This window comes from Methylobacterium variabile, from assembly GCF_001043975.1.
GTDB lineage: Bacteria > Pseudomonadota > Alphaproteobacteria > Rhizobiales > Beijerinckiaceae > Methylobacterium > Methylobacterium variabile.
The window spans coordinates 1-46,505 of record NZ_LABY01000097.1; the positions used below are offsets into that span (position 1 = coordinate 1).

Genomic DNA, 46,505 nt, shown 5'->3' on the forward strand with positions numbered 1-46,505 from the left:
GTCGAAGGCCTTCGACGGCGGCACCAGCCCGAGCGCCACCGCGGCGACGAGCGAGAGCAGCGCCACGAGGTCGTAGGGCAGCCGGCCCCAGATGAAGAGCAGGACGGTGACCCCGATGAGGCCGAAGGCGAGGGCCTGGTCGAAGGTCATGCGCTGGCCCTCCGGGCGAGGGGGCAGGGGCGTGTCATGCCGGGAGGGTGATCCTGATGCGGGGTGCCGGGCCTCCCTAGATTGGGTGGCGGGCGGCCCTGCCCAGGGCATCGTCAGGAAGAGTTTGCGCGGCCGACGCCTTCCCGCCCTCTGCCGTGCCGGTTAGGCTCGGGAGCTGCCCGGAAGCGCCCCCACAGGAGAGCGCGTCATGACGGGTCCCGCCCACGGGCCCGGCCGGCTCACGGTCGCCGAGTTCGACCGCTTCGTCGACGCCCAGCGCGACGAGCGCGACTGGGAACTCGTCGACGGCGACATCGTCATGATGACGAACCCGACCGAGAACCACGAGCAGATCGCCGGCAATATCGGTGCGCCGCTGAAGCTCGCGATGGATGAGGCCGGCTGCCGCAGCTATCAGGGCGGCATGCGGGTGCAGCGGGACGACAATGGGCGCGGTCGCGACAAGCCCAAGCCCGACATCGTCGTGCGCTGCGGGCCGCGGCAGAACAGGACCTTCGTCACCGATCCCCTCGTGATCGTCGAGGTAGGGCCGGGTCTGCGACGTGCTCACGGCTCCGGACCACGTTCTGCGGCTCGAGGCCGTGGATTTCGCGATCGACCTCGACCGGGTTTACTTCGACGTGCCAGTCCTGCGCCCGATCGCCGGCGGCTGATCCGACGGAGCCTGCCGGCCCATCGCACGTTGGTGCGGGACCGTCTGCCCCGAGACGCCAGAACGAGCACCGCCGCGTGAGCTTCGCCTTTCTCACCCGCGCCTTCGGGCGCGTCGACCCGGCCGAGGAGGCCGAGGACGCGGTCGCCCCGGCCCGGACCTCGCGGCGCGACCGGCGGGCCGGGCGCGCCGACGCGGTGGTGACCGAGTGCTTAAGCCAGAAGGTGCTGCACGCCTTCCTGCAGAACCGCCACCAGACCCTGGTGCCGCTCACCCTGAACCTGCGCGTGCTGGAGCCGGCGCAGCGCGACCTCGTCATCCAGGCGATGGCGGCGGCCTTCCTGGCGCAGGGGCGCCGGCAGGACCCGGCCCCGGTCCGGGACGCGCTGACCCGGATCAGCGCCGCGGAGGCCGAGCGCCAGCGCCTCGACAAGGCGCTCGCCGCGCCGCTGGCGCTGGGCGACCTCCTCGACGCGATCCAGGACGCCGATCTCGGCGCCTACGCCTACGTCGCCTCGCTGCTCGCCGTCGACCAGCGCCGCCGGGTCAACCAGCTCTACCTCGCTTACCTCGCCGAGCGCCTCGGCCTGGCCGACGACGTGGTGTCCAGCCTGCACCGACGCTACAGAGTCTAGCTCCCGCGGCTCCGCGGCATCCGCGCGGGGCTTCTCCCACCGGCGGCCCGCCGCTACCCTCGCGAGACCGCCGCGCTCCGATCCGTTCTCGAGTTCCATGCCCCGCAGCCGCCCCGGCGCCCAGTCCCGCGACGAGCCGTCCCCGGTGGAGGGGCCGCTGCCGGCCGGGCCGGGGACGCGCGCCCGGCCGGTGCCGCCCTCGGCGGATGCCCGCCTGCTCGCGATCGCGGCCGATCACCTGCGCCGGCTCGGCCACCGGCAGGTCACCGTGGTCGGGGTCGCGGCCGAGGCGGGCATGACCCATGCCAACGTCTACCGCTACTTCCCGTCGAAGACGGCGCTGGTCGACGCCGTCGCCGGGCGCTGGCTGCGGGAGGTCGAGGCCGAGCTCGGCGCCATCGCTGACGCGCCGGACCCCGCCGACGACAAGCTCGAGCGCCTGCTCCTGGCGCTCGCCTCGATGCAGCGCGAGGTTCTGGCGCGCGATCCCCACCTGTTCGCGGTCCACCGCGACGCCACCGTCGAGTCCCGGCCGATCGCCCGGCGCCACCGCGGCCGCCTGCGCCAGCTGGTCGAGCGGGTGATCGAGGAGGGGACGAACGCCGGCACCTTCTCCCTGCGCGACCGCGAGCGCGGCCTCGCCTTCATCTTCGACACCAGCCACCGCTTCCTGCACCCGGTCTCGATCCAGCTCGATGCCGAGGTGCCCCGCGACCTGATCGAGGCCCGCCTCGGCGCGATCATCCGGGCGATGCTGCGGATCCTGCGCATCGGCACCCTGTAGCGCTACTGACAAACTGTCGGAATTGTAACGCTCGGCGCGGTAACTCTGTAAAATGCTGTAAATCAACGGGAAAAACGATCGGCTGACGCGCCGTGAGCGCGGCCGTGACGGCCCCCGCGCGTCCCGCGCCGGGCCCTCGGGTTGTCGGCACGGGCTTTTTTCGCCAAAGAGGCACCCGCCGGCGCGGGCTCCTCGCGAGCGGACCCCGGCCCCCGACGGTTCCACCACACCGCGAAGGATCGGTTCTCACATGGCACGCAAGAAGATCGCGCTCATCGGCGCTGGACAGATCGGCGGCACGCTCGCGCACCTCGCCGGCCTCAAGGAGCTGGGCGACGTCGTGCTGTTCGACATCGCCGACGGCGTGCCGCAGGGCAAGGGCCTCGACATCGCCGAATCCGCTCCGGTCGACGGCTTCGACGCCAAGTACAGCGGCGCCAGCGACTACAGCGCGATCGCAGGGGCCGACGTGGTGATCGTCACCGCCGGCGTGCCGCGCAAGCCCGGCATGAGCCGCGACGACCTGATCGGCATCAACCTGAAGGTGATGGAGGCGGTCGGCAACGGCATCAAGACCCATGCCCCGAACGCCTTCGTGATCTGCATCACCAACCCGCTCGACGCGATGGTGTGGGCGCTGCAGAAGTTCTCGGGCCTCGACCCGAAGAAGATCGTCGGCATGGCCGGCGTGCTCGACTCGGCCCGCTTCCGCCACTTCCTGGCCGAGGAGTTCCAGGTCTCGGTCGAGGACGTCACCGCCTTCGTGCTCGGCGGCCACGGCGACGACATGGTGCCGCTGGTGCGCTACTCGACGGTGGCCGGCGTGCCGCTGCCCGACCTCGTCAAGATGGGCTGGACCACCCAGGAGAAGCTCGACGCGATGGTCGAGCGGACCCGTAAAGGCGGCGGCGAGATCGTCAACCTGCTCAAGACCGGCTCGGCCTTCTACGCGCCGGCGGCCTCGGCCATCGCGATGGCGGAGAGCTACCTCAAGGACAAGAAGCGGGTCCTGCCCTGCGCGGCCCACCTCACCGGCCAGTACGGCGTCGACGGCCTGTTCATCGGCGTGCCGATCGTGATCGGCGAGAACGGCGTCGAGCGCATCGTCGAGGTCGAGTTCTCGGCCGACGAGAAGGCGATGTTCGAGAAGTCGGTCAATTCCGTGAAGGGCCTGGTCGAGGCCTGCAAGGGCATCAACGGCGCGCTGGCGTAGGGCCTGACCGGCGGCGCGGGGCTCTCCCCGCGCCGCCTTCGCACGCTCGCCCGGCCCGATAGAAGAAAGCTTTTCGCCCCATGAACATCCACGAGTATCAAGCCAAGGCCGTCCTCAAGGAGTTCGGCCTGCCGGTCTCGAACGGCCGCGCCATCTTCAAGGCCTCCGAGGCCGAGGCGGCCGCCAACGAGCTCGGCGGTCCGCTCTGGGTCGTGAAGTCCCAGATCCACGCCGGCGGGCGCGGCAAGGGCAAGTTCAAGGAGGCCGAGGCCGGCGAGAAGGGCGGCGTGCGCCTCGCCAATTCGGTCGAGGAGGTCAAGACCTTCTCCGAGCAGATGCTCGGCCGCACCCTCGTGACGGTGCAGACCGGCGAGGCCGGCAAGCAGGTCAACCGCCTCTACATCGAGGACGGCTCGGACATCGAGACCGAGTTCTACCTGTCGATGCTCGTCGACCGCGAGACCGGCAAGGTCGCCTTCGTGGTCTCGACCGAGGGCGGCATGGACATCGAGCAGGTCGCCCACGACACCCCTGAGAAGATCATCACCTTCTCGGTCGACCCGGCCACCGGCGTGATGCCGCACCACGGCCGCGCGGTCGCCAAGGCGCTCGGCCTCACCGGCCCGCTCGCCAAGGAGGCGGAGGACCTCACCACCAAGCTCTACCGGGCGTTCACCGCCAAGGACATGAGCATGCTGGAGATCAACCCGCTCATCGTCACCGAGGACGGGCACCTGAAGTGCCTGGACGCCAAGATCTCGTTCGACTCGAACAGCCTCTACCGCCACCCGGAGATCGTGCAGCTGCGCGACATCACCGAGGAGGACGAGAAGGAGATCGAGGCCTCGAAATACGACCTGGCCTACATCGCGCTCGACGGCACCATCGGCTGCATGGTGAACGGCGCCGGCCTCGCCATGGCGACGCTCGACATCATCAAGCTCTACGGCGAGGAGCCGGCGAACTTCCTCGACGTCGGCGGCGGCGCCTCGGAGGAGAAGGTCACCGCGGCCTTCAAGATCATCACCGCCGACCCGAACGTGAAGGGCATCCTCGTCAACATCTTCGGCGGCATCATGAAGTGCGACGTGATCGCCAACGGGGTGATCGCGGCCGTCAAGGCGGTGGGCCTGCAGGTCCCGCTGGTGGTGCGCCTCGAGGGCACCAACGTCGAGAAGGGCAAGGAGATCATCCGCTCGTCGGGCCTCAACGTGATCCCGGCCGACGACCTCGACGACGCCGCCCAGAAGATCGTCGCGGCGGTGCGCAAGGGCTGAGGAGGGCAGGGCGCCTCTCGAGGGTGCCCTTCTCGCGAGCGGAGCCCGGCCTGGCCGGGCTCTCCCTCGGCGCAGGTTTCTCAGGTGCGGTGCATCCCCAGAGGCTCGGTCCGCCTGAGCCGCACCGCCCATTCCCGAATGCAGATCTCCGGAGATCGCACGTGTCCATCCTCATCGACAAGAACACCAAGGTCATCTGCCAGGGCTTCACCGGCAAGAACGGGACCTTCCACTCCGAGCAGGCCATCGCCTACGGCACCAAGATGGTCGGCGGCACCTCGCCGGGGAAGGGCGGCGCGACCCATCTCGGCCTGCCGGTGTTCGACACCGTGAAGGAGGCGCGGGCCGCCACTGGCGCCGACGCCTCGGTGGTCTACGTGCCGCCGCCGGGCGCCGCCGACGCGATCTGCGAGGCGATCGACGCCGAGATCCCGCTGATCGTCTGCATCACGGAAGGGATTCCCGTCCTCGACATGGTGCGGGTGAAGCGCTCCCTCGAGGGCTCGAAGTCGCGCCTCATCGGCCCGAACTGCCCCGGCATCGTCACCGCCGGCGAGTCGAAGATCGGCATCATGCCGGCCAACATCTTCCGCCCGGGCTCGGTCGGCATCGTGTCGCGCTCCGGCACCCTGACCTACGAGGCGGTGTTCCAGACCACGAACGAGGGCCTGGGCCAGACCACCGCGGTCGGCATCGGCGGCGACCCGGTCAAGGGCACCGAGTTCATCGCCATGCTCGAGATGTTCTTAGGTGACGACAAGACCGAGTCGATCGTGATGATCGGCGAGATCGGCGGCTCGGCCGAGGAAGAGGCGGCGCAGTTCATCAAGGACGAGGCCAAGCGCGGCCGCAAGAAGCCGATGGTCGGGTTCATCGCCGGCCGCACGGCGCCCCCCGGCCGCCGCATGGGCCACGCCGGCGCGATCATCTCGGGCGGCAAGGGCGGTGCTGAGGACAAGATCGCCGCGATGGAGGAGGCGGGCATCCGCGTCTCGCCGTCGCCGGCCCGCCTCGGCAAGACCCTGGTCGAGGTCCTGAAGGGCTGAGCGGCCCCACTGGCCCGATGCCCTTCGCCTCGCGCATGGCAGGCGTGGCGTGCGGGACGCGAGTCCCGCACCCACATCGCAAGCCTTCGTCAATTCTCTTGAGTTCGTAACACATCCTCGCGCCCGGACGGGCGCCCCCACCGTCGAGCGACCGCCATCCTCCCGCCCCAACCCGGGCCGAGAAGCCGGCGCACCGATCGACCAGCGCGGATAGACAGATCGCCATGGCACGCCAGGACGCGAACGACGCCCTCCTCGGAACCTCGTTCCTCTACGGAGGCAACGCCGACTACATCGAGGAGCTCTACGCGACCTACACCCGGGACCCCAACGCGGTGGACCCCGAGTGGCGCAGCTTCTTCTCCAGCCTGAAGGAGGAGAGCGCGATCGTGGTCAAGAACGCGGAGGGCGCGTCCTGGGCCAAGCCCAACTGGCCGATCGCCGCCAACGGCGAGATCGTCTCGGCGCTCGACGGCAACTGGGCGACCCTCGAGAAGGCGGTCGGCGAGAAGATCAAGGCCAAGCAGGAGGCCAAGGGCCAGCCCGTCGCCCAGGCCGACGTGCAGCAGGCCACCAAGGACTCGGTCCGCGCGATCATGCTGATCCGCGCCTACCGCATGCGCGGCCACCTGCACGCCAAGCTCGATCCCCTCGGCCTGCAGCCCCGCAGCGACCACGAGGAGCTGCACCCGCAGCATTACGGCTTCGCCGAGTCCGACTGGGACCGCCCGATCTTCCTCGACAACGTGCTCGGCCTCGAGTTCGGCACCATCCGGGAGATCGTCGCGATCCTGGAGCGGACCTACTGCCAGACCCTCGGCGTGGAGTTCATGCACATCTCCGATCCTGAGGAGAAGGCCTGGATCCAGGAGCGCATCGAGGGCAAGGACAAGGAGATCTCGTTCACCGAGCAGGGCCGGCGGGCGATCCTCAACAAGCTAATCGAGGCCGAGGGCTTCGAGAAGTTCCTCGACCTCAAGTACACCGGCACCAAGCGCTTCGGCCTCGACGGCTCGGAGGCGATGGTCCCGGCGCTCGAGCAGATCATCAAGCGCGGCGGCGCGCTCGGCGTCACCGACATCGTGCTGGGCATGGCCCATCGCGGCCGCCTCAACGTGCTCGCCAACGTGATGTCGAAGCCGTTCCGGGCGATCTTCCACGAGTTCAAGGGCGGCTCGGCCTCGCCGGCGGAGGTCGAGGGCTCGGGCGACGTGAAGTACCACCTCGGCGCCTCGAGCGACCGGGTCTTCGACGGCAACACCGTCCACCTGTCGCTCACCGCCAACCCGTCGCACCTCGAGATCGTCGATCCGGTGGTGCTCGGCAAGGTGCGGGCGAAGCAGGACCAGACCGCCGACGAGCAGCGCACCAACGTGCTGCCGCTCCTGATCCACGGCGACGCCGCCTTCGCTGGCCAGGGCGTGGTGGCGGAGTGCCTCGGCCTGTCGGGCCTGAAGGGCCACCGCACCGGCGGCTCGATCCACTTCATCATCAACAACCAGATCGGCTTCACCACCGACCCGCGCTTCTCGCGCTCCTCGCCCTACCCGTCCGACGTGGCGAAGATGGTCGAGGCGCCGATCTTCCACTGCAACGGCGACGACCCCGAGGCCGTCACCTTCGCGGCCAAGATCGCCACGGAGTACCGGCAGAAGTTCCACAAGCCGGTGGTGATCGACATGCTCTGCTACCGCCGCTTCGGCCACAACGAGGGCGACGAGCCCGCGTTCACGCAGCCGAAGATGTACCAGATCATCCGCAAGCACCCCTCGACCCTCGAGACCTACGGCCAGAAGCTGATCGAGGGCGGCGTGGTGAGCCAGAAGGAGCTCGAGGACCGCAAGGCCGAGTTCCGGGCGACCCTCGACAGCGAGTTCGACATCGCCACGTCCTACAAGGCCAACAAGGCCGACTGGCTCGACGGCCGCTGGTCGGGCCTGAAGGCGGTGCGCGAGGACGAGGACGACCCGCGCCGCGGCCGCACCGGCGTCGCCGCCGACATCCTGCGGGAGATCGGGAAAGCCATCACCACGGTGCCGCAGGACTTCCACCTGCACCGCACCATCCGGCGCTTCCTCGACAACCGCGCCAAGGCGATCGAGACCGGCGAGGGCCTGGACTGGGCCACCGCCGAGGCGCTCGCCTTCGGCTCGCTCCTCACCGAAGGGCACCGGGTCCGCCTGTCGGGCCAGGACGTCGAGCGCGGCACCTTCTCGCAGCGCCACTCGGTGGTGATCGATCAGGAGAACGAGGAGCGCTACACGCCCCTCAACCACATCAAGGACGGCCAGAGCCGCTACGAGGTCATCAACTCGATGCTCTCGGAGGAGGCGGTGCTCGGCTTCGAGTACGGCTACTCGCTCGCCGAGCCGAACGCCCTTGTGCTGTGGGAGGCGCAGTTCGGCGACTTCGCCAACGGCGCGCAGGTGGTCGTCGACCAGTTCATCTCGTCCGGCGAGCGCAAGTGGCTGCGCATGTCCGGCCTGGTGATGCTGCTGCCGCACGGCTACGAGGGCCAGGGTCCCGAGCACTCCTCGGCCCGCCTCGAGCGCTACCTGCAGATGTGCGCCGAGGACAACATGCAGGTCGCCAACTGCACGACGCCCTCGAACTACTTCCACATCCTGCGCCGCCAGCTGAAGCGGGACTTCCGCAAGCCGCTGGTGCTGATGACCCCGAAGTCGCTGCTGCGCCACAAGCGGGCGGTCTCGTCGCTCGCCGACATCGCCGAGGGCTCGACCTTCCACCGCGTGCTGTGGGACGACGCCGAGAAGACCCAGGACGGCATCAAGCTCGCCAAGGACGACAAGGTCCGGCGTGTCGTGCTCTGCTCGGGCAAGGTCTACTACGACCTCTACGAGGAGCGCGAGAAGCGCGGCATCTCGGACGTGTACCTGCTGCGCGTCGAGCAGCTCTACCCGTTCCCGCTGAAGTCGCTCGCCGCCGAGATCTCGCGCTTCCGCAACGCCGAGGTGGTGTGGTGCCAGGAGGAGCCCAAGAACATGGGCTCGTGGGCCTTCGTCGAGCCCTACCTGGAGTGGGTCCTCAACCAGGCCGGCTCCGTCTCCAAGCGCCCGCGCTACGTCGGCCGCCCGGCCTCGGCCTCGACCGCCGTCGGCCTAATGTCGAAGCACCTCGACCAGCTCCAGGCCTTCCTCAACGAGGCCCTGGCGGTCTGAACCCTCGTCACCGGCGCCCCATGAGGGGCGCCGCCTGATCCCTTTCCGGGCGACAGTCACCGCCCCAACCCCGACGGAAGACATGGCCACCGAAATCCGCGTCCCGACGCTCGGCGAGTCCGTGAGCGAGGCCACGATCGGCCGCTGGTTCAAGAAGCCCGGCGACACCGTGAAGGCCGACGAGCCCCTGGTCGAGCTCGAGACCGACAAGGTCACCCTCGAGGTCAACGCCCCGGCCTCGGGCCAGCTCGGCGACATCGTCGCCAAGGACGGCGAGACGGTGGAGCCCGGCGCGCTCCTCGGCTCGATCGTCGAGGGCGGCGCTGCCGCCGGCAACGGCGCGGCTCCTAAGGCGGAGGCCCCCAAGGCTGAGGCCCCGAAGGCCGCCGCCGAGGCGCCCGCGAAGTCCTCCTCCGCCTCCTACGGCAGCCACGGCGACGCCGCCCCGAAGGGCCATTCGGCCGGCGACAACGGCCCGGCCGTCGCGCGCCTCGCCCAGGAATCCGGCGTCGACCCGTCGTCCCTGAAGGGCAGCGGCAAGGACGGCCGCGTGACCAAGGGCGACATGCTCTCGGCGATCTCCGCCGGCTCGGCCGCGCCCGCCCCGGCTCCCGCGCCGCAGGTCGCCCGCGCCCCGTCGGCGCCGGACGATGCCTCCCGCGAGGAGCGGGTGCGCATGACCAAGCTGCGCCAGACCATCGCCCGGCGCCTGAAGGACGCGCAGAACACCGCCGCCATGCTGACGACGTTCAACGACGTCGACATGAGCGCGGTGATGAGCCTGCGCCAGCAGTACAAGGACGTGTTCGAGAAGAAGCACGGCGCCAAGCTCGGCTTCATGGGCTTCTTCACCAAGGCGGTGATCGGCGCCCTGAAGGACGTGCCGGCGGTCAACGCCGAGATCGACGGCCAGGACATCGTCTACAAGAACTACTACCACGTCGGCATCGCCGTCGGCACCGACAAGGGCCTGGTCGTGCCGGTGGTGCGCGACGCCGACCAGCTGTCGATCGCCGGGATCGAGAAGGCCATCACCGGCTTCGGCCGCAAGGCCCGCGACGGCAAGCTGTCGATCGAGGAGATGCAGGGCGGCACCTTCACGATCACCAACGGCGGCATCTACGGCTCGCTGATGTCGACCCCGATCCTCAACGCGCCGCAATCGGGCATCCTCGGGATGCACCGCATCGAGGAGCGCCCGGTCGTGCGCGGCGGCAAGATCGAGGCGCGGCCGATGATGTACCTGGCCCTGTCCTACGATCACCGGATCGTCGACGGGAAGGAGGCCGTGACCTTCCTGGTGCGGGTCAAGGAGGCCCTGGAGGACCCGGCGCGCCTCGTGCTCGACCTCTAAGGCCAACCAACCAGCCCCTCCCCCGCCCGGGGGAGGGGCCGCTCGCATCGGGGAGCACGACGATGATGGACAAGGTCCTGGTGGTCACCGGCGGCAGCCGCGGCATCGGTCGGGCCGTTTCCTTGCGGGCGGCGCGGGCCGGCTGGCGGATCTGCTTCTCCTACGTCGCGGCCAAGGACGCCGCCGACGCCCTGGTGCGGGAGATCGAGGGCTTCGGCGGCACGGCGCTCGCGGTGAAGAGCGACGTCGCGGTCGAGGCCGACATCCCGGCCCTGTTCCAGGCGGCCGACGGCCTCGGTCGGCTCGGCGGCCTTATCAACAATGCCGGCGTCGTCGATTACGCCGCGCGGGTCGACGAGATGACCTTCGCCCGGCTCAACCGGATGATGACCACCAACGTCATCGGCTCGTTCCTGTGCGCCGGCGAGGCGGTGCGGCGGATGTCGACCCGCCACGGCGGGCAGGGCGGCGTCATCGTCAACCTGTCGTCGGTCGCCGCGCGTCTCGGCGCGCCGAACCAGTACGTCGACTACGCGGCGTCTAAGGGCGCCATCGACACCTTCACCACCGGGCTGGCCGGCGAGGTCGCCGCCGAAGGGATCCGGGTCAACGGCGTCGCGCCCGGCCTGATCGAGACCGAGATCCACGCCAGCGGCGGCCAGCCGGACCGGCTGGAGCGGCTCGGCCCCCTGGTGCCGATGAAGCGCGCCGGCACCGCCGACGAGGTCGCGGCCGCGGTGGTCTGGCTCCTGTCGGACGAGGCCTCCTACGCCACCGGCGCGACCCTGACGATCTCGGGCGGCCGCTAGCCGCCCTCACCCCATCACCCAATCGCGGCGGCGGCGGCCTCGACGCCCGCCGCTCCCAACCTCGCGAGTCCTGAATGTCCTCCTACGATCTCGTCGTCATCGGCACCGGCCCCGGCGGTTACGTCTGCGCCCTGCGCGCCGCTCAGCTCGGCCTGAAGACCGCCGTGGTCGAGAAGCGCCCGACCCATGGCGGCACCTGCCTCAACGTTGGCTGCATCCCCTCGAAGGCCCTGCTGCACGCCTCGGAGGCGTTCGAGGAGGCGACGAAGCACTTGCCCGTCCTCGGCATCACCGTCGGCGAGCCGAAGCTCGACCTGGCGAAGATGATGTCGTTCAAGCAGGAGGGCGTCGACGGCAACACCAAGGGCGTCGCGTTCCTGCTCAAGAAGAACGGCGTCGAGACGTTCCAGGGCACCGGGCGGCTGGCCGGCGCCGGACGGGTCGAGGTGCTGTCGGAGGACGGCGGCAACCAGATCCTCGAGGCCAAGAACGTCGTGATCGCGACGGGCTCGGACGTCGCCAACCTGCCGGGCGTCACGATCGACGAGGAGGTGGTGGTCTCCTCCACGGGCGCCCTCGAGCTGCCGAAGGTCCCGGGCAAGCTCGTCGTCATCGGCGCCGGCGTGATCGGCCTCGAGCTCGGCTCGGTCTGGCGGCGGCTCGGCGCCGAGGTGACGGTGGTCGAGTACCTCGACCGCATCCTGCCGGGCATGGACGGCGAGGTCGGCAAGCAGTTCCAGCGCATCCTCTCGAAGCAAGGCATCCAGTTCCGCCTGTCGCAGAAGGTCACGGGTGTCGAGCGCACCGGTGACGGCGCCAAGGTCACGGTCGAGCCGGCCTCGGGCGGCGCGGCGGAGACCCTCGAGGCCGACGTGGTTCTCGTCGCGATCGGCCGCGTGCCCTACACCGCGGGCCTCGGCCTCGAGACGGTCGGCGTCCAGCTCGACAACAAGGGCCGGATCCAGACCGACGACCGCTACGCCACCAACGTCACAGGCATCTACGCCATCGGCGACGTGATCGCCGGCCCGATGCTCGCCCACAAGGCCGAGGACGAGGGCGTCGCCGTGGCGGAGATCCTGGCCGGCAAGGCCGGTCACGTGAACTACGGCGTGATCCCGAACGTAGTCTACACCACGCCGGAGGTCGCCTCGGTCGGCAAGTCCGAGGAGGAGCTGAAGAAGGACGGGATCGCCTACAACGTCGGCAAGTTCCCGTTCACCGCCAACGGCCGCGCCAAGGTCAACCACACCACCGACGGCTTCGTGAAGGTGCTGGCCGACGCCGCGACCGACCGGGTGCTCGGCGTCCACATCGTCGGGCCCGACGCCGGCAACCTCATCATGGAGGTCGCGGTGGCGATGGAGTTCGGCGCCTCCTCGGAGGACATCGCCCGCACCTGCCACGCCCACCCGACCCTGACCGAGGCGGTCAAGGAGGCGGCGCTGGCGGTCGAGAAGCGCGCGCTGCACATGTGACGGCGATCCCGGGCCCGGAGGCATTGCGGCGATGAAGATCCTCCTCACGCACACTCCCCGGGCCCGGGAGCAGTATTACGGCCCCGAGGCCCTGGCCGCCCTCGCGGCGGCCGCCGAGACCCGCCTGCACGAGGGCGAGGCGCCCCTCGGGCCCGATGCCCTGGTGGCGGCCGCCGCGGATGTCGACCTGATCGTCGCCGACCGGGCGACCGCCGTGCCGGCGGCCGTGTTCGGGCGCCTGCCGGCCCTGCGGGCGGTGCTCCGCGTCGCCGTCGACATCAGCACCATCGACGTCGCGGCGGCGAGCGCCGCCGGCGTGCTGGTGACCCGGGCCCGGCCCGGCTTCGTCGCCGCGGTGAGCGAGCTCGCCCTCGGGATGATGATCGACCTGTCCCGGGGCATCTCCCGCTCCGTCCTGGCCTACCGGGCCGGGGACGCGCCCGAGATCCGCATGGGGCGCCAGCTCGCCGGCAGCACCGCCGGGATCATCGGCTACGGCGTCATCGGCCGGCGCCTCGCCGCGATCCTCGCCGGGCTCGGCATGGAGGTGCTGGTGAGCGACCCCCACGCCGCCGTGACCGAGGCGGGCCTCGTCCAGGTCGGGCTGCCCGAGCTGCTCGCCCGGGCCGACTACGTGGTCTGCCTGGCGGTCGCCAGCCCCGAGACCCGCGACCTCATCGACGCCGCCGCCCTGGCACGGTGCAAGCCCGGCGCGTTCCTCCTCAACCTGTCCCGCGGCAGCCTCGTCGACGAGGACGCGGTGGCGGCGGCCCTGCGGGAGGGGCGCCTCGCCGGCGCCGCCCTCGATGTCGGCCGGGCGCCCGACGAGATGCCGAGCGCGAGCCTCGCCGCCCTGCCGCAGGTGGTGGCGACGCCGCATGTCGGCGGCCTCACCCCGCAGGCCATCGCCGCCCAGGCCCTCGAGACCGTCGCCCAGGTCCGGGCCATCCTCGCCGGCCGGGTGCCGGAGGGGGCGGTGAACGCGGAGAGCTGGACGCGGCGGCCGGGCTGACCGACAAGCTGGCGCACGGGCCGAAAGACGAGGCGGGAGGACTGGCGGCGATGAGTGGTGCGGCAACGGGCGAGGATGCGGTGTCCCCGGCGGTCGTGGTGGTGATGGGCGTGTCGGGCTCCGGCAAGACCACGGTGGCGAGCCTGCTCGCCGGCCGGCTCGGCTGGGAGTTCGAGGACGGCGACGATTTCCACCCGCCCGCCAACGTCGAGAAGATGCAGGCCGGAACGCCGCTCTCCGACGAGGACCGCTGGCCCTGGCTCGCCGCCATCGCGGACTGGATCGACCGGGTCCGGGCGGAGGGCCGGCACGGGGTCGTGACCTGCTCCGCCCTCAAGCGGGCCTACCGCGACGTCCTGATCGGCGGCCGGCCGGACGTGCGCCTCGTCTACCTCAAGGGCGACCGCGAGCTGATCGGCCGGCGCATGGCCGCCCGCCACGGCCACTTCATGCCGACGAGCCTGCTCGACAGCCAGTTCCGCACCCTGCAGGAGCCGGAGCCCGACGAGAATCCCCTCGTCGTCTCCGTCGGCGGCACCCCGCAGGCGATCGTGGCCGAGATCAGCGAGATCCTGACCGGGCGAGCGGCGCACGGCGCCTGACGCCGCCTGCGCCTGGCTCGCGCCGGCGGCCGTTGCGTCACTCCGCCCTTCGCCTGGTTTTTGACAGTTCGCGGTCCCCGTGCCATCGCCAGGGCATGCTGGACGCCTTCCATGCCCGGTAAGCCGCTGCCCACGAAAGAGACCCTTTTTCCCGGCGGCGGCGAGATGGGCGCGCGCCTGCGCGCCCGCGACTGGGCGGCGACGTCCCTCGGGCCGGTCGCGGGCTGGCCGCAATCCCTCGCCACGGCGGTGCGGATCATGCTCGGCTCGCGCTTCGCCATGTGGATGGCGTGGGGGCCGGAGCTCACCTTCTTCTGCAACGACGCCTACCGGCCGACCCTGGGCGTGAAGGAGGCCTGGGCCCTCGGCTCGCGCTCGGACGTGGTCTGGGCCGAGATCTGGCCCGACATCGGCCCGCGCATCGCCCAGGTGCTGAGCACCGGCCATGCGACCTGGGACGAGGGGCTGCTGCTGTTCCTCGAGCGGCGCGGCTTCGCCGAGGAGACCTACCACACCTTCTCCTACAGCCCTCTCGCGGACGATGCGGGCACCGTCACCGGGATGCTCTGCGTGGTCTCGGAGGAGACCGAGCGGGTCATCGGCGAGCGGCGCCTGCGCTGCCTGCGCGACCTCGGCTCCGGGATGGCGGCGATCCGCACGGAGGCGGAGGTCGGCGACGTCGTGGCCGGCTGCCTCGGGGAGGGAACCCGGGACCTGCCGGTGGCGCTCGCCTACCTGGCCGGCGACGAGCCGGCGCTGCTCGCCCGGGCGGGGATCGGGCCGGAGCATCCGGCCGCCGCGCGGGCAGGGGAGGCCGCAGCCGCGGCGATGGACCTCCTCGACCGCGCCGGCCAAGAGCTGGTGCCGGTGGCCGCCCTCGGACCGCTCTTCTCCGACCTGCCGGCCGGCCCCTGGGACCGGCCCCCCACCCACGTCCTGGTGCTGCCGATCGCCCAGCAGGGCCAGAGCCGGCCCGCCGGGGTGTTCGTCGCCGGCCTCAACCCCTACCGGCCCCTCGACGAGGAGTACCGGGGCTTCGTCGAGCTGTTCGTCGGCCAGATCGCCACGGGCTTGGCCAACGCCAACGCCTACGAGGCCGAGCGGCGCCGGGCCGAGGCCTTCGCCGAGCTCGACCGGCAGAAGACCGTGTTCTTCTCCAACGTCAGCCACGAGTTCCGCACGCCGCTGACCCTGATGCTCGGCCCGATGACGGAGGTGCTGGAATCCTCGCCCGCCACGGTCGACCCCGACACCCGCCGCCTGGTGGAGCTCGCCCACCGCAACGGCCTGCGGCTGCTCAAGCTGGTCAACGCCCTCCTCGACTTCTCGCGCCTCGAGGCCGGCCGGGCCCAGGCCGCCTTCGAGCCCCTCGACCTCGCCCGGTTCACGGCGGAGCTGGCCTCGAGCTTCCGCTCGGCCACCGACAAGGCCGGCCTCACCCTCGACGTCGACTGCCCGCCCCTGCCGGGGCCGCCCGCGGCCGAGCCGGCCTTCGTCGACCCGGAGATGTGGGAGAAGATCGTCCTCAACCTCGTCTCCAACGCCTTCAAGTTCACGCTCCAGGGCGGGATCGCCGTGCGCCTGCGGGCGGAGGGAGGCCGCGCGGTGCTCACGGTCGCGGATACCGGCCTCGGCATCCCGGAGGCCGAGCTGCCGCGGCTGTTCGAGCGCTTCCACCGGGTCGAGGGCGCGCAGGGACGCAGCTTCGAGGGATCGGGCATCGGGCTTGCCCTGGTGCAGGAGCTGGCCCGGCTCCACGGTGGCGAGGTCGGGGTCGAGAGCCGCCTCGGCGAAGGCAGCCGCTTCACCGTGAGCCTGCCGCTGGGCAGCGCCCACCTGCCGCAGGACCGCATCCGCGCCGCCCGCACCGGGATCTCCACCGCCACCCGCTCCCACGTCTTCGTCGAGGAGGCGACGCGCTGGCTCGACGACGAGGCCTCGAGCCAGCCCGACTTCGCCGAGGCGCCGGGCCTCGGCACCCCGCCCGGCCTCACCGGCCGGGTGCTGCTGGTCGACGACAACACCGACATGCGCGCCTACGTGCGGCGCCTGCTCGGCGACAGCGGCCACGTCGTCGAGGCGGTGGGCGACGGCCACGCGGCGCTGGCGGCCGCCCGCCGTCACACCCCGGACCTCGTCCTCACCGACGTCATGATGCCGGGCCTCGACGGGTTCGGGCTGCTCGCCGCCCTGAGGGCCGATCCGTCCCTGCGCGGCATTCCGGTCATCCTGCTCTCGGCCCGGGCCGGCGAGGAGGCCCGCATCGAGGGCCTGGCCGCCGGGGCGGACGACTACCTGATCAAGCCGTTCTCGGCCCGCGAGCTCCTGGCCCGGGTCGAGACCAACCTGCGCCTCGCCCGGGTCCGGCGCGAAGCCGCCGACGCCCTGCGGCAGGTCAACGAGACCCTGGAGGTCCAGGTCGCCGCCCGCACCCGCGAGCGCGACCGGATGTGGCGCCTGTCGAAGGACGTGATGATCATCGCGCGCTTCGACGGCACCGTCACGGCCCTCAACCCGGCCTGGACCGCCGTGCTGGGCTGGAACACCGAGGACCTCGTCGGCCGCTCCTTCTTCGACCTCGTCCACCCGGACGACCGGGAGCGCACCGTCGCGGAGACGCGGCGGGTCGGGCAGGGCCAGGCCACCCTGCTGTTCGAGAACCGCTACCAGCACGCCGACGGCACCTACCGCGTCCTGTCCTGGACGGCGGTGCCGGGCGAGGAGCACCTGCACGCGGTCGGGCGCGACGTCACCGAGCAGCGCGAGCTGGAGGAGGCCTTCCGCCAATCGCAGAAGATGGAGGCGGTGGGCCAGCTCACCGGCGGCATCGCCCACGACTTCAACAACCTGCTCACCGGCATCGTCGGCTCCCTCGACCTCCTGTCGACCCGGCTGGCGCAGGGCCGGACCGACGTCGCCGAGCGCTACATCACCGCGGCCCTGACCTCGGCCCAGCGCGCGGCGGCGCTGACCCACCGGCTCCTCGCCTTCGCCCGGCGCCAGCCCCTCGACCCGCGCCCCGTGGACGCCAACGCGCTCGTGGCCTCGCTCGAGGATCTCGTCCGCCGCACGCTGGGCGAGACCATCACCCTGGAGACGCGCCTCACCGATGGCCTGTGGCCGACGCTCTGCGACGCCAACCAGCTCGAGAACGCGATCCTCAACCTCGCGATCAACGCCCGCGACGCGATGCCGGAAGGCGGGCGGCTCACCATCGAGACCCGCAACGTCGAGCTCGACGCGGTGTTCGCGGCGGCTCACGGCGACGTCGCGCCGGGCCCCTACATCCGGCTCGCCGTCACCGACACCGGCACCGGCATGCCCCCGGCGGTGATCGCCCGCGCCTTCGACCCGTTCTTCACGACGAAGCCCCTGGGCCAGGGCACGGGCCTCGGCCTGTCGATGATCTACGGCTTCGCCCGCCAGTCCGACGGCCATGCGGTCATCACCTCGGAGCCCGGCCGCGGCACCACCGTGTCGCTCTACCTGCCGCGCCACGCCGGCCCCCTCGCCGAGGAGGCCCCGGCGCCGGCCACGGACGCACCTCCCGCCGCCGGCAGCGGCGAGACCGTGCTGGTGGTGGAGGACGAGCCGGCGGTGCGCGGACTCATCGTCGACGTGCTGCGCGACCTCGGCTACCGGGCCCTCGAGGCCGCGGACGGCCCGGCCGGCCTCGCCGCGCTGCGCTCGGCCCGGCGCATCGACCTGCTCGTGACCGATGTCGGCCTGCCGGGCCTCAACGGCCGCCAGCTCGCCGACCAGGCCCGCTTGGTGCGACCCAACCTGAAGGTGCTGTTCATGACCGGCTACGCCGAGAACGCCGCCATGGCGGGCTTCCTCGCGCCTGGCATGCAGATGATCACCAAGCCCTTCCCCGTCGACCTGCTGGCGCGGCGCATCCGGGCGATGATCGAGGGGTGATCGCCGTCCCAACGGTTGACCGGCGGAACTCCCCTTTCCCGGACGACTGGAGCGTCAGCGGAAGGAGATCCGGGACCCAGCATGAAAAGTCGCGAAGCGCCTCTATGTCTGTAACGGTGCAGCAGGCAGAGCCGCTTCGCGGCACGCCTCCCCTGGATCCCGGATCTCCTTCACTTCGTTTTCAGTCGTCCGGGAAAGGGTGAGTGTCGCGAGCGAATTGTCGAGCCGCTCGGCACCAGCTTGGGACCACCGGCATGCGCCGGCCCGGCACGTTCCCACGCCCATGCACCGGACGCTCCCTCAGCCATGCGACCGCCCGCGAGGCCCGGCCCCGGGGTGGACCTCCGCCCCGAACCCCTGTAACAGCTCGCTCCTCCACGAAAAGACCGTAGGGATTCCCCGCGCGCCGCGAGCGCCCGCCGCCGATGCGGCCGGCCCTCTACCCGAGGCCATGCGCCTCCGGAGCCGATCCGATCCCCGCGCGTCGCCTGATACCCGGGATCGATCTCACGTGCCTTTTCCTGCCCTGCCCGCCCCCCTCGCCAAGGCCCTCGCCGACCGCGGCTACGAAGACCCGACGCCGGTCCAGGCCGCCGTCCTCGAGCCCGAGACCGAGGGGCGCGACCTCGTCGTCTCGGCCCAGACCGGCTCCGGCAAGACCGTCGCCTACGGCCTGGCGCTCGCCCGTACCCTGCTCGGTGATGCCGAGACCCTGGGCGCCCCGGGCGCGCCGCTCGCGCTCGTGATCGCGCCGACCCGCGAGCTGGCGCTCCAGGTCCACCGCGAATTGTCCTGGCTCTACGGCCCGGCCGGGGCCCGCGTCGTCTCCTGCGTCGGCGGCATGGACCCGCGGCGCGAGAGCCGCTGGCTCGCCGACGGTGCCCACATCGTGGTCGGCACCCCGGGCCGCCTGCGCGACCACCTCGAGCGGCGCAACCTCGACCCGACGGCGTTGCGCGCCGCGGTGCTCGACGAGGCCGACGAGATGCTCGACCTCGGCTTTCGCGAGGACCTCGAGTTCATCCTCGGCACCACCCCGGCCGAGCGGCGCACGCTGCTGTTCTCCGCCACCCTGCCGAAGGGCATCGTGGCGCTCGCCGAGGCCTACCAGCGCGACGCGATGCGCATCGCGGTCGCCGGCGAGACCAAGGGCCACGCCGACATCGAGTACCGCGCCTTCCGCATCCTGCCGCGGGAGACCGAGCTCGTGGTGGTCAACACCCTGCGCCAGGTCGAGGCGCGCACCGCCATCGTGTTCTGCAACACCCGCAACGCCGTGCGCCACCTCCAGGCGGTGCTGACGGAGCGCGGCTTCCAGGCGGTGGCGCTCTCGGGCGAGCTCGGCCAGGGCGAGCGCAACGCCGCCCTCCAGGCCCTGCGCGACGGCCGCGCCCGCGTCTGTGTCGCCACCGACGTCGCCGCCCGCGGCATCGACCTGCCGGGTCTGGGCCTCGTCATCCACGCCGAGCTGCCCCACGATTCGGAAGTGATGCAGCACCGCTCCGGCCGCACCGGCCGGGCCGGGCGCAAGGGCATCAGCGTGCTGCTGGTGCCGCCGTCGCGCCGCCGCCGGGCCGAGGAACTGATGGTGCGGGCCAACGTCGTGCCGGTCTGGTCCGGTCCGCCGCCAGCCGACGAGATCCGCGCCCTCGACCAGGAGCGCCTGCTGCAGGATCCCCTGGTCACCGACGAGGTGAGCGAGGAGGACCGGGCGATGGCCCAGTCGCTGCTCGCCCAGCGCTCGCCCGAGGACCTCGCCGCCGCCCTGGTGCGCGCCTACCGCGCCCGCCTGCCCTCGCCCGAGGAGGTCACCGATCCGGGCTTCGCCACCGGCCGCGGCGCCGCGCCCCGGCGCGAGACCCCGGCGCGGGACGGCCCGCGGGCGCCGTTCGGCCCGAGCGTGTGGTTCCGCCTCAATGTCGGCCGGCGCGACAACGCCGACCCGCGCCGGCTGCTGCCGATGCTGTGCCGCCGCGGCGACGTGACCCGCGAGGAGATCGGCGCGATCCGCATCTTCGACCGCGAGACGAAGTTCGAGGTCCGGGGCGGGGCCGCCGAGCGCTTCGCCCACAGCTTCCCCCGCACCGGCCCCGCCGACCTCCAGGTCGAGGCCCTGGCCGGCGAGGCCGACGTGCCCCGCCCGCGCCAGCCCCGGCGCAACGCCCGGCGGGGGTGACGGCCCATTCCCGGACCGGCCTCCAGCCGGTAACAGGGGCCTCGCACGAAGCGAGGCCCCGATGAGCGACACCGTCGAGATCCGTCACCGCGACACCACCGCCCGCATCGCGCTCGCCGGGGCTGAGCCGGTCTCCTGGCGGGTGGGCGGCACGGAGTACCTGTGGTCGGGCGACCCGGCGCACTGGAACCGGCACGCCCCCTGGCTCTTCCCGGTCGTCGGTGCCTCGGCGGGCGGCGCCGTCACCGTGGCGGGCCGCGCCTACCCCATGGCCCAGCACGGCTTCGCCCGGGACAGCCGCTTCACGGTCGTCGCCCAGGCCGAGGACGGCGTCACCTTGCGCCTCACCGACACGCCGGAGACCCGCCAGGCCTACCCGTTCGGGTTCCGGCTCGACATCGCCGCCACGGTGCGGGACGGGGCGCTGGCCTTCGCCTGCGAGGTCCACAATCCCGGCCCGGAGCCGCTGCCCTACGGGCTCGGCTTCCACCCGGCCTTCCCCTGGCCGTTCGCCGACGGCGTCCGGGCGGCCGGGGGCGGCTATGCGGTGCGCTTTGACGAGCCGGAGCGGCCGGCGGTTCCGGAGGTCGGGGCCGGCGGCCTCCTGGTGCGGACGGAGCGGCCGCTGCCGCTCGAGGGCGACACCCTGCCCCTCGACCCGGACCTGTTCACCGAGGCCCTGGTGTTCCTGAACGCGCGCAGCCGGACCATGCGCTTCACCGCGCCGTCGGGCGCCGCCATCGCCCTCGAGACGGAGGATTTTCCCCACCTCGCGGTCTGGACCCGGCCGACCGCGCCGTTCCTGTCGCTCGAGTGCTGGACCGGCCACGCCGACTGGGCGGGTTTCTCCGGCGAGCTGGCGGAGCGCGACTCGCAGCGCCTGCTGGCGCCGGGGGCGAGCGCCCGGCACGGCGTGACCCTGCGCTTCACGCCGGCCTGACGGCGGCGGGATTCCCGCGTCCGCTCCGGCATAAACCCGCCGTCAACCGGGCCCGGCCTCTACTCGCCGGCCGACCCCCGCCCGCGACCGGATCTCAGCGATGCCCGACGCCACCCCCGCCGACCTGCTGCCCGGCGCTCCCGACGTGCGGGCCGCTGCGGCCGCCTGGCTCGAGGGGCTCGCGGCCGAGCGGCGCCTGTCGCCCAACACCGTCGAGGCCTACCGGCGCGACCTGCGCCAGTTCCTCGCCCACTGTGCCCGGCACGGCGCGAATCCCGACATCCCGGCCCTGATCCGGCTCAAGCCCCGCGACCTGCGCGCCTTCATGGCGGCGCGGCGCCAGGAGGGCGTCGGCGGGCGCAGCCTGATGCGGGCCCTGGCCGGCCTGCGCTCCTTCGCCCGCCACCTCGACCGGGAGGGGCACGGCAGCGTCGCGGCCCTCTCGGCGGTGCGCTCGCCCAAGGTCGAGCGGCGCCTGCCGCGGCCCCTGCCCATCGCCGCGGCGGTCGCGATGGCGAGCCCCGACATCCGGGCCGGCGACGAGCGCCCGCCCTGGGTGCTGGCCCGGGACGCCGCGGTGCTGGCCCTGCTCTACGGCTCGGGCCTGCGCATCTCCGAAGCCCTCGGCCTGCGGCGGCGTGACGCGCCGGTCGACGGGACCGACACGGTGACGGTGGTCGGCAAGGGGCAGAAGACCCGCAGCGTGCCGGTGATCGCGCCGGTCCAGGCCGCGGTGGCGGAGTATCTCGGCCTCTGCCCCTACGCCCTGCCGCCGGAGGGACCGCTCTTCGTCGGCGCCAAGGGCGGTCCGCTCTCGCCGCGCATCGTGCAGCTCGCCGTCGCCTCGATGCGCGGGGCCCTGGGGCTGCCCGAGAGCGCGACGCCGCACGCCCTGCGCCACTCCTTCGCCACCCACCTGCTCGCCCGCCAGGGCGACCTGCGGGCGATCCAGGAACTCCTGGGTCACGCCTCCCTGGCGACCACGCAGGTCTACACCAAGGTCGATGCCGCGCGCCTGCTCGACGCGTTCGACGCCGCTCATCCGCGGGCGCGGGCTTCGTAAGCTGGTGCTAAGCTTTGCTCGTTAGGACTTTACCCCCAGGTAGCCCGTCCCTCAGCCGGGCTGTTCCTCAAGATGACCTGTCAGGCGGACGACGGACGATGCCGGTGAGCGACAGTGATGCCCGCCCGAGCGGACCGGACTCGGCCCTCGTCGCCGACCAGGATCCCGAGCTGCGCCGGCGCCTCGCGGCGCTGATCCGGACCCACGAGCCGTCCCTGCAGATCATCGAGGCGGCGACGAGCCGCGAGACCTGCGAGGCCTGCCTCGTCCACCGGCCGGTCCTGGCCTTCGTGGGCCTGCAGTTCGAGGATGCGAGCGGACCCGAGGCCGTCGCCCGGTTCAAGGCCCAGGGCTTCTCCGTGCCCTGCCTGATCCTGATCGCCGCGCAGATCTTCCCGCGCTGGACCGAGGTGTCGCAGCACCTCGACGCCCACGAGTTCCTGCGCCTGCCCCTCGACGAGGCCCACGTCGCCGGGCTCCTGCAGGCCCATGCCCGGCGCCGGCGGCAGACCCGCCTGCTCCTCGTCGACAGCGCCCCGCAGAGCCGGACCCTGGTGCGGCGCATCCTGGGCAGCTGCGGCTTCTCCCTCGCGGTCGAGGAGACGGAGAGCGGCCCCCACGCCCTGAAGCTGACCCGGCTCGCGGCCTACGACGTCGCCCTGATCGACCTCGGCTTGCGCGGCGGCGGGGGCGGGCTTGAGCTCGCCTGCCAGATCCGCGAGGCGGCGCCCGGGACGCCCCTCGTGCTGATGACCGGGGGCGACGCCGCTACCATGGCCCACGCGTCGCGCCATTTCGGCATCGACTACGTGCTGCGGAAACCCTTCTTCGCCCGCGACGTCGACCGCGTGCTCTACCACGTCCTCGGCCTGCGCCGGCCCTACCTGATCAACGCCACCACCGAGGCCCTGCCGGCCCAGGCCGCCTCGCGCTCGGCCTGACGGCGTCGGTCGATCCGGGGCGGATTTGACCCGCCCGCCGGCGGGCTACTCCGCCGGCACCTCCCGGGTGCGCCCGAGGGGCACGTGCGGCACCAGCAGGGCGGTGGCGAACGCCGCGGCGGAGATCAGCAGCACGGCCCAGAAGGTCTGGTGCAGGGCGTGCTGCAGCACCAGGCGCACGCTCTCCGCCTCCCCCGGCAGGCCACCGGCCGCCAGCGCCTGCTGCAGGCTGTCCGCGGTGACCGTGCTCCCCGACGCGGAGAGCCCGTGATTGAGCACCGCGCCGAACACCGTGGCGCCCAGCGTGCTGCCGAGGTTGCGCGAGAAGATGTTCGAGGCGGTGGCGCTGCCGCGCTGGGTCCAGGGCACGATCTCCTGGATCAGCATCAAGGCGGCGTTGCTCAGGAGCCCCATGCCGAAGCCCATGATGAGGGAGCCGGCCCCGGCCTGCGCCGGCGGGCTGCCGGGCTGCAGCGTCACGAAGGCCAGCGCCCCGAGCGGCAGGAGCAGGCCGCCGGTGACCAGGATGCGGCGCAGGCCGAAGCGGTGCAGGTTGCGCGCCGCCAGCGTCGCCCCGATCGGCCAGCCGAGCACCATGACGGTCAGCGCCATGCCGGCGACGATCGGCGTCTGCCCGAGCACGCCCTGCACGTACATCGGCAGGAAGGTGGTGAGCCCGATGAGCGCCATGCCGGCGAGCAGCGAGGTCGCGTTGGCGGCGGCGATCGGCCGGCGCCGCCAGAGCGAGACCGCGATGACCGGATCCGGCGCCCGGCGCTCCTGGAAGGCCAGCAGCACGGCCGCGACGAGGCCGAGCGAGGCCGCGACCGCGACGACGCGCCAGCGCCCCTCGCCGGCCTCGGTCAGCACCACCATCAGGCCGGCGACCGTGATCGTGAACAGGGCGGCGCCGACCGCGTCGACCGGCCGGCGCTCGCGCCGCTCGCCCTCGTGCAGGAAAGCCACGAACAGGCCGGTCGCCACGAGGCCGACCGGAAGGTTGATCCAGAAGATCCACGACCACGAGGCGTGCGCGATGATGAAGCCGCCGGCCACCGGTCCGACCACCGCCGAGACCGCCCAGACGCTGGCGAGGAAGCCCTGGATGCGGCCGCGCTCCTCGGCGCTGTAGAGGTCGCCCACGATGGTGAGCGACACGGGCTGGATGGCGCCTGCGCCGATGCCCTGGATCAGCCGGAAGGCGATCATCGCCGGCATCGACCAGGCGAAGCCGCAGAGCACCGAGGCCGCGAGGAACACCGCGATGCCGGTGAGCAGCACGGGCTTGCGCCCGTGGACGTCCGCGAGCTTGCCGAACACGATGGTGGCGGCGGTCTGGGTCAGGAGGAAGCCGGAGAAGACCCAGGCGTAGAGCGGCAGCCCGCCGAGCTCGCCGACGATGCCGGGCATCGCCGTCGAGATGATGGTCGCCTCGATGGCCACCATCGCCATCGCGGCCATCACGGCGGCGATCACGAAGGGACGGCGCGTCGTCCGGGAGGTCGGCATGTCTGGGCTTTTCGGGCAGGGGAGGGGCCGGTCGCCGCAGCTAAACCGATCGGGCCGGAAAGCAACAGGCGCCCGGCGCAGGCCAGACCCGCGCGGTCGCGGCGCGTCCCTCCCTCACTCGGCGTAAGTCACCGGCAGTGCGGTCGTGTACTTGATGCGCTCCATCGCGAAGGCCGAACTGACGTCGTAGAGGTCGACCGACTGGATCAGCCGCTTGTAGACCCGGTCGTAGGCCGCGATGTCGGGCACGACGATGCGCAGGAGGTAATCGGTCTCGCCGCTCATCCGATAGAACTCGACCACCTCGGGGATCGTCACCACGGCGGCGCAGAAGCGCTCGGCCCAGTCGGCGGTGTGCCGGTTGGTGCGCACCGAGACGAACACCGTGACGCCGACCCGCATCCGGTCCGGATCGAGGAGCGCGACCCGGCGCTGGATCACACCTTGCGCCTCGAGCTTCTGGATCCGGCGCCAGCACGGCGAGGCCGACAGGCCGACCCGCGCCGCGATCGCCTCGAGCGATTCGGCCGCGTTCTCCTGCAGGCACAACAGGATTTTCCGGTCAAACTCGTCCACGCGAAATTTTTCCTGCCTCTCGTGAGATCGCGCAATCGCCTTGCACGAACGTAGGCGGCAGAAGAAAATTTCGCAATCCGGCTTCGCGGCGGCCGTGCGATCCTCAGGGTGCCTTTCGAGCCCTCAAGGGCACAACCCGGAGGATACCGATGTCGAAGCTGTCCTTCTCCGAGCACCCCGCCTCCGTCGGCGAGACCTATTTCGAGCACATGGGCGTCGCGACGGGATTCGGCCTCCGCATGATCGCCGGCGGGCTCGCCTGCCTGGTCCACGGCCTCCTGCCCTTCGCCTTCACCAGCACCGGCTCGCGCACGATCGTGCGGCTGCACGAGCGCATGGTGGCCAACCGCGCCCGCGCCAGCCAGCACCGGGCCGACGCCCCCTCCGTTGTATCGGCTTGACGCCTCCGGGGCATTCCCGGACCCTGGCTCCCTCGAACGGCATCGGCGGGCCCTCGCGCGAGGGCCCGGCCAGGTGCCGACAGAATCCAGCCGGCAGGCCGGCAAACCAGGGAGCAGTCGCTCATGCCGTTTCTCAGGCGCGCCGTCGGCGCGCTGGCCGTCGCGCTCGGCCTCGCCTCGCCCGTCCTCGCACCCCCCGCCCGCGCCGAGACCAAGGAGGTCCGGTTCACCCGCCAGCCCGGCCTGATCTACATGCCGATGGTGCTGGCCGAGCAGCAGCGCCTGGTCGAGAAGCACGTCGCCGCCGCCGGCCTCGGCGACGTCAAGGTGAGCTGGGTCACGCTGACGAGCGGCGGCGCCTCGGTCGACGCGCTGATCTCCGGCAACGTCGACTTCGTCACCAGCGGCGCCACCAACCTGCTGCTCGCCTGGGACCGCACCCGGGGCGAGGTGAAGGGGCTGGCGGCCTCCGCCGGCGCGCCGATGCTGCTCGTCACCCGCAACCCGGCGGTGAAGTCGCTCGCCGACTTCTCGTCGAAGGACCGGATCGCGGTGCCGACCGTGAAGGTCTCGGCCCAGGCCGTGATGCTGCAGATCGCGGCGGAGCGCCAGCTCGGCGAGGCCGGCCGCAACAAGCTCGACCCGATCACGATCCAGCTCGGCCACCCGGACGCGGTCGGCGCGCTGCTCGGCGGCACCAGCGAGGTCAACAGCCACTTCTCCCTGCCGCCCTACCAGCAGATCGAGCTGAAGGACCCGAAGATCCACGTCGTGCTCAACTCCTACGACGTGGTCGGAGGCCCCTTGAGCAACGCCATCGTGTTCGGCCGCGGCAAGTTCATGGAGCAGAACCCGAAGACCACCGCCGCGGTGCTCGCTGCCATCGACGAGGCCAACGCGCTCATCCGCGACGACCCGAAGCGGGCCGCCGAGCTCTACCTCGCCGCCACCAAGGAGAAGTTCGAGCCCGACGAGCTCGTCGGCATGATGAAGCAGCCCGGCGTCGTCTTCTCGACCACGCCCTACGGCACCATGCTGCAGGCCGAGCACCTGGCGAAGGCCGGCGTGCTGAAGAACCGTCCGAAGGACTGGAAGGACTTCTTCTACAAGGCGGTGCACGACCAGCCGGGCACCTGACGAGGGCCGGGCTCAGCGCGGCGAGGCGTCCCGTCCCAGGATGTCCAGACCCTTGCGGCCGAGGGTGAGTTCGCCGAGGTCGCAGGGAGCCGCGCTGTCGGCCGGGAACGCGACGGCACCGGAGGCCGAGGCGCCGCCGGTGCCGTAGCCGTAGTTCGTGCGGCCGTAGCCGTTCGCGGCCCGCACCGCCCGGGCGCCCGGGCGCGGCCAGGGGCCGACGGCGTCGTGGTCGAACGGGGTCGGCATCCGGCAATCGTAGCCCGGCAGGCCGGGAACGACCGGGCCGACGGCAGGCAGCTCCCGGGCTCGCGGGGCGGAGAGAACCAGGGACGGCATCAGGGCCGCGGCGATGACGACGCTTCGGATCATGCCACTACCTCCGACCGCCGCGGCGGTCGGCGCCTGCTGCCCGAGATAGGCGGCGCGATGCGGCGCGCCAGCGCGGCAGGTCGCGTTTGCACGCCGGCGCGTCGTATGAGGGCGCGGGCGGGACGGAGCAGGTTCTCGTCCCGCTCCCTCACGCCACCCCGCCCCGATCAATCCCGGCAGGTGATCCGGATCGGGCGGTCGGAGGTCTTCACGGCCGGGGCCGCCTCGATCGCGCCGGTATACTCGTCCTGGGCGGCCATGCCGAAGGAGGCCGCCTTGGCGTAGCCCTGCGACTCGCACCAGGCATCCGCCACCACCTGGCCGCACTCGCCGCCGGTGGTCAGGCACTCGGCGACGCCGTAGCCGTCGCTCGACGGGATCAGGAAGGTCTTCTCCACGCCGGTCGCCTGCGCTGCGGCCAGTGCCGGGACGGCGGCATGGGCCAGGACACCGAGGGCGCTGAGGACGGCGAGGGTGCGACGCATGGGGCAAACCTTCTGAACGGAGCCGCCGGCATCCGGCTCCGGCCCGACACTGGGCGTGGGTGGTAAACAATCTCTGTACGCATCGTGCGGGCGCTCCGATTCCGCAGGGTTCGCCCGGGGCTTGGCCCGCGCGGCGCCTGCCGTCTCGAATTGCTCGCGGAATTGGGCTAACCCGGATCGGCCCTCCGGGGCGTCTCACCCGTGCAACAGGCGGCCCTCCGGTCGCCCGCGCCGGCGGCGCCCCGGGACCGCTCATGCCGGGCCCGAATCCCGACCCGGCAACGACTTAGAACCTCGGCCGGAGCGCCCAGCGGCGGCCCGGCCCGACCCCGTCCCGCAGGTGTTTCATGGCCTCGCTGTTGCGCCTCTACAACACGCTCTCCCGGGCCAAGGAGCCGCTCCGGCCGATCGATTCGGGCCGGGTGCGGATGTATGCCTGCGGCCCGACCGTCTACGACGCCGCCCATATCGGCAACGCCCGGCCGCTGATCGTCTTCGACCTGCTCTTCCGCCTGCTGCGCCACCTCTACGGCGAGGATGCGGTGACCTACGCCCGCAACGTCACGGACGTGGACGACAAGATCAACGCCCGGGCGGCCGAGCGCGGCATTACCATCCGGGCGCTCACCGACGAGACCCTGGGCCAGTTCCACGCCGACATCCGCCGCCTCGGCATCCTGATGCCGGACGACGTCAACCGGCCCGGCCGGCCGCCAGCGATGATCGAGCCGCGGGCGACCGACCACATCGTCGAGATGACGGCGCTCATCGACCGGCTGCTCGCCGCCGGCCACGCCTACGTGGCCGAGGAGCACGTGCTGTTCGACGTGCCCGCGATGCCCGATTACGGCGCACTCTCGCGTCGCCCCCTCGACGAGATGGAGGCCGGCGCCCGGGTCGACGTGGCGCCCTACAAGCGCTCGCCCCTCGACTTCGTGCTCTGGAAGCCCTCGAAGCCAGGCGAGCCGTCCTGGCCTTCGCCCGCCGGCATCGCGGCGCCGGGGCGGCCGGGCTGGCACATCGAGTGCTCGGCGATGGCCTGGAAGCACCTCGGCGAGACCTTCGACATCCATGCCGGCGGCATCGATCTCGTGTTTCCCCACCACGAGAACGAGCTGGCGCAGTCGCGCTGCTGCTTCGGCACGCCGGTGATGGCCAACATCTGGCTCCACAACGGCTTCCTGCAGGTCGAGGGGGAGAAGATGTCGAAGTCGCTCGGCAACTTCGTCACCCTGCGCGAGGTGCTCGCGGACTGGCCCGGCGAGGTCGTGCGCCTCGCCATGCTGCGCACCCACTACCGCCAGCCGATCGACTGGACCCTGCGCGGCCTGGAAGAAGCGAGCCGCACCCTCGACCGCTGGTACGAGGCGGCCGGCGACGCCGCCCCGGGACCCGCCCCGGAGACCGTCCTCGAGCCGCTGCTCGACGACCTCAACACCCCGGCGGCTCTGGGCGAGGTGCACCGCCTCGACGACCCGGCGGCCCTGAGGGCCGGCGCCGGCCTGCTCGGCCTGCTCAGGCAAACCAAGACCGAGCGCGACCGCGCCGCGGTGGCGGCCTCCGGCGTCGATGCGGCGGCGGTGGAGCAATTGATCGCCGAGCGCAAGGAGGCCCGGGCGCGCAAGGACTGGGCGGAATCCGACCGCCTCCGCGAGGCGCTGACGGCGCTCGGGGTGACGGTGAAGGACAACAAGGACGGGACGACGAGCTGGACGGTGGGCCCGTAGGCGGCGCTATCCTGGCAGGAGCGACCGATCAGGTGCGAGGGGCGTCCCATCTCTCGCACCGTTTTCGACGGCCGAGGGCCAGACCACCGCCTGCGCCACGATCACGTCCGTGCCGTTGAAGGTGCAGGACGGCGAGCCGTACAGCCTGTAGCCCAGCGCGAGCGCCTCGGAGATCCGCCGGCAGAACGCGGCATCGTCCTTTCCGGTGATCAGCCGGTAGGGCAGCCCGTCGTTCGGCGGCTTCGGGTCCGGGATCGTGCTCACGATGGGCTCCTCGCGAAGTTGCGGGTCGGCTCCCGCCCGCGACCTCGGGATGAGGTCATGGGCGGGAGAGGTCGTGAGACCTGCCGCCGCCAGCGGTCGCGGATCCCGGGTTCCGCCGCGCGGTTCCGGAACCGGGAGGGTGGCAGGTCCGTCGGGGGCCGTGGAGGCTCAGAACCGCTCCTCGATCAGCGCCTCGGCCTCCGGCCGCGGCTCCGCCTTGCGGATCGCCTCGCGCAGCATCGGCACCACCTGGTCCGGCTCCTCGGCCACGAGGTAGCTGAGGTCGAGCCCCTCGCGGATGAAGCCGGTGCGGCGCATGTGGTCGAGGAGGCCGAGGAACGGGGCCCAGAAATCCGCCACCGAGAGCAGCAGGATCGGCTTGGCGTGCTGACCGAGCTGCGACCAGGTCATCTGCTCGACCAGCTCCTCGAGGGTGCCGATGCCGCCAGGCATGGCCACGAAGGCGTCGGAGCGGTCGAACATCAGCTTCTTGCGGGTGTGCATGTCGTGCACCACGATCGTCTCCTGCACGTCGTCGAGCATGCGCTCGCGCGACTTCAGGAAGTCCGGGATGATGCCGGTGACATGTCCGCCGTGGTCGAGCACCGCCCGGGCCACCGTGCCCATCAGCCCGACATTGCCGCCGCCATAGACCAGGGCGATGCCGGCCTCCGCCAGGCTGCGTCCCAGCGACCGCGCCGCCGCCTCGAACACCGGATCGGTCCCGAACCCCGAGCCGCAATACACGCAAACCGTCCGCATCGAGTCTCCGCACCGTTCGCAGCCGAAACCGGCCTCGCCACGCAATTCTCCGGCCGAGGCGGCGCGGAACACGCCGCGTGGTCTCGCCTCGCCAGTCCTGTTAATATGAATGTGATGGCGCGGGCGTGTCGACCGGAGGCGAAAGGTCGCGCGGCCGCTGGAGCCATCGGCTCGGGGGACCCGTGACCGGGAGTGTTGCGCCATGACGACGGAGTTGCGACGCGGTCTCGTCCTCGCGGTCGTCGGTCTTGTGGCCGGGTTCGTGCTCATCGGCGTCGCGGCGAGCGGCACCCGCCTGTTCTCGCTCTTCCCGCAGGACCCGGTCGCGCCGCAGGACGCGAGCCTGAAGGACGCGATCCCGAAGGATACGGTCTCCTCGCGGGACCCGGCCGCGCCCGCCACGGTCGCGGCCCTGCCGGCCGCGCCGGTCCCCGAGGCACCCCGCGCGGCACCGGACGCACCGACCTTCGACGTCATCCGGGTCGAGCCCGACGGGGCGAGCGTCGTGGCCGGGCGCAGCCAGCCCGGCGCCGAGGTCGAGCTTCTGCGCGGCGGCTCGCCCTTCGCCCGCACCCGGGCCGACGCCGCCGGCAACTTCGCCCTGGTGCCGCCGCTCCTGCCCCCGGGCTCCAGCGAGATCACCCTGCGCAGCATCGCGCCGGACGGCGCCCGGGTCACGAGCCAGGAGAGCGCCGTGGTGGTGGTGGCGCCGGACGGCCGCGCCCGGCCCCTCGTCGCCGTCACCGCCCCCGGCAAGCCGACCGCGGTGCTCTCGCAGCCCGAGGTCGCCGCTGCGCCGTCGGCCGGCACCGCGCCGGTCAAGATCGTCAGCGTCGACGCGGAGGCGGGCGGGCGGCTCTACGTCACCGCCCGGGGCGCCCCCGAGGCGGCCCTGCGCCTCTACCTCAACGACACGCTGGTGGCGCCCGGCCGGGCGGGGCCGGACGGCCGCATCGCCTTCACGATCGGGCGCGGGGTCAATCCCGGAGACTACCGGGTGCGGATCGACCAGGTCGATCCCGCCTCCGGGACCGTCAGGACCCGCGCCGAGACCGCCTTCGCGGTGCCGCCGAACCTCGACCGATCGGCCCTCGCCGGCGCCACCGAGGCGCCCGGCCGGGCCGCCCGCCAGCCCCTGCTGCGCGGCGCCCCGGCCGGGGAGGCCGTCACCGCCGCGCCGGCGCCCTCGGCGACAGGGGCCGCCGCGGCCGCTTCCGCTGCCCTGTCCCCGGCGCCCGTCCGGGCACCGACCGCCGAGGCGGCGCTCGCGCCCGCCGCGCCCGGAACGGTGTTCGTGCCGGGCGTCAGCACCGCGAGGGTCATCCGGGGCGACAATCTCTGGAGCATCAGCCGCCGGGCCTACGGCAACGGCCTGCGCTACACCGTGATCTTCGACGCCAACCAGCGCCAGATCCGCGACCCGAACCGGATCTATCCCGGCCAGGTCTTCGTGCTGCCCGGCGAGGCGCCGGCAGTGCAGGGACAGACGCGGGAGAGCCGGGGCTGACCGCCGGCCCCCCGGTCGAGCTCGGAACGGGCAAGACCTCTTCAGGATAGGCAAGACCTCGATAGGCAAGACCTCGCGCGGGTGACGGGCGGGCATTGACCGGCCGGCAGAGGAGGCGGGCCCGCTCCGGCGCAGGGCCGTGCCGCGTCGGGCGCGCTGTCTTCGCGCCGCCCGCTGGCCTATATGCGGCACCGATCCCGTCCGGAACCGGTCTCTTGTCCACCACCCCGATCCATCCGGCCGAGCCCGAGCGGCCCGGCCTCGTCGCGACCTACCGCCGCCTCTGGCCCTACCTTTGGCCCCACGGCCGGCCCGACCTGCAGCGCCGCGTCTTCACTGCCTTCGGCCTCCTGCTCGTCGCCAAGGTGGTCACCCTGGCGATGCCGTTCACCTTCAAGTGGGCGACCGACGCCCTGGTGGCGGTGGTGGGGGGCAAGGAGGGCGCGGTGCCGACCGGGATCTGGGCCGCGCCGGCCCTGATGATCCTGCTCTACGGGGCCGCCCGGATCGCCATGGCGCTGCTGACGCAGGTGCGCGACGGCCTCTTCGCCAAGGTCGCGATGCACGCGGTGCGGCGCCTGGCGCTGCAGACCTTCACCCACATGCACCGCCTGTCCTTGCGCTTTCACCTCGAGCGCAAGACCGGCGGCCTGACCCGGGTGCTGGAGCGCGGCCGCAACGGCATCGAGGAACTGTCGCGCCTGATGGTGCTGACGCTCGTGCCGACCATCGTCGAGTTCCTCCTCGTCCTCGGCACGCTGGCCTACGAGTTCGACCTCACCTACTCGGTGGTGGTGCTCGTCATGGTGGCGGCCTACCTCGGCTACACCTACAAGGCCACGGAGTGGCGCATCGCCATCCGCAAGCGGATGAACGATTCCGACACCGAGGCCAACACCAAGGCGGTCGACTCCCTGCTCAACTACGAGACGGTCAAGTATTTCGGCGCGGAAGGCCGCGAGACCGCCCGCTACGACCAGTCGATGGCCCGCTACGAGAAGGCCTCGACCCAGACCTATGTCTCGCTCGCGGTGCTCAACGCCGGCCAGGCGGTGATCTTCACGATCGGCATGAGCGTGGTGATGTGGCTCGCCGCCCGCGACATCATGGCCGGGCGGGCGACGATCGGCGGCTTCGTGCTGGTCAACACGATGCTCGTGCAGCTCTCGATGCCGCTCAACTTCATGGGCATGATCTACCGTGAGATCAAGCAGGCCCTGATCGACATCGACGACATGTTCAAGATCCTGCACCGCAACCCGGAGATCGCCGACCGGCCGGGCGCCGCTCCCCTGGCGATCGGCGAGGCGGTGGTGCGGTTCGAGGACGTGCACTTCGCCTACGTGCCGGAGCGACCGATCCTGCGCGGCATCAGCTTCACGGTGCCGGCGGGACGCACCGTCGCGATCGTCGGGCCGTCGGGCGCCGGCAAGTCGACGCTGTCGCGCCTGCTGTTCCGGTTCTACGAGCCGCAAGGAGGCCGCATCACGATCGACGGCCAGGACATCGCGGGCGTGCAGCAGGATTCCCTGCGCGCCGCGATCGGCATGGTGCCGCAGGACACGGTGCTGTTCAACGACACGATCGGCTACAACATCCGCTACGGCCGCTGGGAGGCCTCCGAGGAGGAGGTGCGCGAGGCGGCGCGGCTTGCCCAGATCGACCGCTTCATCGCCGCCCTGCCGGAGGGCTACGACACGCCGGTGGGCGAGCGCGGCCTGAAGCTCTCGGGCGGCGAGAAGCAGCGCGTCGCCATCGCCCGCACCATCCTCAAGGGACCCCCGATCCTGGTCCTCGACGAGGCGACCTCGGCTCTCGACTCCTTCACCGAGCGCGAGATCCAGGACGCCCTCGACCGGGTGAGCCGCGGCCGCACGACGCTCGTCATCGCCCACCGGCTCTCGACGGTGGTCGGGGCCGACGAGATCATCGTCCTCGACCAGGGCCGCATCGCCGAGCGCGGCACCCATCTGGCGCTGCTGGCGCAGGGCGGCGTCTATGCGGCGATGTGGAACCGCCAGCGCGAGGCGGACGCCGCCCGCGAGGCGCTCAAGCGGGCCGAGGCGCAGGAAGGCGAGAGCCTGCGCCTGAACCTGGAGCCGGGCGAGATCCCCGGTCCCATCGCCAAGGCGCCCGAGCCGGCCTCGGTGTCGTGAGGCGCGTCCCGCGCCGTTCGGACGCGCCAGGCGCCGTCGCGCCCTTCGGACGATTGACGCGGGGCCACGCGCCTGCCATCCGCGGGCGCTGGACCGGCCGCGTTCGCGGCCGTCGCAGGCCCGAGGACCCATGACCGACCTGTTCGAGACGATCCGCCGCGTGCTGGTGCCGATCCACAAGGAGGGCTACCCCTTCATCGCGATCGGCATCGTGCTGACGGTGCTCGCCGGCACCTTCGTGCAGTTCCTCGGCTGGATCTTCCTCATCCTCACCCTCTGGGTCTGCTACTTCTTCCGCGACCCCGAGCGGATCGTGCCGGTCGGCGAGGGCCTGGTGATCTCGCCGGCGGACGGGCGGGTGAACCTGATCAGCACCGTGCTGCCCCCGGCCGAGCTCGACCTGCCGTCCGAGCCGATGCTGCGCATCTCGGTGTTCATGAACGTGTTCGACTGCCACGTGAACCGAGTGCCGGTGACCGGCCGCATCGACCAGGTCCACTACACCCCGGGCCTCTTCCTCAACGCCGAGCTCGACAAGGCGAGCGAGGACAACGAGCGCAACGGCCTCGTCATCGAGACCCGCCAGGGCGGCGAGACGGTGCGGATCGGCGTGGTGCAGATCGCGGGCCTCGTGGCGCGCCGCATCGTCGACTGGGTCAAGGCCGGCGACGACCTCACGGTCGGCGACCGGTTCGGCCTAATCCGCTTCGGCTCGCGGGTCGACGTCTACCTGCCGGCGGGCACCCGGGTCCTGGTCGGCCTCGGCCAGAAGGCGGTGGCCGGCGAGACCGTGCTGGCCGACCTGCGCGGGACCGGCCCGGTGCGGCAGTTCCGCCGCGTCTGACCGGAGCGCCCGCATGGACGACCTCTTCCCGCCCTTCGCCCCCGAGCCGAACGAGCCCAAGCCGCGCCGGTTCAAGCCGGTGCCGGTGCGGATGATCATCCCCAACATGATCACCCTGATGGCTGTCTGCCTCGGGCTCACCGCCGTGCGCCTCGCCTTCGAGGGCCGGTTCGAGCCGGCGGTGATCGCGATCATCGCCGCCGCGGTCCTCGACGGCGTCGACGGGCGGGTGGCGCGCCTGCTCAAGGGCACCTCGCGCTTCGGCGCCGAGCTCGACTCGCTCGCCGACTTCGTCAATTTCGGCTGCGCCCCGGCCCTGATCCTGTACAGCTTCGTGCTGCACAACCTGAAGTCGCTCGGCTGGATCGTCGCCCTGATCTTCGCCATCGCGATGGCCCTGCGGCTCGCCCGCTTCAACGTGATGCTGGACGATCCGGGCCGGCCGGAATGGAAGAAGGACTTCTTCGTCGGCATGCCGGCGCCGGCCGGCGCGCTCACGGTTCTGCTGCCGCTCTACCTGCACTTCCTCGGCTTCGAGCTCAGCCCGGGCCTCGCCCCCGTCGCCCTCGTCTACATGCTGGTGATCGCGCTGCTCGTGATCTCCACGGTGCCGACCTTCTCGGGCAAGACCGTGGGCAAGCGCGTGCCGCGGGAATACGTGCTGCCGATCTTCGTGGTGACCGTGGCGGGGTTCGGCCTGCTGATCAGCTTCCCGTTCGAGATCCTGGCGCTCCTGAGCCTCGGCTATCTCTGCGCGATCCCGATCGGCGCCAACCAGTACCGGCGCCGGGCCAAGGCCGAAGCGGCCTCCGCCCCGGTCCCGGGCGACGAGCCGCCGGCTCCCTGAGGCCCGGTCCCGACCCGCGCCAGGCCCAGGGCCTGGCGCGGCGCGGCGCGCCGGATCGAGGATCGTCCCCGAGCGGCCCGCGGGCTCACTCCATCATGCCCATCAGGTCGCCGATGCGCACGTCGCGGATCGCATCGAGGGACATGCCCCCGCCGGCCCCGCCCAGCCCGGCCATGCCGCCCATCATGCCGCTGAGGCCGCCGAGGCGGTTCATCCAGTACATCGCCTGCCGCATCTCCGAGGAGCGGCCGCCGAGGCCTCCGAGGCCGGCCATCCGGCCCGTCCCGGCCCTGTGCCGCACGGCGGCGTACCGGATGGCCCGCTGACGGGCCGCGATCCGGGGACGCTCGACGGCCGGCCGGGCCAGCGCGAGCCGACGCGGCGCCGCGCGCCGGGTGATGGCCGGTGCGTCCGCCTCGGCGACGGCGTGGGACCGCACCATCCTGCGCGGGATCGGCCGCGACTCGGCGGCCGGTGCCTCGGCGGCGCGCTGGGTCGGCGCTTCGGCGGCGTCCATCACGGTGCGGCAGGCCGTGCTGAGGCTCGCCCGCTCCCGGCGCAGGCAGGACGCGATCGCCCCGACATTCGGGATGTGGGACGAGCACAGGCGCATGGCATCCGAGGTGCAGGCAGCCCGCTGCGCCGCCGTGCCCTGCGCTACGGCAGGTGCCGCGGCCAGGATCAGCGAGGCCGCGGCGGCGAGGGAAAGCAACTTCATTGTCGGGATCTCCTCCATCGGGAGAGGGGGGCTGCTTCCGTCGGGAAGCCGCCCCCTCTGTGCACCTGCGGCCGACGGGCCGCGGTGTGGCGACGCACCTGGTACAGATATCGCGTCCGCTCTCATCTTGCGGAGATTTGGGCGGGATCCCGCCCAGACACGCAATACTGATCCGTCCTGGATATGATGTCGAGTCGCGGCGGGCCGCCGGTGTCGAACGACGCCGTTACGCCCTTGAAGGCGCCCGATCGCGCTGCGGGGCGAAAGAGAAAGAAAAGAATGACTGAAGGCGCGCGGTGAGTTTGCGATGAAAGAATTGTCTCGGATCTGTCCGGCGACAGTCTATTCGCCGGGACCCTAGCGCTCTCGCGGAGACGCTTCGGGGGAAATTGCCTCCAGTCCTGACAAGCTGCCCGGCGCGCGCGTGTCGCCCGGGAACGAGACCGATGGGATGCTGCGCCTGATCGATCCCGATCTCCCGGGGCTCGGCGATCCGGCGCCCGCCTTCGAGGACGTTCGCGCTGCCTTGCCGCTATCCGCGCCCACGCCGGATACGCCCGCCGTCCCGGCGAGCGGGCTCTCCTCAGCCGCCTGACGCGTGGCAGGAAGGCCGTGCCGCCCGTACCGCGCCCCGCCGGCACCGTCCCGGTAGGACCTCGGTGCGCGGGGCCTCGGTCATCGACCCGAACGGGCTCGGCCGGGCGCGCGGCGACGGCACTCGCTCGGAAGGAGGCCGTAGGCCGCTTTGAACCGGCGGCCGAAATGGGTCATGTCCGAGAACCCCCAGCCATAGGCGATCTCGCTCACCGACCGGTGCAGCTGAGCGGGATCCTCCAACGCTTGTCGGCAGCGCGCCAGGCGGCCGTCCTGAAGGAGGCGTCGGATCGAGGTATCGTCGTCGGCCAGGATGGCGTTGGCGTATTTCACGCTCACCCCGGCCGCGCTCGCGATCGCCTCGGCATCCGTCGACGGATCGGACAGCCGCGCCTGGATCTCGGCACGCACCTTCATGCGGATCATCGAACGGGTGCGGGAGGGGCGCGGCAGGGATCGGCCCGTCGCCTGCGTCAGGGAGAGGGCGATCAGATCCAGCAGATGGGCTTCGATCATGCCTTGCGCGGCCTGGCCGAGATTGCCGGCCTGAGATGAGATCATGGTCAGATATGCGGCCGCCACGCTGCCCTCCGCCGTGTCCGGCTTGATCGGCCGCGCGGTCAGAGGATGAATAGTCCCGAGCCGGTTCTCGAGTTTCTGCCGTTCTATGTGGACGGACAGGGCCTCGCAGCCTTCGGAGAAACGGCTCCTGTGCGGGAATCTCGGATCGATCAGCGCGAGCTGGCTTTCCGCTAGGATCGTGCAACGACCATCCTGTTCAATGAATTTCTGGCCCTTCAGGGGCATGAAAACAAAAACGTCGTCATTGTCCAGTCGCCGGGCGTGATCGCGCGTGTGCGTGACCGACAGGGTAGAGGTCTTGACGAGCGCTATGTTCGTCTCGCCGACGGTCATCGCTCCGAGTTCCGCGTCGAAATTCTCGCGGCAGGCCGGCAGGGCGTCGTTCGTAATGATGGTGCGTCTTACGAAATCCATCCAGAAATGGAACTTGTCCTGCTGCCGAATATGCTCGGTTGAAAAGATTGTGCGCATCCTGTCCTCTGACCGGACGGCCGACACTTCGAGGCATCCCGGCCGATCTCTCTGTAAGGCCTTATGCCATAACGACGGCCAGGCCTGCAGCACGTGCTTTCGGTCGGTCCAGCCTGTGAAGACGGAATGCCGAGGTTCTTTTTCGACATCTGCGACGGCGTCACGGTCCGGGACGATCAGGGACACGAGTTCGCCGACCTGAACGCGGTTCGCGGGCAGCTTCAGCGCCTGCTGGGCGACCTGATCGGTCACCGGCGGCCAGGCGCGAACGCGATCCAGCTCCGTATCGATGTCCGCGACGAGAGCGGAGCCAGGGTTGCCATGGTGACCCTTGCGGCCGTGATCGAGTGACGTAGCGGCGCTGGTCCATGCTTCAGAAACGAGGCCGGCATTCCCCTTCGGCGCTGCCTCGCGCTCGTCGACGCCGGCCATTGACAATCGAATTTCGTAGAACGGTGTCCTGAATGTCCCATGATGGTGCGGCTGAACTCGATCCGATCTCCCTGGCGGCGAGCATCGTGTCGGCCTACGTCTCCCACAACAACATCCCTCCCGGAGAGATGACCTCGCTGCTCCAGCGCGTCTACGACCAGCTCAGGACGCTCGAGCAGCCGGCCGCGTCCATTCCCGAGCCGCCCGCTCCGCCGGTGCCGATCAAGAAGACGGTGACGCCGGATTACATCATCTCGCTCGAGGATGGCCGGCCCTACAGGACGCTCAAGCGCCACCTCGCCGGCCGCGGCCTCACGCCGGAGGCGTACCGCAGCAAGTGGGGCCTGCCGTACGATTACCCGATGGTGGCGGCCAGTTACGCGGCCCAGCGCTCCGACCTCGCCAAGGCCGCCGGACTCGGGCGGAGCCGGCTGAAGCGTTGATCCCGCGCAGGCAGCAGCTCGGCATGTCGTTTGCCCCCACCACCTCGCTGCCGGTCGTGCTGGTCGTCGAGGACGACCCTCTGGTCCGGATGATGGCCCTCGACATGCTGGAGGAGGGCGGGTTCGCCGTGACCGAGGCCGACAGTGCCGACGCTGCCTGGACCGTCCTCGAAACCGACCCGACCATCAGCGCGGTGTTCACCGACATCGAGATGCCCGGCTCCATGAACGGACTCGAACTGGCCGGGCGGGTGGCCGCCCGCTGGCCTCACATCCGCCTGGTGCTCACGTCCGGACGCGCCGTGGTGCGCGTTCAGGACTGCCCGAGGAGCGGCCGGTTCGTGCCCAAGCCGTACAATTCCGGCCAGCTGCTCAGCGCCCTCACCGACCCTTGAGGCTCCTGCCGCCGGAACCCGGGGAGCCTGTCGACCCGTCCGCGCTCCGAGGAGCCTCCTAGCATGGCGCGTGTCCTGCCCCTGCGCATCTTGGCTCTCTGCGTCCTGATCCTCCTGTGCAGCAGCCGGTCCGCATCCGAGCTTCCAGGGAGCAGCGTCCGGGTCCGCGTGGCGAGCACGCACACGACGTTCAGCGTCTGCGTGTACTATATGATGAACCGCATGCACCGTGATCGGCTTCGCTTCACCGAGAACACCCGCGATCAGACGGTCAGGATCACGCTCGCAGGGGGCGCGAGGGAGCCTGCACGGGCCTTGCCCGGCGACGATGTCCTGATCGAGATCCGCAAGGCGGGAGCGGGCAGCGAGATCGAGCTCCACCGCAGCCCGGCGACGCAGGGCGACGACTTCGAGACGAGCGCCGCTGCGGCCGCGGCGGCCTGCTACCCGTCGGCGCGCAAGGACCGGGGTGCCGCCGACCTGCTCGACGCAACGCAGGGCTCGCTGATCTGATGCCCCGTCCGGCTGCCGGCGCGCGGCGGAGCGGTTCGGACGACGTCAGGCTGCTGGCGAAGGTCCGCGACGCTTCCGGCACCGTGGCGCTGGCCGTCAATTCTTCGGCGGCAGCTCGCGCAGGATGTCGGCGAGGGCGTCCTCCACGGCTTCCCGTCCGGTGTCGTGGGCCTTCAGCCGGCCTTCGAGGCGGCGCAGCTGCGGGGTGAATTCCGGCGGCAGGCCCGGATCGCCGAGGTAGTCGGGCTTCTCGGCCTGGACGTTGTAGACCGAGCGCAGCTGCTGCCCGAGGTGCTCGCGCACCGGCTCCGGCAGCGCGGCGTCGTGGTTCTCGTACGGGTCGGAGGGCATCGGAATCCGTGTCGCTGAGGTTCGGGAAGGGGGCGGATAGCTGACGATCCGCGTATTCGCCGAAGCAGAACGACGACCGGGCCCGTTTCGTTGCAGGTTTGCTGCAATGAGAGTCCGGAAATACAGGCTGCACAAGCAAGGAAGCCCCGGCGCGGGGCCGGGGCTTCCGATCGACGATCCGTGCCGCCCGTGGACGGCACGACAAGCAACAGGCTTACTCGATGACCTGAACGATGCGGCGGCTGCTCGGATCGACCAGCACGACGCGGTCGTTGACCACGGTGTAGCGACGGCCGCGGATGCCGTACTCGGACGGCACCTCGTAGTAGGTCACGCCCGAGTTGGGCAGCACGCCGCCGACGCGGACATCGCCGTCCCAATCGTAGGAGCGGTGCTGGCGCACGGCGTAGTTGCGGAAGCGGGGACGGTCGTCGACGCCGAGCAGGCCACCGACCGCGCCGGTCGCCGCGCCGACAGCGCCGCCGACGATCGCGCCGACCGGGCCGGCCGCGTCCGCACCGTCCTCGGCGCCGCGCTGGGCGCCACCGATCAGGCCCTGGGCGTGAGCGGCCATCGGCAGGGTGAGGGCGAGGGTCGCGGCGGCCAGGAGGGTCTTGGTCTTCATCAGATCGATCTCCGTTTCGTCCAATCCACCCCGGTCGAGCGGGGCGGCTCTCGGGGGTGGTAACGTCGCCCTGGGCGAAACGGTTCAATCGTCGCGGCCGAAATGTCGCGCAACCCTGCGGGAGTATTCCGCGAGGAGGCCGGTGCTGCGTCAGGCGTCCTTCGGCATCGCCGACTGGATCAGACGGTCGGTGCCGAGGTCTTCCTCGTCGTAGCCGAGAAGCTCCGCCAGCCGGCCGCGGGCGCGGCTGACGCGGCTCTTCACGGTGCCGACCTTGCAGCCCATGATCGCCGCCGCCTCCTCGTAGGAGACGCCCTCGGCGCCGACGAGCACCAGGGCCTCGCGCTGGTCCGGCGGCAGCTTGGCGAGCGCGCTCTGCAGGTCCTCGACGTCGAGCCGGTCGCCCTGGTGCGGCGCCGTGGCGAGGCGCGCCGCGTAGGAGCCGTCCTGGTCCTCGACCTCGCGCACGCGCTTGCGGTGGTCGGAGTAGAAGGCGTTGCGCAGGATGGTGAACAGCCATGCGTTCAGGTTGGTGCCGGGCTGGAAGCGGGCCCGGTGCTGCCAGCCCTTCAGCAGCGTGTCCTGCACCAGGTCGTCGGCCCGGGCCGGGTTGCTGGTCAGCGAGAGCGCGAAGGCGCGCAAGGACGGGACCGCCTGCAGGAGCCCGTCCCGGAATTCCGGCAGGACGACCTCGCCCTGCGCCTTGAGGGCGGCCTCCAGGCGCGCGATCAGGTCGGCGAACCGGTTGTCCGGATCGGCGCTGCCCAGGGCCTCGTAGGTGGCCCGGAGCTGGCTGCCGAGATGCGTCCGGATGTTGGCCGAGAGGCCGGGCCTGGGCTCGGCCGACGGATTCGGGGCGGTGTCTCGCGTCATGGCTCTCGCGTCTGCCTGCCAGAGGAAGATGGGCCCGGGGGCCGCGACCGGAAAGCCCAACCTTAGCGAGAAACAGGCCGCGACCGATAGGGCGCCGTGACACGGCGCGAAGCCGTGACACGGCGCCGTCCCGGCATCACCCGCCGAGGCTGGCCCCGGTCTCGTCCCCGTCCGGCACGCCGAGACGGAAGGCCAGCACCTCGCCGGGGGCGAGGTCGGTCCAGCGCTCGTCCCGGGTGAGGGGGCGCGTTGCCACCACGGTCACGATGTCGTCCGGCGTGGTTTCCTGCGCGAAATCCACTCGCCAGTCCTCGTCGATCAGCGTCGCGGTGCCGAAGGGCGCGCGACGAGTCAGGGTGCAGAGGCGCTTGCCGCAATGGGCGTAGAGGGTGCGGCTGTCGGAGAGCAGCATGTTGAACACGCCGAGCCCGTGCAGTTCGGCGCAGAGCTCGCGCACCGCCCCGTCGAGGCGCGTGGGCTTCGGCAGCGCCTCCCACCGCTCCTCGAGCTTGCCCAGCATCCAGCAGAAGGCGTGCTCGCTGTCGGTGGTGCCCACCGGCCGGAAGCGCCCGAGCCTCAGCCGCTTCACGCCCTTCAGCTGGCCGTTATGCGCGAAGGTGAAGGTGCGCCCCCACAACTCACGGCTGAACGGATGGGTGTTCTCCAGGGTCACCCGGCCGCGATTGGCCCGGCGGACATGCGCGATCACGATCCGGCTCTTGATCGGGTATTGCCGCAGGAGCCGGGCGATCTCCGAGCGGGCGCTCGGCTCCGGGTCGTGGAAGCTGCGGCAGCCGCGGCCTTCGTAGAACGAGATGCCCCAGCCGTCCTGATGCGGCCCGGTCTCGCCCCCGCGGCGCGCCAGGCCGGCGAAGCTGAAGCGGATGTCGGTCGGGACGTTGGCGCTCATGCCGAGCAGTTCGCACATGGCGATCGTTATAGGGCCCGGGCGGTGAGCGGGGAGTGAACGCCTCAGGCCCGCGACAGGTAATCCACCAGCGTCATCGCGAACAGGATGCCGACCCAGAAGAAGCCGATGCCGGCGAACAGCTTGACCAGCGGCGGCTCGTGACGGACCTCCATCGAGAACAGGAGGATCGTCACCACCATGGCGCTGGCGACGATCAGCTCGACGATCCAGACGTTCGGGAAGGGGAGGGTGGCGCCCAAGGCCACGTTGATCCCGAGCATCACCAGGAGGGCGCCGGCCGTGAGGACCGGCTCCCGCATGTGCCGCCACAGGATGCGGCGCTCGTCGCCGGTGCCGAACATGGGAACGCCTCCTACCGGTTGAGCACGTAGAGGGTCGGGAAGGCGAGGATCCAGATCAGGTCGATGAAGTGCCAGTACAGGCCGAAGATCTCGATCCGGTTCTGGTGCACGCTCAGGAAGCCCGGCCGGCTCGCCTGCCAGGTCAGCACCAGCAGGATGCCGATGCCGGTGAGGAGGTGCAGGCCATGGAGCGAGGTGGCGACGTAGTAGAGGTTCACGAACAGCCGCGAGGGCGGTGAATCCTTCAATTCGTAGGGCCGGTCCGACAGGAACGGCATCATGTGCTCGTGGTAGTCGGCGTAGTACTCGTAACCTTTCAGCACCAGGAACAGGGCGCCCAGAGCCGCGGTGGCGAGCATGAACCGTACCATGCCGCGCTGCCAGCCGAGGCGCGAGAGCTGGATCGCCCCCGACATGGTCAGGCTCGAGCCGATCAGCACCACGGTGTTGACGGCGCCGATCCAGAACTTGAGGTGGCGCGCCGCCTCCTGCACCGCTTCCGGGTGGAGCAGGCGCAGGATGAGCGCCGTGAGGAACAGCCCGGCGAAGAGCAGGAGTTCGGTGAGCAGCCAGGCCCACATCCCGAGCACGGCGGCGCGCTTCTGCTGCTCCACCGTCGCGAAGTGCGAGACGAGCCTGACGCCCACGCTGCCCGGTTCGGCGGCCTGCCCGCTCACGTGTGCTGCCTCCCGGTCTCGCGGGCCTGAATCGGATAGTCGTAGGGGATCTTCGGCGCTTGCGGCTCGGTGAGGAAGTTGTGGGCGGGCGGCGGCGAGGCCACGGTCCATTCGAGGCCCCGCGCGTCCCAGGGGTTGGCGGGCGCCCGCTTCCCGAACCAGATCGCGTAGACGAGGTAGACCATCGGGAAGATGTAGCCGACCGCCAGGATGGTCGAGCCCGCCGAGGATAGGATGTTCAGGAACTGGAACTCCGGCGGGTAGACGTGGTAGCGCCGCGGCATCCCGAGGTAGCCGAGGATGAACTGCGGGAAGAACGTCACGTTGAAGCCGATGAAGATCAGCACCGCCGAGATGCGGCCCCAGGCCTCGACGTACATCCGCCCGGTGATCTTCGGCCACCAGAAGTGCAAGCCCCCGAGGAAGGCCAGCACCGTGCCCCCGACCATGATGTAGTGGAAATGCGCCACCACGAAGTAGGTGGCGTGGACGTGCTGATTGATGGCGAGCGTCGCGAGGTAGAGCCCGGTGAGGCCACCGAGCACGAACAGCCCGATATAGCCCATGGCGTAGAGCATCGGCGTGTCGAGCTTGAGCGAGCCTTTGTGGATCGTCGCGGTCCAGTTGTAGACCTTGACCGCGGACGGAACCGCGACCGCGAAGCTGAGCACCGAGAAGGCGACGCTGGCGAGGTCGCTCTGACCGTTGACGAACATGTGGTGGCCCCAGACGAAGAAGGTCACCGAGGCGAGCCCGATCGCCGCGTAGGCGACGAAGCGGTAGCCGAACAGCTTCTTCTGGGCGAAGGCCGGGACGATCTCGGAGATCACCCCCATGCCGGGCAGCACCATGATGTAGACGGCCGGGTGGGAGTAGAACCAGAACAGGTGCTGGAACAGCACCGGGTCGCCGCCGTAGGCCGGGTCGAACACCCCGATGTGGAAGGCGCGCTCGGCGATCAGGAGCACCAGGGCCACGGTGATGACCGGGGTGGCGAGCAGGAAGATCAGGCTGGTGGCGTAGTGGGTCCAGACGAAGATCGGCAGGCGGAACCAGGTCATGCCCGGCGCCCGCATGGTGTGGATCGTCACCACGAAGTTGAGGCCCGTCAGAATCGACGAGAAGCCCACGATGGTGACGCCGATCAGCGCCGGGACCACCCAGGTGTTGGAGAAGGCGGTGGAGAGGGGCGTGTAGAAGGTCCAGCCGGTATCGACCCCACCGAGCACCACGCTGGCCAGCGTGAAGAACGCCCCGGTCATGAACACGTACCAGGAGGCGAGGTTCAGCTTCGGGAAGGCGAGGTCCCGTGCGCCGATCATCAGCGGGATCAGGAAGTTGCCGAAGGTCGCGGGGATCGAGGGGATCAGGAAGAACCACACCATCACGACCCCGTGGATCGTGAACAGCTTGTTGTAGGTGTCGTTGGTGAAGACCTGCCCGTCCGGCACCACCAGGGCCAGGCGCACCAGCCCGGCCGTCACCGCGCCGATGACGAAGAAGGCGGTGATGCTGGCGAGGTACAGGAGCGCGATGCGCTTGTGGTCGGTGGTGAAGAGCCACGAGCGCAGCGTGTGCTCGGCGTGCAGGTAGTCGGCGCCGTGGCCGAGGTGGGAATCCGGGGTGTGGGGGTCGCGCAGGGCCGGCCCGTCGGTGATGGTGCCGCTGGTCATGGGGTGGCCTCCTGCTGCGCCGTCGCCCCCGTGCTCTTCAGGTAGGCCACGAGCCGGTCGAGGTCGTCGGCTGGGATCACGTTGCGGAAGGCCGGCATGACCTGCTTGTAGTCGGCGGCGAGCTTCTGCCGGTTCGGGTTCAGGATCTTGTCGCGCAGGTAGGTCTCGTCGGCCGTGACGGTGCGGCCGTCGGCGAGCTTGACCGCGCGCCCGTAGAGGCCGGCCAGCGACGGCGCCCGCACCTTGGCGCCCGGGTCGTGGCAGTTGCCGCAGCCGTAGGATTCGTAGACCGCCCGGCCGGCCCCGGCCTGTCCGCCCTGCTGGGCGCCGGCATTCTGCAGCCAGGCGGCGTAGTCGGCCTGGGTCATCAGGGTGAGCGTGCCGTCCATCTTCGAGTGGTCGGTGCCGCAATATTCCGAGCAGTACAGCCGGTAGCTGCCGGTGCGGTCGGCCTTGAACCACATCTCGGTGTAGCGGTCCGGCAGGGTCGCCATCTGCATCCGCAGGGCCGGGAAGTAGAGGTTGTGGATCACGTCCTGGCTGATCATCCGGATCTTGATCGGCTGGCCGATCGGCAGGTGCAGGTCGTTGATCTCGGATTGGCCGGTCGGGTGCTGGAACTTCCACATCCACTGCCGGCCGATCGCCTCGATCACCATCGCGTCGCCCGGCGCCTGCTTCGAGATGAAGAACAGCCGGGCGCCCCAGACGAAGAAGATCAGGGTGAGCAGGAACGGGATCAGCATCCAGCTGATCTCGATCAGCACGCTGCGGGTCTCGGTGTGGCTGCGGTCGGCCGGCTCGCCCTGGCGGTAGCGGATCGCGAACCACGTGATGGCGACGAAGACCGGCACCGTCAGCAGCAGCGTCAGCACCGTGAAGGCGAGGATCAGCCAATCGGTCTCGACCGCTGTGGCGGAGGCCGCCGCCGGCCAGAGCTGGAGCGCGAGGTCGGTGGGGTTCATCGGGGGGCCGCTCCGCCATCCGGAGCGGCTGGCACGGAATCGTCGGGCAGGACCGGATCGAGGGGCCGGCCCGCCATCAGGCGC

General features: G+C 71.2%; 44 protein-coding genes. 28 read left to right on the top strand and 16 right to left on the bottom strand.

The annotated features are described in order from the left end of the window. Positions 1-358 precede the first annotated feature (358 nt). The 17 genes from VQ02_RS35675 to VQ02_RS15020 all read left to right on the top strand — a co-directional run bounded on the left by VQ02_RS35675 (position 359) and on the right by VQ02_RS15020 (position 23,253). Entirely contained in the window at positions 359-904 is a 546-nt protein-coding gene (locus VQ02_RS35675; protein ID WP_245239738.1) for a Uma2 family endonuclease, read from the top strand. Beyond that, positions 901-1,458: a DUF533 domain-containing protein gene (locus VQ02_RS14945; RefSeq protein WP_048444995.1), complete on the top strand. Its 558-nt coding sequence runs from the start codon at positions 901-903 to the stop codon at positions 1,456-1,458. Before VQ02_RS35675 ends, VQ02_RS14945 begins: the two co-directional genes overlap by 4 nt. A gap of 97 nt (positions 1,459-1,555) precedes the next feature. Further along, positions 1,556-2,242, top strand: coding sequence for a TetR/AcrR family transcriptional regulator (locus VQ02_RS14950; protein ID WP_083469220.1), 687 nt, complete (start codon positions 1,556-1,558; stop codon positions 2,240-2,242). A 250-nt stretch (positions 2,243-2,492) separates the two neighbouring features. Then, the gene (gene mdh, locus VQ02_RS14955; protein ID WP_048444996.1) at positions 2,493-3,455 is read left to right on the top strand and encodes a malate dehydrogenase; all 963 of its coding nucleotides are present in this window, start codon (positions 2,493-2,495) and stop codon (positions 3,453-3,455) included. Positions 3,456-3,535: 80 nt separating this feature from the next. Continuing rightward, a complete protein-coding gene (gene sucC / locus VQ02_RS14960) occupies positions 3,536-4,732 on the top strand; it encodes an ADP-forming succinate--CoA ligase subunit beta (protein WP_048444997.1) in 1,197 nt (398 codons plus the stop codon). Between the two features lie 161 nt (positions 4,733-4,893). Continuing rightward, positions 4,894-5,778, top strand: a complete 885-nt coding sequence (gene sucD, locus VQ02_RS14965; protein WP_048444998.1) for a succinate--CoA ligase subunit alpha — start codon at positions 4,894-4,896, stop codon at positions 5,776-5,778. Positions 5,779-6,002: 224 nt separating this feature from the next. After that, positions 6,003-8,957, top strand: coding sequence for a 2-oxoglutarate dehydrogenase E1 component (locus VQ02_RS14970; RefSeq protein WP_048444999.1), 2,955 nt, complete (start codon positions 6,003-6,005; stop codon positions 8,955-8,957). A gap of 82 nt (positions 8,958-9,039) precedes the next feature. Further along, the gene (gene odhB / locus VQ02_RS14975) at positions 9,040-10,311 is read left to right on the top strand and encodes a 2-oxoglutarate dehydrogenase complex dihydrolipoyllysine-residue succinyltransferase (RefSeq protein WP_048445000.1); all 1,272 of its coding nucleotides are present in this window, start codon (positions 9,040-9,042) and stop codon (positions 10,309-10,311) included. 65 nt (positions 10,312-10,376) lie between these two features. After that, positions 10,377-11,120, top strand: coding sequence for an SDR family oxidoreductase (locus VQ02_RS14980; RefSeq protein WP_048445031.1), 744 nt, complete (start codon positions 10,377-10,379; stop codon positions 11,118-11,120). A 74-nt stretch (positions 11,121-11,194) separates the two neighbouring features. Continuing rightward, on the top strand, positions 11,195-12,598 hold the full coding sequence (gene lpdA, locus VQ02_RS14985) for a dihydrolipoyl dehydrogenase (protein WP_048445001.1): 1,404 nt from the start codon (positions 11,195-11,197) through the stop codon (positions 12,596-12,598). A 31-nt stretch (positions 12,599-12,629) separates the two neighbouring features. Then, positions 12,630-13,610: an NAD(P)-dependent oxidoreductase gene (locus tag VQ02_RS14990; RefSeq protein ID WP_048445002.1), complete on the top strand. Its 981-nt coding sequence runs from the start codon at positions 12,630-12,632 to the stop codon at positions 13,608-13,610. Between the two features lie 50 nt (positions 13,611-13,660). Beyond that, entirely contained in the window at positions 13,661-14,212 is a 552-nt protein-coding gene (locus VQ02_RS14995) for a gluconokinase (RefSeq protein ID WP_048445003.1), read from the top strand. A 111-nt stretch (positions 14,213-14,323) separates the two neighbouring features. Then, positions 14,324-18,133, top strand: a complete 3,810-nt coding sequence (locus VQ02_RS15000) for an ATP-binding protein (RefSeq protein WP_048445004.1) — start codon at positions 14,324-14,326, stop codon at positions 18,131-18,133. A 511-nt stretch (positions 18,134-18,644) separates the two neighbouring features. Continuing rightward, positions 18,645-20,309: a DEAD/DEAH box helicase gene (locus VQ02_RS15005; RefSeq protein ID WP_048445005.1), complete on the top strand. Its 1,665-nt coding sequence runs from the start codon at positions 18,645-18,647 to the stop codon at positions 20,307-20,309. 61 nt (positions 20,310-20,370) lie between these two features. Continuing rightward, entirely contained in the window at positions 20,371-21,249 is an 879-nt protein-coding gene (locus tag VQ02_RS15010; RefSeq protein WP_048445006.1) for an aldose 1-epimerase family protein, read from the top strand. 100 nt (positions 21,250-21,349) lie between these two features. Continuing rightward, positions 21,350-22,312, top strand: a complete 963-nt coding sequence (locus VQ02_RS15015) for a tyrosine recombinase XerC (protein ID WP_048445007.1) — start codon at positions 21,350-21,352, stop codon at positions 22,310-22,312. A 104-nt stretch (positions 22,313-22,416) separates the two neighbouring features. Then, a complete protein-coding gene (locus tag VQ02_RS15020) occupies positions 22,417-23,253 on the top strand; it encodes a response regulator (RefSeq protein WP_167350747.1) in 837 nt (278 codons plus the stop codon). A 45-nt stretch (positions 23,254-23,298) separates the two neighbouring features. Here the strand turns inward: VQ02_RS15020 and VQ02_RS15025 are convergent, their stop codons facing one another. Then, a complete protein-coding gene (locus VQ02_RS15025; protein WP_048445009.1) occupies positions 23,299-24,762 on the bottom strand; it encodes an MDR family MFS transporter in 1,464 nt (487 codons plus the stop codon). 114 nt (positions 24,763-24,876) lie between these two features. Then, entirely contained in the window at positions 24,877-25,338 is a 462-nt protein-coding gene (locus tag VQ02_RS15030; protein ID WP_048434174.1) for an Lrp/AsnC family transcriptional regulator, read from the bottom strand. 149 nt (positions 25,339-25,487) lie between these two features. Here VQ02_RS15030 and VQ02_RS15035 point away from each other — a divergent pair, with 149 nt between their 5' ends. Continuing rightward, positions 25,488-25,739 carry a DUF6356 family protein gene (locus VQ02_RS15035; RefSeq protein WP_048445010.1) on the top strand — a complete coding sequence of 84 codons (252 nt, stop codon included), beginning with the start codon at positions 25,488-25,490 and terminating at the stop codon, positions 25,737-25,739. A gap of 123 nt (positions 25,740-25,862) precedes the next feature. Further along, a complete protein-coding gene (locus tag VQ02_RS15040) occupies positions 25,863-26,876 on the top strand; it encodes an ABC transporter substrate-binding protein (RefSeq protein WP_048445011.1) in 1,014 nt (337 codons plus the stop codon). A 12-nt stretch (positions 26,877-26,888) separates the two neighbouring features. Here the strand turns inward: VQ02_RS15040 and VQ02_RS15045 are convergent, their stop codons facing one another. Both VQ02_RS15045 and VQ02_RS15050 read right to left on the bottom strand, forming a co-directional pair. After that, positions 26,889-27,245 (bottom strand): hypothetical protein, encoded by a 357-nt coding sequence (locus tag VQ02_RS15045; protein ID WP_048445012.1) that lies wholly within the window; start codon positions 27,243-27,245, stop codon positions 26,889-26,891. A gap of 167 nt (positions 27,246-27,412) precedes the next feature. After that, positions 27,413-27,730: a hypothetical protein gene (locus tag VQ02_RS15050; RefSeq protein WP_048445013.1), complete on the bottom strand. Its 318-nt coding sequence runs from the start codon at positions 27,728-27,730 to the stop codon at positions 27,413-27,415. Between the two features lie 347 nt (positions 27,731-28,077). Between VQ02_RS15050 and cysS the strand changes: the two genes are divergently transcribed. Then, positions 28,078-29,457, top strand: coding sequence for a cysteine--tRNA ligase (gene cysS, locus VQ02_RS15055; protein WP_048445014.1), 1,380 nt, complete (start codon positions 28,078-28,080; stop codon positions 29,455-29,457). 6 nt (positions 29,458-29,463) lie between these two features. On the opposite strand, the gene VQ02_RS15060 is transcribed toward cysS, so the two are convergent. Together VQ02_RS15060 and VQ02_RS15065 are read right to left on the bottom strand one after the other, a co-directional pair. After that, on the bottom strand, positions 29,464-29,721 hold the full coding sequence (locus VQ02_RS15060) for a DUF1737 domain-containing protein (RefSeq protein WP_245239739.1): 258 nt from the start codon (positions 29,719-29,721) through the stop codon (positions 29,464-29,466). A 168-nt stretch (positions 29,722-29,889) separates the two neighbouring features. Continuing rightward, on the bottom strand, positions 29,890-30,483 hold the full coding sequence (locus VQ02_RS15065) for an LOG family protein (RefSeq protein WP_048445015.1): 594 nt from the start codon (positions 30,481-30,483) through the stop codon (positions 29,890-29,892). A gap of 202 nt (positions 30,484-30,685) precedes the next feature. On the opposite strand from VQ02_RS15065, the gene VQ02_RS15070 reads away from it, so the two are divergent. From VQ02_RS15070 to pssA, 4 genes are all read left to right on the top strand, one after another. After that, positions 30,686-31,990: a LysM peptidoglycan-binding domain-containing protein gene (locus VQ02_RS15070; protein WP_048445016.1), complete on the top strand. Its 1,305-nt coding sequence runs from the start codon at positions 30,686-30,688 to the stop codon at positions 31,988-31,990. 215 nt (positions 31,991-32,205) lie between these two features. Then, positions 32,206-34,146: an ABCB family ABC transporter ATP-binding protein/permease gene (locus VQ02_RS15075; protein WP_209437022.1), complete on the top strand. Its 1,941-nt coding sequence runs from the start codon at positions 32,206-32,208 to the stop codon at positions 34,144-34,146. Between the two features lie 130 nt (positions 34,147-34,276). Continuing rightward, positions 34,277-34,990, top strand: a complete 714-nt coding sequence (locus VQ02_RS15080; protein ID WP_048445017.1) for a phosphatidylserine decarboxylase — start codon at positions 34,277-34,279, stop codon at positions 34,988-34,990. Positions 34,991-35,003: 13 nt separating this feature from the next. Then, complete coding sequence (gene pssA / locus VQ02_RS15085) at positions 35,004-35,837, top strand: CDP-diacylglycerol--serine O-phosphatidyltransferase (protein WP_048445018.1); 834 nt, start codon at positions 35,004-35,006, stop codon at positions 35,835-35,837. A gap of 85 nt (positions 35,838-35,922) precedes the next feature. On the opposite strand, the gene VQ02_RS39900 is transcribed toward pssA, so the two are convergent. After that, positions 35,923-36,555 carry a hypothetical protein gene (locus VQ02_RS39900; protein ID WP_048445019.1) on the bottom strand — a complete coding sequence of 211 codons (633 nt, stop codon included), beginning with the start codon at positions 36,553-36,555 and terminating at the stop codon, positions 35,923-35,925. 451 nt (positions 36,556-37,006) lie between these two features. On the opposite strand from VQ02_RS39900, the gene VQ02_RS37120 reads away from it, so the two are divergent. Then, the gene (locus tag VQ02_RS37120; RefSeq protein WP_157080636.1) at positions 37,007-37,150 is read left to right on the top strand and encodes a hypothetical protein; all 144 of its coding nucleotides are present in this window, start codon (positions 37,007-37,009) and stop codon (positions 37,148-37,150) included. Between the two features lie 80 nt (positions 37,151-37,230). Here VQ02_RS37120 and VQ02_RS15095 read toward each other — a convergent pair whose 3' ends face one another. Beyond that, positions 37,231-38,634: an AraC-like ligand-binding domain-containing protein gene (locus tag VQ02_RS15095; RefSeq protein ID WP_083469221.1), complete on the bottom strand. Its 1,404-nt coding sequence runs from the start codon at positions 38,632-38,634 to the stop codon at positions 37,231-37,233. Positions 38,635-38,666: 32 nt separating this feature from the next. Here VQ02_RS15095 and VQ02_RS15105 point away from each other — a divergent pair, with 32 nt between their 5' ends. From VQ02_RS15105 to VQ02_RS38210, 3 genes are all read left to right on the top strand, one after another. Further along, on the top strand, positions 38,667-39,077 hold the full coding sequence (locus VQ02_RS15105; RefSeq protein ID WP_048445021.1) for a Ros/MucR family transcriptional regulator: 411 nt from the start codon (positions 38,667-38,669) through the stop codon (positions 39,075-39,077). Between the two features lie 23 nt (positions 39,078-39,100). After that, on the top strand, positions 39,101-39,472 hold the full coding sequence (locus tag VQ02_RS15110) for a response regulator (RefSeq protein ID WP_048445035.1): 372 nt from the start codon (positions 39,101-39,103) through the stop codon (positions 39,470-39,472). A gap of 315 nt (positions 39,473-39,787) precedes the next feature. Next, complete coding sequence (locus tag VQ02_RS38210; protein ID WP_167350748.1) at positions 39,788-39,985, top strand: hypothetical protein; 198 nt, start codon at positions 39,788-39,790, stop codon at positions 39,983-39,985. A gap of 96 nt (positions 39,986-40,081) precedes the next feature. Here the strand turns inward: VQ02_RS38210 and VQ02_RS15120 are convergent, their stop codons facing one another. The 8 genes from VQ02_RS15120 to coxB form a co-directional block, all read right to left on the bottom strand. Beyond that, positions 40,082-40,336 carry a hypothetical protein gene (locus VQ02_RS15120; RefSeq protein ID WP_048445023.1) on the bottom strand — a complete coding sequence of 85 codons (255 nt, stop codon included), beginning with the start codon at positions 40,334-40,336 and terminating at the stop codon, positions 40,082-40,084. 214 nt (positions 40,337-40,550) lie between these two features. Then, positions 40,551-40,961, bottom strand: a complete 411-nt coding sequence (locus VQ02_RS15125) for a DUF1236 domain-containing protein (RefSeq protein ID WP_048445036.1) — start codon at positions 40,959-40,961, stop codon at positions 40,551-40,553. Positions 40,962-41,111: 150 nt separating this feature from the next. Next, positions 41,112-41,834: a sigma-70 family RNA polymerase sigma factor gene (locus tag VQ02_RS15130; protein ID WP_048445024.1), complete on the bottom strand. Its 723-nt coding sequence runs from the start codon at positions 41,832-41,834 to the stop codon at positions 41,112-41,114. A 136-nt stretch (positions 41,835-41,970) separates the two neighbouring features. After that, on the bottom strand, positions 41,971-42,762 hold the full coding sequence (locus tag VQ02_RS15135; protein WP_048445025.1) for a class II glutamine amidotransferase: 792 nt from the start codon (positions 42,760-42,762) through the stop codon (positions 41,971-41,973). A 44-nt stretch (positions 42,763-42,806) separates the two neighbouring features. Further along, the gene (locus VQ02_RS15140) at positions 42,807-43,106 is read right to left on the bottom strand and encodes a cytochrome C oxidase subunit IV family protein (RefSeq protein ID WP_048445026.1); all 300 of its coding nucleotides are present in this window, start codon (positions 43,104-43,106) and stop codon (positions 42,807-42,809) included. Between the two features lie 11 nt (positions 43,107-43,117). Next, positions 43,118-43,783, bottom strand: coding sequence for a cytochrome c oxidase subunit 3 (locus VQ02_RS15145; RefSeq protein ID WP_048445027.1), 666 nt, complete (start codon positions 43,781-43,783; stop codon positions 43,118-43,120). Next, positions 43,780-45,456 (bottom strand): cytochrome c oxidase subunit I, encoded by a 1,677-nt coding sequence (locus tag VQ02_RS15150; RefSeq protein WP_048445028.1) that lies wholly within the window; start codon positions 45,454-45,456, stop codon positions 43,780-43,782. Before VQ02_RS15150 ends, VQ02_RS15145 begins: the two co-directional genes overlap by 4 nt. Further along, positions 45,453-46,421: a cytochrome c oxidase subunit II gene (gene coxB, locus VQ02_RS15155; protein ID WP_048445029.1), complete on the bottom strand. Its 969-nt coding sequence runs from the start codon at positions 46,419-46,421 to the stop codon at positions 45,453-45,455. The genes VQ02_RS15150 and coxB overlap by 4 nt, the downstream gene beginning before the upstream one ends. Between the last annotated feature and the right edge of the window lie 84 nt (positions 46,422-46,505).

Coding starts and splice junctions, on each gene's coding strand:
- VQ02_RS35675 (WP_245239738.1), top strand. CDS start 359: ATGACGGGTCCCGCCCACGGGCCCGGCCGGCTCACGGTCGCCGAGTTC.
- VQ02_RS14950 (WP_083469220.1), top strand. CDS start 1,556: ATGCCCCGCAGCCGCCCCGGCGCCCAGTCCCGCGACGAGCCGTCCCCG.
- mdh (WP_048444996.1), top strand. CDS start 2,493: ATGGCACGCAAGAAGATCGCGCTCATCGGCGCTGGACAGATCGGCGGC.
- sucC (WP_048444997.1), top strand. CDS start 3,536: ATGAACATCCACGAGTATCAAGCCAAGGCCGTCCTCAAGGAGTTCGGC.
- VQ02_RS14970 (WP_048444999.1), top strand. CDS start 6,003: ATGGCACGCCAGGACGCGAACGACGCCCTCCTCGGAACCTCGTTCCTC.
- odhB (WP_048445000.1), top strand. CDS start 9,040: ATGGCCACCGAAATCCGCGTCCCGACGCTCGGCGAGTCCGTGAGCGAG.
- VQ02_RS14980 (WP_048445031.1), top strand. CDS start 10,377: ATGGACAAGGTCCTGGTGGTCACCGGCGGCAGCCGCGGCATCGGTCGG.
- lpdA (WP_048445001.1), top strand. CDS start 11,195: ATGTCCTCCTACGATCTCGTCGTCATCGGCACCGGCCCCGGCGGTTAC.
- VQ02_RS14990 (WP_048445002.1), top strand. CDS start 12,630: ATGAAGATCCTCCTCACGCACACTCCCCGGGCCCGGGAGCAGTATTAC.
- VQ02_RS14995 (WP_048445003.1), top strand. CDS start 13,661: ATGAGTGGTGCGGCAACGGGCGAGGATGCGGTGTCCCCGGCGGTCGTG.
- VQ02_RS15000 (WP_048445004.1), top strand. CDS start 14,324: ATGCCCGGTAAGCCGCTGCCCACGAAAGAGACCCTTTTTCCCGGCGGC.
- VQ02_RS15010 (WP_048445006.1), top strand. CDS start 20,371: ATGAGCGACACCGTCGAGATCCGTCACCGCGACACCACCGCCCGCATC.
- VQ02_RS15015 (WP_048445007.1), top strand. CDS start 21,350: ATGCCCGACGCCACCCCCGCCGACCTGCTGCCCGGCGCTCCCGACGTG.
- VQ02_RS15025 (WP_048445009.1), bottom strand. CDS start 24,762: ATGCCGACCTCCCGGACGACGCGCCGTCCCTTCGTGATCGCCGCCGTG.
- VQ02_RS15035 (WP_048445010.1), top strand. CDS start 25,488: ATGTCGAAGCTGTCCTTCTCCGAGCACCCCGCCTCCGTCGGCGAGACC.
- VQ02_RS15040 (WP_048445011.1), top strand. CDS start 25,863: ATGCCGTTTCTCAGGCGCGCCGTCGGCGCGCTGGCCGTCGCGCTCGGC.
- VQ02_RS15045 (WP_048445012.1), bottom strand. CDS start 27,245: ATGATCCGAAGCGTCGTCATCGCCGCGGCCCTGATGCCGTCCCTGGTT.
- VQ02_RS15050 (WP_048445013.1), bottom strand. CDS start 27,730: ATGCGTCGCACCCTCGCCGTCCTCAGCGCCCTCGGTGTCCTGGCCCAT.
- cysS (WP_048445014.1), top strand. CDS start 28,078: ATGGCCTCGCTGTTGCGCCTCTACAACACGCTCTCCCGGGCCAAGGAG.
- VQ02_RS15065 (WP_048445015.1), bottom strand. CDS start 30,483: ATGCGGACGGTTTGCGTGTATTGCGGCTCGGGGTTCGGGACCGATCCG.
- VQ02_RS15070 (WP_048445016.1), top strand. CDS start 30,686: ATGACGACGGAGTTGCGACGCGGTCTCGTCCTCGCGGTCGTCGGTCTT.
- VQ02_RS15080 (WP_048445017.1), top strand. CDS start 34,277: ATGACCGACCTGTTCGAGACGATCCGCCGCGTGCTGGTGCCGATCCAC.
- pssA (WP_048445018.1), top strand. CDS start 35,004: ATGGACGACCTCTTCCCGCCCTTCGCCCCCGAGCCGAACGAGCCCAAG.
- VQ02_RS39900 (WP_048445019.1), bottom strand. CDS start 36,555: ATGAAGTTGCTTTCCCTCGCCGCCGCGGCCTCGCTGATCCTGGCCGCG.
- VQ02_RS37120 (WP_157080636.1), top strand. CDS start 37,007: ATGCTGCGCCTGATCGATCCCGATCTCCCGGGGCTCGGCGATCCGGCG.
- VQ02_RS15095 (WP_083469221.1), bottom strand. CDS start 38,634: ATGGCCGGCGTCGACGAGCGCGAGGCAGCGCCGAAGGGGAATGCCGGC.
- VQ02_RS15105 (WP_048445021.1), top strand. CDS start 38,667: ATGTCCCATGATGGTGCGGCTGAACTCGATCCGATCTCCCTGGCGGCG.
- VQ02_RS15110 (WP_048445035.1), top strand. CDS start 39,101: ATGTCGTTTGCCCCCACCACCTCGCTGCCGGTCGTGCTGGTCGTCGAG.
- VQ02_RS15120 (WP_048445023.1), bottom strand. CDS start 40,336: ATGCCCTCCGACCCGTACGAGAACCACGACGCCGCGCTGCCGGAGCCG.
- VQ02_RS15125 (WP_048445036.1), bottom strand. CDS start 40,961: ATGAAGACCAAGACCCTCCTGGCCGCCGCGACCCTCGCCCTCACCCTG.
- VQ02_RS15130 (WP_048445024.1), bottom strand. CDS start 41,834: ATGACGCGAGACACCGCCCCGAATCCGTCGGCCGAGCCCAGGCCCGGC.
- VQ02_RS15135 (WP_048445025.1), bottom strand. CDS start 42,762: ATGTGCGAACTGCTCGGCATGAGCGCCAACGTCCCGACCGACATCCGC.
- VQ02_RS15140 (WP_048445026.1), bottom strand. CDS start 43,106: ATGTTCGGCACCGGCGACGAGCGCCGCATCCTGTGGCGGCACATGCGG.
- VQ02_RS15150 (WP_048445028.1), bottom strand. CDS start 45,456: ATGACCAGCGGCACCATCACCGACGGGCCGGCCCTGCGCGACCCCCAC.
- coxB (WP_048445029.1), bottom strand. CDS start 46,421: ATGAACCCCACCGACCTCGCGCTCCAGCTCTGGCCGGCGGCGGCCTCC.